General features: G+C 70.4%; 53 protein-coding genes and 2 pseudogenes (2 of these 55 only partly in view). 32 read left to right on the top strand and 23 right to left on the bottom strand.

The window, feature by feature from the left end; translation table 11 throughout:
• The 7 genes in view from sufB to ACFYZE_RS32195 are tightly spaced (at most 60 nt apart) and all read left to right on the top strand, a layout consistent with a single transcriptional unit that may run on beyond the window.
• Positions 1–550: the 3' end of a Fe-S cluster assembly protein SufB gene (sufB, locus tag ACFYZE_RS32225; protein WP_389001928.1), read on the top strand. Its footprint begins 872 nt before the window's first position; only the last 550 of its 1,422 coding nucleotides appear in the window; its start codon lies beyond the left edge, outside the window; it ends in the stop codon at positions 548–550.
• Positions 551–610: 60 nt separating this feature from the next.
• Positions 611–1,795 carry a Fe-S cluster assembly protein SufD gene (gene sufD, locus ACFYZE_RS32220; RefSeq protein ID WP_389001925.1) on the top strand — a complete coding sequence of 395 codons (1,185 nt, stop codon included), beginning with the start codon at positions 611–613 and terminating at the stop codon, positions 1,793–1,795.
• Positions 1,792–2,112 (top strand): non-heme iron oxygenase ferredoxin subunit, encoded by a 321-nt coding sequence (locus ACFYZE_RS32215; RefSeq protein WP_103844430.1) that lies wholly within the window; start codon positions 1,792–1,794, stop codon positions 2,110–2,112. Before sufD ends, ACFYZE_RS32215 begins: the two co-directional genes overlap by 4 nt.
• A gap of 7 nt (positions 2,113–2,119) precedes the next feature.
• Positions 2,120–2,884, top strand: coding sequence for a Fe-S cluster assembly ATPase SufC (gene sufC / locus ACFYZE_RS32210; protein ID WP_200423271.1), 765 nt, complete (start codon positions 2,120–2,122; stop codon positions 2,882–2,884).
• Positions 2,881–4,137 carry a cysteine desulfurase gene (locus tag ACFYZE_RS32205; protein WP_389001921.1) on the top strand — a complete coding sequence of 419 codons (1,257 nt, stop codon included), beginning with the start codon at positions 2,881–2,883 and terminating at the stop codon, positions 4,135–4,137. Before sufC ends, ACFYZE_RS32205 begins: the two co-directional genes overlap by 4 nt.
• 17 nt (positions 4,138–4,154) lie before the next feature.
• Complete coding sequence (gene sufU / locus ACFYZE_RS32200) at positions 4,155–4,622, top strand: Fe-S cluster assembly sulfur transfer protein SufU (protein WP_103844433.1); 468 nt, start codon at positions 4,155–4,157, stop codon at positions 4,620–4,622.
• A complete protein-coding gene (locus tag ACFYZE_RS32195; protein ID WP_389001918.1) occupies positions 4,619–4,954 on the top strand; it encodes a metal-sulfur cluster assembly factor in 336 nt (111 codons plus the stop codon). Before sufU ends, ACFYZE_RS32195 begins: the two co-directional genes overlap by 4 nt.
• Before the next feature lie 87 nt (positions 4,955–5,041).
• On the opposite strand, the gene ACFYZE_RS32190 is transcribed toward ACFYZE_RS32195, so the two are convergent.
• Positions 5,042–5,896 carry an AbfB domain-containing protein gene (locus tag ACFYZE_RS32190; RefSeq protein WP_389001915.1) on the bottom strand — a complete coding sequence of 285 codons (855 nt, stop codon included), beginning with the start codon at positions 5,894–5,896 and terminating at the stop codon, positions 5,042–5,044.
• 285 nt (positions 5,897–6,181) lie between these two features.
• On the opposite strand from ACFYZE_RS32190, the gene ACFYZE_RS32185 reads away from it, so the two are divergent.
• The 3 genes from ACFYZE_RS32185 to dapD all read left to right on the top strand — a co-directional run bounded on the left by ACFYZE_RS32185 (position 6,182) and on the right by dapD (position 8,121).
• Complete coding sequence (locus ACFYZE_RS32185) at positions 6,182–6,502, top strand: DMT family transporter (protein WP_389001913.1); 321 nt, start codon at positions 6,182–6,184, stop codon at positions 6,500–6,502.
• Positions 6,502–7,038, top strand: coding sequence for a TetR/AcrR family transcriptional regulator (locus tag ACFYZE_RS32180; RefSeq protein WP_389001910.1), 537 nt, complete (start codon positions 6,502–6,504; stop codon positions 7,036–7,038). The genes ACFYZE_RS32185 and ACFYZE_RS32180 overlap by 1 nt, the downstream gene beginning before the upstream one ends.
• A gap of 93 nt (positions 7,039–7,131) precedes the next feature.
• Positions 7,132–8,121, top strand: a complete 990-nt coding sequence (gene dapD, locus ACFYZE_RS32175) for a 2,3,4,5-tetrahydropyridine-2,6-dicarboxylate N-succinyltransferase (RefSeq protein WP_389001907.1) — start codon at positions 7,132–7,134, stop codon at positions 8,119–8,121.
• A 124-nt stretch (positions 8,122–8,245) separates the two neighbouring features.
• Here the strand turns inward: dapD and dapA are convergent, their stop codons facing one another.
• Positions 8,246–9,148 (bottom strand): 4-hydroxy-tetrahydrodipicolinate synthase, encoded by a 903-nt coding sequence (dapA, locus tag ACFYZE_RS32170; RefSeq protein ID WP_389001904.1) that lies wholly within the window; start codon positions 9,146–9,148, stop codon positions 8,246–8,248.
• Between the two features lie 285 nt (positions 9,149–9,433).
• Here dapA and ACFYZE_RS32165 point away from each other — a divergent pair, with 285 nt between their 5' ends.
• The 5 genes from ACFYZE_RS32165 to ACFYZE_RS32145 all read left to right on the top strand — a co-directional run bounded on the left by ACFYZE_RS32165 (position 9,434) and on the right by ACFYZE_RS32145 (position 12,510).
• Positions 9,434–9,586: a hypothetical protein gene (locus ACFYZE_RS32165; RefSeq protein ID WP_263229291.1), complete on the top strand. Its 153-nt coding sequence runs from the start codon at positions 9,434–9,436 to the stop codon at positions 9,584–9,586.
• Complete coding sequence (locus ACFYZE_RS32160; RefSeq protein ID WP_389001901.1) at positions 9,583–10,245, top strand: hypothetical protein; 663 nt, start codon at positions 9,583–9,585, stop codon at positions 10,243–10,245. The genes ACFYZE_RS32165 and ACFYZE_RS32160 overlap by 4 nt, the downstream gene beginning before the upstream one ends.
• A 95-nt stretch (positions 10,246–10,340) precedes the next feature.
• Positions 10,341–11,045, top strand: coding sequence for an antibiotic biosynthesis monooxygenase (locus ACFYZE_RS32155; RefSeq protein ID WP_389001898.1), 705 nt, complete (start codon positions 10,341–10,343; stop codon positions 11,043–11,045).
• Between the two features lie 83 nt (positions 11,046–11,128).
• The gene (locus tag ACFYZE_RS32150) at positions 11,129–11,758 is read left to right on the top strand and encodes an ArsR/SmtB family transcription factor (RefSeq protein WP_389001895.1); all 630 of its coding nucleotides are present in this window, start codon (positions 11,129–11,131) and stop codon (positions 11,756–11,758) included.
• 14 nt (positions 11,759–11,772) lie between these two features.
• The gene (locus ACFYZE_RS32145) at positions 11,773–12,510 is read left to right on the top strand and encodes an SRPBCC domain-containing protein (protein WP_389001892.1); all 738 of its coding nucleotides are present in this window, start codon (positions 11,773–11,775) and stop codon (positions 12,508–12,510) included.
• A gap of 13 nt (positions 12,511–12,523) precedes the next feature.
• Here the strand turns inward: ACFYZE_RS32145 and ACFYZE_RS32140 are convergent, their stop codons facing one another.
• On the bottom strand, positions 12,524–14,350 hold the full coding sequence (locus tag ACFYZE_RS32140) for an endonuclease/exonuclease/phosphatase family protein (protein ID WP_389001889.1): 1,827 nt from the start codon (positions 14,348–14,350) through the stop codon (positions 12,524–12,526).
• Positions 14,351–14,660: 310 nt separating this feature from the next.
• Here ACFYZE_RS32140 and ACFYZE_RS32135 point away from each other — a divergent pair, with 310 nt between their 5' ends.
• The 3 genes and pseudogenes from ACFYZE_RS32135 (at position 14,661) to ACFYZE_RS32125 (ending at position 19,859) form a co-directional block, all read left to right on the top strand.
• Positions 14,661–16,085 (top strand): hypothetical protein, encoded by a 1,425-nt coding sequence (locus ACFYZE_RS32135; protein WP_389001886.1) that lies wholly within the window; start codon positions 14,661–14,663, stop codon positions 16,083–16,085.
• A gap of 234 nt (positions 16,086–16,319) precedes the next feature.
• Positions 16,320–17,754: pseudogene (locus ACFYZE_RS32130) on the top strand (alkaline phosphatase PhoX).
• A 518-nt stretch (positions 17,755–18,272) separates the two neighbouring features.
• A complete protein-coding gene (locus ACFYZE_RS32125) occupies positions 18,273–19,859 on the top strand; it encodes a TROVE domain-containing protein (protein ID WP_389001884.1) in 1,587 nt (528 codons plus the stop codon).
• Between the two features lie 27 nt (positions 19,860–19,886).
• Here ACFYZE_RS32125 and ACFYZE_RS32120 read toward each other — a convergent pair whose 3' ends face one another.
• On the bottom strand, positions 19,887–20,354 hold the full coding sequence (locus ACFYZE_RS32120; protein WP_389001881.1) for a nuclear transport factor 2 family protein: 468 nt from the start codon (positions 20,352–20,354) through the stop codon (positions 19,887–19,889).
• Positions 20,355–20,460: 106 nt separating this feature from the next.
• On the opposite strand from ACFYZE_RS32120, the gene ACFYZE_RS32115 reads away from it, so the two are divergent.
• Positions 20,461–21,027, top strand: coding sequence for a TetR/AcrR family transcriptional regulator (locus tag ACFYZE_RS32115; RefSeq protein WP_389001878.1), 567 nt, complete (start codon positions 20,461–20,463; stop codon positions 21,025–21,027).
• Positions 21,028–21,096: 69 nt separating this feature from the next.
• Here the strand turns inward: ACFYZE_RS32115 and ACFYZE_RS32110 are convergent, their stop codons facing one another.
• From ACFYZE_RS32110 to ACFYZE_RS32080, 7 genes are all read right to left on the bottom strand, one after another.
• Positions 21,097–22,272 (bottom strand): TerD family protein, encoded by a 1,176-nt coding sequence (locus ACFYZE_RS32110; protein ID WP_389001875.1) that lies wholly within the window; start codon positions 22,270–22,272, stop codon positions 21,097–21,099.
• A gap of 223 nt (positions 22,273–22,495) precedes the next feature.
• The gene (locus ACFYZE_RS32105) at positions 22,496–23,485 is read right to left on the bottom strand and encodes a zinc-dependent alcohol dehydrogenase family protein (protein ID WP_389001872.1); all 990 of its coding nucleotides are present in this window, start codon (positions 23,483–23,485) and stop codon (positions 22,496–22,498) included.
• Positions 23,482–24,342, bottom strand: coding sequence for a carbohydrate ABC transporter permease (locus tag ACFYZE_RS32100; protein ID WP_200423250.1), 861 nt, complete (start codon positions 24,340–24,342; stop codon positions 23,482–23,484). The genes ACFYZE_RS32105 and ACFYZE_RS32100 overlap by 4 nt, the downstream gene beginning before the upstream one ends.
• Positions 24,339–25,277 (bottom strand): carbohydrate ABC transporter permease, encoded by a 939-nt coding sequence (locus tag ACFYZE_RS32095; RefSeq protein WP_200423249.1) that lies wholly within the window; start codon positions 25,275–25,277, stop codon positions 24,339–24,341. The genes ACFYZE_RS32100 and ACFYZE_RS32095 overlap by 4 nt, the downstream gene beginning before the upstream one ends.
• On the bottom strand, positions 25,274–26,644 hold the full coding sequence (locus ACFYZE_RS32090) for an ABC transporter substrate-binding protein (protein ID WP_389001868.1): 1,371 nt from the start codon (positions 26,642–26,644) through the stop codon (positions 25,274–25,276). The genes ACFYZE_RS32095 and ACFYZE_RS32090 overlap by 4 nt, the downstream gene beginning before the upstream one ends.
• Positions 26,645–26,738: 94 nt before the next feature.
• On the bottom strand, positions 26,739–27,509 hold the full coding sequence (locus ACFYZE_RS32085) for a DeoR/GlpR family DNA-binding transcription regulator (RefSeq protein WP_200423247.1): 771 nt from the start codon (positions 27,507–27,509) through the stop codon (positions 26,739–26,741).
• Positions 27,510–27,765: 256 nt separating this feature from the next.
• Positions 27,766–28,575 carry an NAD-dependent epimerase/dehydratase family protein gene (locus ACFYZE_RS32080; RefSeq protein ID WP_389001864.1) on the bottom strand — a complete coding sequence of 270 codons (810 nt, stop codon included), beginning with the start codon at positions 28,573–28,575 and terminating at the stop codon, positions 27,766–27,768.
• A gap of 278 nt (positions 28,576–28,853) precedes the next feature.
• Here ACFYZE_RS32080 and ACFYZE_RS32075 point away from each other — a divergent pair, with 278 nt between their 5' ends.
• Both ACFYZE_RS32075 and ACFYZE_RS32070 read left to right on the top strand, forming a co-directional pair.
• A complete protein-coding gene (locus ACFYZE_RS32075; protein ID WP_389001861.1) occupies positions 28,854–29,795 on the top strand; it encodes a 5-dehydro-4-deoxyglucarate dehydratase in 942 nt (313 codons plus the stop codon).
• Positions 29,792–30,955, top strand: a complete 1,164-nt coding sequence (locus tag ACFYZE_RS32070) for a hypothetical protein (RefSeq protein ID WP_389001858.1) — start codon at positions 29,792–29,794, stop codon at positions 30,953–30,955. The genes ACFYZE_RS32075 and ACFYZE_RS32070 overlap by 4 nt, the downstream gene beginning before the upstream one ends.
• Here ACFYZE_RS32070 and ACFYZE_RS32065 read toward each other — a convergent pair.
• The gene (locus ACFYZE_RS32065) at positions 30,892–32,124 is read right to left on the bottom strand and encodes an MFS transporter (protein ID WP_389001855.1); all 1,233 of its coding nucleotides are present in this window, start codon (positions 32,122–32,124) and stop codon (positions 30,892–30,894) included. The two genes, ACFYZE_RS32070 and ACFYZE_RS32065, sit on opposite strands and share 64 nt — an antisense overlap.
• Positions 32,125–32,489: 365 nt before the next feature.
• Here ACFYZE_RS32065 and ACFYZE_RS32060 point away from each other — a divergent pair, with 365 nt between their 5' ends.
• From ACFYZE_RS32060 to ACFYZE_RS32045, 4 genes are all read left to right on the top strand, one after another.
• On the top strand, positions 32,490–33,167 hold the full coding sequence (locus ACFYZE_RS32060) for a GntR family transcriptional regulator (RefSeq protein WP_389001852.1): 678 nt from the start codon (positions 32,490–32,492) through the stop codon (positions 33,165–33,167).
• On the top strand, positions 33,164–34,072 hold the full coding sequence (locus ACFYZE_RS32055) for a dihydrodipicolinate synthase family protein (protein WP_389001850.1): 909 nt from the start codon (positions 33,164–33,166) through the stop codon (positions 34,070–34,072). The genes ACFYZE_RS32060 and ACFYZE_RS32055 overlap by 4 nt, the downstream gene beginning before the upstream one ends.
• Complete coding sequence (gene araD, locus ACFYZE_RS32050) at positions 34,069–35,790, top strand: L-arabinonate dehydratase (RefSeq protein WP_389001847.1); 1,722 nt, start codon at positions 34,069–34,071, stop codon at positions 35,788–35,790. Before ACFYZE_RS32055 ends, araD begins: the two co-directional genes overlap by 4 nt.
• A gap of 293 nt (positions 35,791–36,083) precedes the next feature.
• The gene (locus ACFYZE_RS32045; RefSeq protein WP_389001844.1) at positions 36,084–36,881 is read left to right on the top strand and encodes an HAD family acid phosphatase; all 798 of its coding nucleotides are present in this window, start codon (positions 36,084–36,086) and stop codon (positions 36,879–36,881) included.
• Here the strand turns inward: ACFYZE_RS32045 and ACFYZE_RS32040 are convergent.
• The 3 genes from ACFYZE_RS32040 to ACFYZE_RS32030 all read right to left on the bottom strand — a co-directional run bounded on the left by ACFYZE_RS32040 (position 36,874) and on the right by ACFYZE_RS32030 (position 40,733).
• A complete protein-coding gene (locus ACFYZE_RS32040) occupies positions 36,874–39,084 on the bottom strand; it encodes a family 43 glycosylhydrolase (RefSeq protein WP_389001841.1) in 2,211 nt (736 codons plus the stop codon). The genes ACFYZE_RS32045 and ACFYZE_RS32040 overlap by 8 nt on opposite strands.
• A gap of 228 nt (positions 39,085–39,312) precedes the next feature.
• Positions 39,313–40,170 carry a hypothetical protein gene (locus tag ACFYZE_RS32035; RefSeq protein ID WP_389001838.1) on the bottom strand — a complete coding sequence of 286 codons (858 nt, stop codon included), beginning with the start codon at positions 40,168–40,170 and terminating at the stop codon, positions 39,313–39,315.
• A complete protein-coding gene (locus ACFYZE_RS32030) occupies positions 40,167–40,733 on the bottom strand; it encodes a SigE family RNA polymerase sigma factor (RefSeq protein WP_389001836.1) in 567 nt (188 codons plus the stop codon). The genes ACFYZE_RS32035 and ACFYZE_RS32030 overlap by 4 nt, the downstream gene beginning before the upstream one ends.
• Positions 40,734–40,989: 256 nt before the next feature.
• Between ACFYZE_RS32030 and ACFYZE_RS32025 the strand changes: the two genes are divergently transcribed.
• Entirely contained in the window at positions 40,990–42,441 is a 1,452-nt protein-coding gene (locus ACFYZE_RS32025; protein ID WP_389001833.1) for an NCS2 family permease, read from the top strand.
• A gap of 36 nt (positions 42,442–42,477) precedes the next feature.
• Here ACFYZE_RS32025 and ACFYZE_RS32020 read toward each other — a convergent pair whose 3' ends face one another.
• The 3 genes from ACFYZE_RS32020 to ACFYZE_RS32010 form a co-directional block, all read right to left on the bottom strand.
• Positions 42,478–43,935, bottom strand: a complete 1,458-nt coding sequence (locus ACFYZE_RS32020) for a peptidoglycan D,D-transpeptidase FtsI family protein (protein WP_389001830.1) — start codon at positions 43,933–43,935, stop codon at positions 42,478–42,480.
• A gap of 96 nt (positions 43,936–44,031) precedes the next feature.
• On the bottom strand, positions 44,032–44,505 hold the full coding sequence (locus tag ACFYZE_RS32015) for a GNAT family N-acetyltransferase (protein WP_389001827.1): 474 nt from the start codon (positions 44,503–44,505) through the stop codon (positions 44,032–44,034).
• Between the two features lie 3 nt (positions 44,506–44,508).
• Complete coding sequence (locus ACFYZE_RS32010; RefSeq protein WP_200423233.1) at positions 44,509–45,282, bottom strand: IclR family transcriptional regulator; 774 nt, start codon at positions 45,280–45,282, stop codon at positions 44,509–44,511.
• Positions 45,283–45,414: 132 nt separating this feature from the next.
• Here ACFYZE_RS32010 and ACFYZE_RS32005 point away from each other — a divergent pair, with 132 nt between their 5' ends.
• From ACFYZE_RS32005 to ACFYZE_RS31985, 5 genes are all read left to right on the top strand, one after another.
• Positions 45,415–46,944: an aldehyde dehydrogenase (NADP(+)) gene (locus tag ACFYZE_RS32005; RefSeq protein ID WP_389001824.1), complete on the top strand. Its 1,530-nt coding sequence runs from the start codon at positions 45,415–45,417 to the stop codon at positions 46,942–46,944.
• Positions 46,945–47,112: 168 nt separating this feature from the next.
• Positions 47,113–47,721, top strand: coding sequence for a DUF1349 domain-containing protein (locus ACFYZE_RS32000; protein WP_389001821.1), 609 nt, complete (start codon positions 47,113–47,115; stop codon positions 47,719–47,721).
• 117 nt (positions 47,722–47,838) lie between these two features.
• Positions 47,839–48,351, top strand: a complete 513-nt coding sequence (locus tag ACFYZE_RS31995) for a GNAT family N-acetyltransferase (protein WP_389001818.1) — start codon at positions 47,839–47,841, stop codon at positions 48,349–48,351.
• Between the two features lie 76 nt (positions 48,352–48,427).
• Entirely contained in the window at positions 48,428–49,144 is a 717-nt protein-coding gene (locus ACFYZE_RS31990) for a DsbA family oxidoreductase (protein ID WP_389001815.1), read from the top strand.
• A gap of 96 nt (positions 49,145–49,240) precedes the next feature.
• Entirely contained in the window at positions 49,241–50,290 is a 1,050-nt protein-coding gene (locus ACFYZE_RS31985) for an aminotransferase class V-fold PLP-dependent enzyme (RefSeq protein WP_389001812.1), read from the top strand.
• A gap of 152 nt (positions 50,291–50,442) precedes the next feature.
• Here ACFYZE_RS31985 and thpD read toward each other — a convergent pair whose 3' ends face one another.
• The 5 genes and pseudogenes from thpD to ACFYZE_RS31960 all read right to left on the bottom strand — a co-directional run.
• Positions 50,443–51,345, bottom strand: a complete 903-nt coding sequence (gene thpD, locus ACFYZE_RS31980; RefSeq protein ID WP_389001809.1) for an ectoine hydroxylase — start codon at positions 51,343–51,345, stop codon at positions 50,443–50,445.
• Positions 51,346–51,352: 7 nt separating this feature from the next.
• On the bottom strand, positions 51,353–51,751 hold the full coding sequence (locus ACFYZE_RS31975; protein ID WP_389001806.1) for an ectoine synthase: 399 nt from the start codon (positions 51,749–51,751) through the stop codon (positions 51,353–51,355).
• A gap of 29 nt (positions 51,752–51,780) precedes the next feature.
• Positions 51,781–53,052: a diaminobutyrate--2-oxoglutarate transaminase gene (ectB, locus tag ACFYZE_RS31970; RefSeq protein WP_389001803.1), complete on the bottom strand. Its 1,272-nt coding sequence runs from the start codon at positions 53,050–53,052 to the stop codon at positions 51,781–51,783.
• Between the two features lie 81 nt (positions 53,053–53,133).
• Positions 53,134–53,682 (bottom strand): diaminobutyrate acetyltransferase, encoded by a 549-nt coding sequence (ectA, locus tag ACFYZE_RS31965; protein WP_389001800.1) that lies wholly within the window; start codon positions 53,680–53,682, stop codon positions 53,134–53,136.
• 513 nt (positions 53,683–54,195) lie between these two features.
• Positions 54,196–54,480 (bottom strand): annotated as a pseudogene (locus ACFYZE_RS31960) (alanine--glyoxylate aminotransferase family protein); the annotation flags it as partial.
• Positions 54,481–54,651: 171 nt separating this feature from the next.
• On the opposite strand from ACFYZE_RS31960, the gene ACFYZE_RS31955 reads away from it, so the two are divergent.
• Positions 54,652–55,410 carry the 5' portion of a transporter substrate-binding domain-containing protein gene (locus ACFYZE_RS31955; protein ID WP_389001797.1) on the top strand. The gene runs 93 nt beyond the window's last position, so only the first 759 of its 852 coding nucleotides appear in the window; the start codon lies at positions 54,652–54,654; the stop codon falls past the right edge of the window.

Raw genomic sequence — 55,410 nt, 5'->3', positions numbered from 1 at the left:
CATGGAGTGGGTCGACGGCAACATCGGCTCCAAGGTGACGATGAAGTACCCGGCCGTCTACCTGATGGGCGAGCACGCCAAGGGCGAGACCCTCTCCATCGCCTTCGCGGGCGAGGGCCAGCACCAGGACGCGGGCGCCAAGATGGTCCACATGGCGCCGAACACGTCGTCCAACATCGTGTCGAAGTCCGTCGCGCGCGGTGGCGGCCGTACGTCCTACCGTGGTCTGATCGAGATCGGCGAGGGCGCCGCCGGGTCGAAGTCGAACGTGCTCTGCGACGCGCTGCTCGTCGACACCATCTCCCGGTCGGACACGTACCCGTACGTGGACGTCCGTGAGGACGACGTCTCCATGGGCCACGAGGCCACCGTCTCGAAGGTCTCCGAGGACCAGCTCTTCTACCTGATGAGCCGCGGCCTTTCCGAGGACGAGGCGATGGCGATGATCGTGCGCGGCTTCGTCGAGCCGATCGCCAAGGAGCTGCCCATGGAGTACGCGCTGGAGCTCAACCGGCTGATCGAGCTGCAGATGGAGGGCGCGGTCGGCTGACCGCCCACCGCCAAGCCCCCGTCACGCCAGATACGTAAGAAAGCGAGCACAACGACAGCCATGGCTGAGGCCCAGAACATCCCCGTGGGGTCCACCACCGCGGGCTCGATCGCGGTCGCCGCCGAGTCGACCGTCGCCACGCGCATGAGCGCGCCGCCCTCCTTCGACGTGGCGGACTTCCCGGTCCCGCACGGCCGCGAGGAGGAGTGGCGCTTCACGCCGCTGGAGCGGCTGCGCGGGCTGCACGACGGCACCGCCGTCGCGAACGGCGAGGGCGTGAAGGTGGCCGTCGGGACCCCCGAGGGTGTCACCGTCGAGACCGTCGGCCGCGACGACGCGCGGCTCGGCAAGGCGGGCACCCCGGTGGACCGCGTCGCCGCCCAGGCGTACTCCGCCTTCGAGAAGGCCTCGGTCGTGACCGTCGCCAAGGACACCGTCCTCACCGAGCCGATCCGCATCGCGGTGCACGGCGAGGGCGGGACCGCCTTCGGCCACCAGGTCATCGAGCTGGGCGCCTTCGCCGAGGCCGTCGTCGTCATCGACCACACCGGTGACGCGGTGCTCGCCGCCAACGTCGACTACATCCTGGGTGACGGCGCCAAGCTGACCGTCGTCTCCGTCCAGGACTGGGACGACAAGGCCGTGCACGTGGCCCAGCACAACGCGCTGGTCGGCCGGGACGCGAGCTTCAAGTCCGTGGTCGTGACCTTCGGCGGCGACGTCGTCCGTCTGCACCCGCGGGTCACCTACGCCGGCACCGGCGGCGAGGCCGAGCTGTTCGGCCTGTACTTCACCGACCAGGGCCAGCACCAGGAGCACCGTCTCTTCGTCGACCACAACACCCCGCACTGCAAGTCGAACGTCGTCTACAAGGGCGCGCTCCAGGGCGACGACGCGCACGCCGTGTGGATCGGTGACGTGCTCATCGAGGCCAGGGCCGAGGGCACGGACACGTACGAGATGAACCGCAACCTCGTCCTGACGGACGGCGCCCGGGTCGACTCGGTCCCCAACCTGGAGATCGAGACCGGCGAGATCGTCGGCGCCGGCCACGCCAGCGCCACCGGCCGCTTCGACGACGAGCAGCTGTTCTACCTGATGGCCCGCGGTATCCCGGAGCACGAGGCGCGCCGCCTGGTGGTCCGCGGCTTCTTCGCCGAGCTGGTCCAGCAGATCGGTGTCGCGGACATCGAGGAGCGGCTGATCGCCAAGATCGAAGAGGAGCTGGAGGCGTCCGTCGCATGAGCGCCTTCGTACGTGTCTGCGGTCTGAGCGAGCTGGAGGAGGACACCCCGAAGCGGGTGGAACTCGACGGCACGCCCATCTCCGTCGTGCGCACCGAGGGCGAGGTGTTCGCGATCAACGACATCTGTTCGCACGCGAACGTCTCCCTGTCCGAGGGCGAGGTCGACGACTGCCACATCGAGTGCTGGCTGCACGGCTCGCGCTTCGACCTCCGCTCCGGCAAGCCGGACGCCCTTCCCGCGACGCGCCCCGTCCCCGTATACCCCGTAAAGATCGAAGGGGACGACGTGCTCGTCTCCCTCACCCAGGAGTCCTGAGGCACCCATGGCAACGCTTGAAATCCGAGACCTGCACGTCACCGTCGAGGCCGACAACGCCACGAAGGAGATCCTCAAGGGCGTCGACCTCACCGTGAAGCAGGGCGAGACGCACGCCATCATGGGCCCCAACGGCTCGGGCAAGTCGACCCTCGCCTACTCCCTCGCGGGTCACCCCAAGTACACGATCACCAGCGGCACCGTGCTGCTCGACGGCGAGGACGTCCTGGAGATGTCCGTCGACGAGCGCGCCCGTGCGGGCCTGTTCCTGGCGATGCAGTACCCGGTCGAGGTCCCCGGCGTCTCGGTCTCCAACTTCCTGCGCACCTCCGCCACCGCCATCCGCGGCGAGGCCCCCAAGCTGCGTACCTGGGTGAAGGAGGTCAAGGAGGCCATGGAGCGCCTCAACATGGACCCGTCCTTCGCCGAGCGCAACGTGAACGAGGGCTTCTCCGGCGGTGAGAAGAAGCGTCACGAGATCCTGCAGCTCGAGCTGCTCAAGCCGAAGGTCGCGATCCTGGACGAGACCGACTCGGGCCTGGACGTCGACGCGCTTCGCATCGTCTCCGAGGGCGTCAACCGCGTCCGCGAGACCGGCGAGGTCGGCACCCTGCTGATCACGCACTACACGCGCATCCTGCGCTACATCAAGCCCGACTTCGTCCACGTCTTCTCCGGCGGCCGGATCGTCGAGTCCGGCGGCGCCGAGCTCGCCGACAAGCTGGAGGACGAGGGCTACGAGGCATACACGAAGGGTGGCGCATCCGCGTGACACAGCTGCCGGGCCTCCTCGACACCGAGGCGATCCGTAAGGACTTCCCCGTCCTGGACCGACTGGTCCACGACGGCAGGAAGCTCGTGTACCTGGACAACGCGGCGACGTCGCAGAAGCCGCGCCAGGTGCTGGACGCCCTCAGCGAGTACTACGAGCGCTACAACGCCAACGTCCACCGCGGTGTGCATGTGCTCGCCGAGGAGGCCACGGCGCTGTACGAGGGCGCGCGTGACAAGGTCGCCGAGTTCATCAACGCGCCGAGCCGCGACGAGGTGATCTTCACCAAGAACGCCTCCGAGTCGCTGAACCTCGTGGCGAACATGCTCGGATGGGCCGACGAGCCCTACCGGGTGGACTCCGAGACCGAGATCGTCATCACGGAGATGGAGCACCACTCCAACATCGTGCCGTGGCAGCTGCTGGCGCAGCGCACGGGCGCGAAGCTGAAGTGGTTCGGCCTGACCGACGACGGCCGCCTCGACCTGTCCAACATCGACGAGATCATCACGGAGAAGACGAAGATCGTCTCCTTCGTGTTGGTGTCGAACATCCTGGGCACCGTGAACCCGGTCGAGGCGATAGTGCGCCGCGCCCAGGAGGTCGGCGCCCTGGTCTGCGTCGACGCCTCCCAGGCCGCGCCGCACATGCCGCTGGACGTGCAGGCCCTCCAGGCCGACTTCGTGGCCTTCACCGGCCACAAGATGTGCGGCCCGACCGGCATCGGCGTGCTGTGGGGTCGCCAGGAGCTGCTGGAGGACCTGCCTCCGTTCCTGGGCGGCGGCGAGATGATCGAGACGGTGTCGATGCACTCGTCGACGTACGCTCCGGCTCCGCACAAGTTCGAGGCGGGCACCCCGCCGATCGCGCAGGCGGTCGGTCTGGGCGCGGCGATCGACTACCTCAACTCGATCGGCATGGACAAGATCCTCGCCCATGAGCACGCGCTCACCGAGTACGCGGTGAAGCGGCTGAGCGAGGTTCCCGAGCTGAAGATCATCGGCCCCACCACGGCCGAGGACCGGGGCGCGGCGATCTCCTTCACGCTCGGCGACATCCACCCGCACGACGTGGGCCAGGTCCTCGACGAGCAGGGCATAGCGGTCCGCGTCGGGCACCACTGTGCCCGCCCGGTGTGCCTCAGGTACGGAATTCCTGCGACCACGCGAGCGTCGTTCTATCTGTACTCCACGCCGGCCGAGATCGACGCTCTGGTCGAGGGCCTGGAGCACGTACGGAACTTCTTCGGCTGAGGGGCGTGAGCTGAAACGTGAAGCTGGACTCCATGTACCAGGAAGTCATCCTGGACCACTACAAGAACCCGCATGGGCGTGGTCTTCGGGATGGCGACGCCGAGGTGCACCACGTGAACCCGACGTGCGGCGACGAGATCACCCTTCGCGTGAAGTACGACGGCACGACGATCAAGGACGTCTCGTACGAGGGCCAGGGCTGCTCCATCAGCCAGGCCTCGGCCTCCGTGCTGAACGAGCTCCTCGTCGGCAAGGAGCTGGCCGAGGCGCAGAAGATCCAGGAGACGTTCCTGGAGCTGATGCAGTCCAAGGGCAGGATCGAGCCCGACGACGCGATGGAGGACGTCCTGGAGGACGCGGTCGCGTTCGCCGGGGTGTCCAAGTACCCGGCGCGGGTGAAGTGCGCCCTCCTGAGCTGGATGGCGTGGAAGGACGCGACGGCCCAGGCGCTGGGCGGAGCCGAGGCCGAAAGGAAGACGGCATGAGCGACACCGTGGAGATGAAGCCGGTCTCGGAGGAGGAACTCCGTGAGGCCCTGATGGACGTCGTCGACCCCGAGCTGGGTATCGACGTCGTCAACCTCGGCCTGATCTACGGCATCCACATCGACGAAACGGCGAACATCGCCACCGTCGACATGACCCTGACCTCGGCGGCCTGCCCGCTGACGGACGTCATCGAGGACCAGGCCAAGTCCGCCACGGACGGCCTCGTGAGCGAGTTGCGCATCAACTGGGTCTGGATGCCGCCGTGGGGCCCCGACAAGATCACGGACGACGGCCGCGAGCAGCTGAGGGCGCTCGGGTTCAACGTCTGAGATCCACGAGCCACGAGGCAAGAGCCACGAGCCGGGAGAAACGGCGAGGTCCGATGGGGCCTCGCCGTTTCGCGTGCCCGGACGGGTTCAGGCGAGTCCGTCCACCAGACGGAACGCCGAGTCCGCCCGGTACAGGTCGTCGGCCTGGTACGGGTCCAGCTTGAGCCGGAAGCTCTGGTGGCGCAGGAAGCGGCCGGGGTAGTTGACCGACTCCAGCATGATCGCTCCGAAGTACGACGACGGGCGGGGGCAGAAGGTGGCGTCCTGCCGGAACAGGGAGGAGCCGTCGTCGGGCTCGTCGCGCAGCAGGAAGTTCCGGTGGCGCAGGTAGCTGCCGTCGGCCGTGGCGAAGGAGTAACAGGTCGCCTTCGCCAGGCCTTTGACGACCCTGAAAGTGGCGTCACGGCGGGCCGGGGCGGAGCCGATCGGATCGAGCTTCACGTAGTCGCCGCTGATGTGCCAGTAGCGGTCGGGGTAGTTGACCGAGCGGACCGAGCTTCGAATGGCGGACGGCGTGGACTTCGGGGGCTTGGCGGCGGACGGCTTCGAGGCGTGAGCGGCGGGCTCTGCCCCGGCCGTGTGCCCGGCGGCCCCGGGAGAGGGCGAGTCGGCCTTGGTGGCCGGGGACGCCTTGCCGGACGTCAGACCGCTCTTCCCGCTGGATGCCGCAACGGGGGAGGGGGGCAGTGAGAAGTCGGGCACGTCCGGGTCACCCAGCGCGACGGCGGCGTCCTGCGCGCGCCTCGGTGACGGGGAGCCACTTGTGTTGCCCAGCACGGAGATCGCTATCGCGCTGGTGGAGAAGACGGCCACGGCGAGCAGCCCTGCCGCCCAGAGTCTGCGGGATCCCGGTGTCCGGGCCTCGCCCGGGACGTCACCGGTTTCCCACACCGGGGAAGGGGCTGGCCGGTCCGGAGTGGGTGGGGGGTTGGTGTCTGGCATGCGCGGTTCCCTCGGCGTCGCCGTACGGCGGACGCGGAATCGTCAGAAAGCGGGTCGTGGCACAACGGGAGAAAGCAAGGAAGGCAGGGGCCGACCCGGGGCACGGGCACGCGGAACGGCGGCGACCGTGAAAGCCGGGTGATCGACCGGTGAAACAGTAGTGGACATGACGGGTTCTCAGCACCCGTTTGAGAGAGCGGTTTCTCGGCGGCGCGCCCATGTGTCCCCATTCCGTGCGTGCCGGGATGTGTACGGGCGTACATATCGATGCGTACACTCGTCCACATGGGATACGCGTTCCTCTCCGGGGCCATCGCCGCCGAAGTCGCGGCCACGACCGCCATGAAGTACAGCGACGGGTTCAGCAGGCTCGGGCCCTCGCTGGTGACCCTCCTCGGCTATGTCGTCTCCTTCCTGCTGCTGGCGCAGACCCTGAAGACCCTGTCGATCGGCACCGCGTACGCGATCTGGTCCGGCGCCGGCACCGCGACCGTCGCCATGATCGGGCTGGTGCTGTTCGGGGAGGGGCTGGGCCTTGCGAAGATCGCCGGGATCTCGCTGATCGTCGGCGGGGTGGTGGTCCTGAACCTGGGAGGTGCGCACTGATGCCCCGCCGCTACGACCCCGAGCGGCGCCGGCGCATCATCGACGCGGCGATCCGGGTGGTGGGACAGAAGGGCATCGCCGGACTGAGCCACCGCTCGGTCGCCGCCGAGGCCGACGTACCGCTCGGCTCCACGACGTACCACTTCAGGACCCTCGACGAGCTGATGGTCGCCGCGCTGCGGCAGGCGAACGAGGGGTTCGCCAGGACGCTCACCGAGAGCGGCCTGCTGGAGAACACCGAGGGCGACCTCGCGGCGGACCTCGCCCGGCTGCTGGGTCAGTGGCTGGACGGCGACCGCCCGGGCGTCGAGCTGGAGTACGAGCTGTATCTCGCGGCCCTGCGCCGCCCGGCGCTACGGCCCGTCGCGGCCGAGTGGACGGAGCAGACCGCCGAGTTGCTGGCGCGGCGTACGGATCCGGCCACGGCGCGGGCCCTGCTCGCCCTGCTCGACGGTATCTGTCTGCAGGTACTGCTGACGGGGGCGCCGTACGACGAGGAGTACGCCCGGGAGGCTCTGGCGCGGGTCATCCCCTGATCCGTGCCCGGCTCCGGCGACGAGGCCGACCGGCACCTGAGACGGTCCCGCACCGGTTCGCCCCCGCGCGCCCGGCCACGTTAGGTTTCCCCTATGACCGACACGACTGCTCCCCGTCCCACCGGTGCTGTGGCCGCCGGCCTCGCCACCGTCGCCGCCGACGGCACCGTTCTCGACACCTGGTTCCCCGCGCCCGAGCTGGCCGACGAGCCCGGCCCGTCCGGCACCGAGCGGCTGTCCGCCGAGAAGGCCGTGGAGCTGCTCGGCGAAGGCGCCGCCAAGGCGATCGGCCCGGACGCCCGCCGGGGCGTCGAGGTGGTCGCGGTGCGTACGGTCATCGCCTCGCTCGACGAGAAGCCGATCGACACGCACGACGTCTATCTGCGCCTCCACCTGCTCTCCCACCGCCTGGTCAAGCCGCACGGCCAGAACCTGGAGGGCGTCTTCGGCCTCCTCGCCAACGTCGCCTGGACCTCGCTCGGCCCTGTCGCCGTCGACGACGTGGAGAAGGTGCGCCTGAACGCCCGGGCCGAGGGCCTGCACCTCCAGGTGACCTCCATCGACAAGTTCCCGCGCATGACGGACTACGTGGCCCCCAAGGGCGTCCGCATCGCCGACGCCGACCGGGTCCGCCTCGGCGCGCACCTCGCCGAGGGCACCACGGTCATGCACGAGGGCTTTGTGAACTTCAACGCCGGCACGCTCGGCACCTCCATGGTCGAGGGCCGCATCTCCGCGGGCGTCGTGGTCGGCGACGGCTCGGACATCGGCGGCGGCGCGTCGACCATGGGCACGCTGTCCGGCGGCGGCAACGTGATCATCTCGATCGGCGAGCGCTGCCTGATCGGCGCGGAGGCGGGCGTCGGCATCGCCCTCGGCGACGAGTGCGTCGTGGAGGCCGGCCTGTACGTCACCGCCGGCACCCGGGTCACCCTGCCCGACGGCCAGATCGTCAAGGCCCGCGAGCTCAACGGCGCCTCCAACATCCTCTTCCGCCGCAACTCCGTCACCGGCAAGGTCGAGGCCCGCCCGAACAACGCCGTCTGGGGCGGTCTGAACGACGTCCTCCACAGCCACAACTGATCATCGGCCGGGGACCGGGCGCCCGCGCCTGCGCGCAGGTGCCCCGTCGCCCCGGGCGGTGGGCCCCCTCAGTGGCGGCGACCGGCACCTCGCCGAGGACCTGCCGCAGAACGCGCTGCGGTGATCACGCCGTCACCAGCCGCTCGTACGCCGCCAGCAGTCCGTCGACCGTCTCGCGGCCGGCGGGCCGCAGCGGTGGGCGGACCGGGCCCGCGGGCAGGCCGAGCGCCCCCAGCAGGCCCTTGGCGGTGACCGTGCCGGGCAGGCCGGCGGACATCATCATGTCGATCAGCGGGGTGGCCTGTTGCTGCAGCCGGGCCGCCCGAGCCGTGTCCCCCGCCTCGAACGCGTCCAGGACCGACCGGAGCCTGCGCGGGACGGCGTTCGCGACCGTGCTGACGTAACCGGCGGCGCCGACCGCGTACAGGGCGAGGTTGTGCTCGTCGCAGCCCGCGTAGTACGCCAACCCGGTCCGCGCCAGCACCTTCTGGGTGCCGAGGAAGTCGTACGCGCAGTCCTTGACCGCCACGATCCGCGGATGCTCCGCGAGCCGGATCATCGTCTCCGGTTCGATGCGGGTGCCGGTGCGGCCCGGGATGTCGTAGACCATGAGCGGCAGTCCCGAGGCGTCGGCGACCTCACGGAAGTGGGCCTCGACCGCGTCCTGCGGGGGCCGGCTGTAGTACGGCGTGACCACCAACAGCCCGTCCGCGCCCGCCTTCTCGGCCGCCAGTGCCAGCTCCACGGTGTGCCGGGTGTCCGAGGTGCCGACGCCCGCGACGATGGACGCCCGCCCGCCGACCGCCTCCCGGACCGCCCGCACCAGCGCGGCCTTCTCGGCGTCGGTGGTGGTCGGGGACTCTCCCGTGGTGCCCGACAGCACCAGGCCGTCGCAGCCCTCGCTCACGAGCAGGTCGGCGAGCCGCTGCACGCCGTCGAGGTCGAGCGCACCCGCCTCCGTGAAGGGTGTGATCATGGCGCACAGCGCGCGGCCGAAGGGACGGACGGTGAGGGATGCGGTCGTCATGGGAGTAGTCTCGGCACCGCGACTGTGAAGCTCCACTTAATTCTTCTTCAGGATATTGGTTAGAGCTGCTTGTGTTCGGTGTGGCCCCCAGCGGATCGAGTCCTCGTAGTCCCAGGTCAGGGAGCGGTGGCGGAGGCGCTCGGGCCCGGTGAGCCGAGCGCGGGGGGCGCGGTGCGGGGCGCGGGGGGTGCGCGGTCCGGGAACCGTCGGCGACCAGGCACTGGTGCCAAAACGGGCCGCGTGGGTCACCATGGCCGGGACGGTAACCAACAGCCGGGAGGCGTCATGAAGCTGGGCAAGGCACTCGCCACCGGGGTCGCCGAGGAGCGCCCGCAGGTGCACGAGGAACAGGCCGACCTCCGGGTCGCCGACGTCGCCGACATCGCGGAGCCCGTCGAGGAGGCGCCCGCCCCCGAAGAGGTCCCGGTCGCGCGATGAGACTGCGGCTCCCCGAGGAACGACCGACGGAGCCGCCGACCGGATACAAGATCGCCCACCCGGTGCTGTCCCAGGACGGCACCCGGGCCGGGTTCGCCGGTGTGTCGCTGGGCGGCGCGCTGCCCTACGCGGTCCTCGACGAGGCCCGGTGCGTCTACGGCCTGCGGCACCGCGCGCCGCACCGCCGCTGCGACTGCGGCTTCCACTGCGTCCACGACCGTGCCGAGGCGGAGGCGCTGCTGTGCACCGGGGAACACCGGGCGGCCGTGCTGCTCGAGGTCTCGGTCCTCGGCGCGTACATCCGCTTCGAACGCGGCTTCCGGTACGCGCGCCAGCGGGTGCGGACCATGACGGTCGGGACCTGCGCGTGCGGAGCATCGGCCGCAGCGCTGGCCGACGCCGGCTGGGGGCGGCCGGGCTGGCGCGTCCTGCAGGCGTCGTGCGCGGGGTGCGTACGCGGCCGTACGTCCCTGTCGCTCGCGGCGTTCGCCGGGCTCGCGGGGGAGGGGCTGCGGGTACGGGCCGCGTCGGGCGCCGAGGCCCCGCCGGCCGATCTCGGCGTGTCCGAACTGGTCGCCGAGGCGGCCCTGCTCCAGGCCCGGCTCGACTGGTTCCAGAGCCGGCTGGCGCGCCTGGAGGGCGGCGGACCCGTGCGGTGACCAACCCGGGCCGAAGCAGCCGGACTTGACCTCAAGTTAGGTCGAGGTCGGAACGTGGTCGGTGCATGCGGCAGCACCGACCACGGAGGCTTTTCATGACCCGTCGTACCACCATGCACCCCGACCTCACGGACTCCAGGGCGCAGGCGCCCTTCTTCAGTACCTGGCGTGTGGGGACGCCCCTGCGGCAGCGGCAGGCGGTCGAGGCCATCGCCGAGACCTGGGAGCGCCGGCCGTGGCCGGCCGACGGGCTGCTCGCCTACCACGTCTACACCGGACATGACACCTCCACCCTGCTGCACCACTCGCGCTGGGTGGACGAGCAGGCGTTTGAGGCGTACCTCAAGACGCAGCGGCAGGAACGCGTCGACGAGATCGACACCGCGGTACCGGGCATCGAACGGCTCTGGCTCGGCCGGTACCGGCACTACCGCAGCCACGTCCCGGCCGACCGGGCGGGACGCGTGCCCGGATGCATCGTGATCGTCGACATCGAGTTCGAGGGGCCCGACCCCGAGCGGCAGCGCGCCTGGGTCGACGCCGTCGTCGAGGCGCTCCAGAGCGAGCCGAACCCGCATCCCGGCGGCATCTCCGCCCACTTCCACCTCAGCACGGACGGCACCCGGGTCCTCAACTACGCCGAGTGGGAGAGCGCCCAGGCCCATCTGGAGGCGCTTGCCGCGCCCGGTGACGGCATCGGCTCGGCCACGGCCCGGTGGGAGCGCGTGCAGACGTGGCCCGGCCTCAAGAGCACCACCGTGAGCCGCTACGACCACGCGCTCGGACTCCTGCCGGACTGACATTCGCGGTGCCCTCCGCCGGCCCTCCGACCGAAAGCTTTATCCGTCTGGACAAAAAAAGTTTTCGGTGGGAGGGTGGAGCCATGTTGGACGTCACCGTGATCGAGGACCCCGAGGCTGCGGCCGTCTCGCTGGACCCCGTCCGCGCCCGGCTGCTCGCCGAGCTGGCGGCGGGGCCCGCGTCGGCCGCCATGTTGGCCGGAAAGGTCGGCCTGCCCCGGCAGAAGGTGAACTACCACCTCAAGGCCCTGGAGCGGCACGGCCTGGTCGAGCTGGCCGGCGAGCGCCGCAAGGGCAACGTCACCGAGCGGCTGATGCGGGCCACCGCGGCGTCGTACGTGATCAGTCCGCTGGCGCTCGCCTCCGTGCAGCCCGACCCGGACCGCTTCCGTGACCAGCTCTCGGCGCGCTGGCTGCTCGCCCTCGGCGCCCGGCTGGTCCGCGACGTCGGCTCGCTCGTCACCGGCGCGGCCAAGGCCCGCAAACGGCTCGCGACGTACGCCCTCGACGGCGAGGTCCGCTTCGCCTCGGCCGCCGACCGTGCCGCGTTCGTGCAGGAGCTGACGGCGGGCGTCAGCGCCCTGATCCGCAAGTACGACGCCCCGGACGCCGAGGGCGGCCGCGACCATCGGATCGTCGTGGCCGTCCACCCCACGGTCAAGGACCGCACCGGGACCGCGCCCGAACTCGACTCTCCGCAAGAATCCCAGTGAGCAGGAGCCCCGTCATGTCCAAGGAATTCGAGATCGCCCGCGAGTTCGAGGTCGACGCCACGCCCGAGGAGGTGTGGGAGGCGATCACCACCGGCACAGGCGGTTATCTGTGGCCGATGGACCCTCCCGAGCCCCGTGTCGGCGGCAGCGGGCCCTTCGGATCCAAGGTCACCGCCTGGGACCCACCGCACCGCTACACCAACCGCAGCGAGGACGTCGGCTTCCCCGTCCAGTCGGTCAACCAGCTCGACCACACCATCGAGCCGCGTGAGGAGGGTCGTCGCGCCTGGGTGCGGTACGTGCACAGCGGCATCTTCACCGACGACTGGGACAACCAGTACGACGGCGCGAGCAAGCACACCGACTTCTACCTGCACACCCTGCGCGAGTACCTGACCCACTTCGCGCCCCGCCCGGTCGCCTTCGCGACCCTGAACGGGCCGGACGCGTCCACCGCGCCCGACGCCTTCACCGCCGTCGGACGGGCCCTCGGACTCACCGACGGCACCCCCGAGGGGGCGCGCGTCCAGGCCCGCGGCCCGGAGGGCCAACTCCTCGACGCCGTACTCGACTTCCGCAACCCGTACTTCATCGGACTGCGCACCGACGACGCCCTCGTCCGCTTCTTCGGCCGCAACCACTGGGGCGCGCCGGTCGGCATCAGCGTCCACGACTTCGCACCGGACGCCGACGCCAAGGCGAACGAGGCCGCCTGGCAGGGCTGGCTGGACGGGGTGTTCGGCCAGCCCTGAACCCGAAAGACGGTTACGGCCGGAACCGCAGCACCTGCGGGTCGTGGTCGCTGATCTGGTCGTGGAACTCCGAGTTGATGTGCACGCTGTCGTAGTCCAGGTCGCAACCGCGGCGGATCGACGGGCTGACCAGGATCTGGTCCAGGACCTGCTCGTTGCCCTGGTAGTCGTACGTGTACCGCTCGCTCTTCGGCAGCGACTTGATCGCCGACCACAGCTCGCCGTCACCCTCGAGGATCTTCGCGGTGTCGGAGAACTCGAAGTCGTTCATGTCGCCGAGCGCGACGACGTCGGCGTTCTTCTGCGTGTCGAGGATGTCCTTGACGAAGGCGTTCACCTCGGTGGCCTGCAGGTGGCGCTGAACCTCCGAGCTGCGGGTCGGCGGCTGGTACTGCGAGTGCAGCGACTGGTCGCCGCCCTTGGAGGTGAGGTGGTTGGCGATCACGAAGACCGTCCTGCCGCGGAAGACGAACTCGCCGACCAGCGGCTTACGGCTGGACTTCCAGGCGTCGCTGGCCGGGTCGATGCGACCGGGCGACACCGTCAGCTGCGCCTTGCCGTGCACCCTGGTGACACCCACGGCCGTCGTGGAGTCGCCGCCCGGCCGGTCGGTGAAGGAGACCCGCTCCGGGTTGAACAGGAAGACCTGGCGGATGTTGCCGCCGGGCTCGCCGCCGTCCTGGTCGTTGACCGGGTCGATCGAGCGCCAGTCGTACTTCGGGCCGCCCGCCGCGACGATGGCGTCGATCAGCTTGTTCACCGTCTGGCTCGCGTCGACCGTGCCGTCGTCCTTGGCGCCGTTGTCGTCCTGGATCTCCTCCAGGGACACGATGTCCGGCGACTGCAGGTTGTTCACGATCGCGGAGGCGTGGGCCGCGAACGTGGTGTCCGACGGGTCCAGGTTCTCCACGTTGTAGGTCGCCACGGCCAGCTCGCCGCGCTCCTGCTTGCGGGTGGTCTCCCGCTCCAGCCCGCCGCTCTCGAGCGTGCCCAGCCGGCCGGCGACCAGGGTGTAACCGCCGAACTGGTTGTAGTCCAGCGGGCCGGTCGTGGTGCCGGCGAGCGTGTCACCGACGTTCGCCTGCGGGAAGTCGGCGGTGGAGCCCAGTGACTGGATCTGCAGTCGGCCGGTGTTCTGGGAGTCGTAGGAGCCGTAGACGGTGCCGCCGCGGCGGTTGCGGTGCTCGTACGGCTTCACCGTGACCCACAGCTCGCTGTAGGGGTCGGTCGCGGTGACCACGCGGGCGTCGGCGACCTGGACGTTCATGCCCTCCAGGGACTCGTAGTAGTCCAGGGCGTACGTCGACGGCCGAAGCGTCAGGCCGTTGATCGAGCCGTTCGCGGCCGGGTCACCCGCCGGGGTGTACTGGTCCGGCACGGAGTCCTCGTCGATCACGACCGGCGCCGGGACGGCGTTGCCGCTGGAACGGACCGTCACCGTCGGCTTGGTGATCTCCGTGACCGACTGGTTCCCGGACGAGGTGCCGCCCGGGACGTACTCCGAGACCGTGCCCGTCACCGTGACCGCGTCGCCGACCGCGACCTTCGGGGTGGAGCTGGTGAAGACGAAGACGCCCTCACTGGTGGCCGGGTCGTCGTCCGGGGTCGGGTCCTGCATCCAGAACCCTCTCGACGAGCCGTAGGTCCGCACACCCGTGACGATTCCGGCCACGTCCGTGACCTTCTGGCCCGCGAGCGGTGATATCCGGGTGGTGCCCTGGATGTCGTGGATGCGCACGGTGTCCGCGTGCGCGGGAGAGGTGAGGACCACACCGGACACGGCGGAGCAGACGGCGGCGACGGTGAGCGCGGCGAGCCGCGCGGAAGACTTGCTCGGCAACGGAATCCCTCCGGGGAGATACGTGGGCGCCGGGACGAAGTGGAGCGTGGAACCGGGGGCCGCGACCGGTGGGGCGGTGGCGACGCGCGTAGCGGACGGCGGACGGCACCGAACCTCAGTGAACAGCTGTCCCCCGACTTCTACGCGCGTCAATCTCCTGTGTTCTCAGGCCAGTTGTCAAGGTTTCGGCCATGTACGGCAGCCGGCGAGGAGATGAACCAGGCGGCATGGGTGGAAATCCGTCTAGGCTGAGCAGTGTGTTTCGGGGCGCCCCTCGGCCACCACGTACGTCCCCAAGGAGACCCAGCCGATGTCACACAGCTCCCTCCTGCCGCCGGTCCGGCTGCGTTCCGAGGCGGAGCTCGCACGGCACGCGCTCGCCACACCCCTGCTCTCCCGCGCCGCCCGGCTCGCCCGCTGGGCCGGACCGGACACGCGCGTCGGCCCCGGGGGCGAGCTGGTCGAGGAACAGCTGCCTGCCGCGGCCGAGGTCCTCGGGCTGACCGGTGAGGACGCCGCCGCCGCGAGCGAGGCCTGGCGGGTCGCCGTCGACGCCGGCCTCGTCCAGGTCGTCGACCAGGAGGCGGGGACGGTCACCACCGGAGCGGACCTCGCACTGCTCACCTCCGGCAGTCCGAGCGACGTGCTCGGCGTGTGGCTGGGCGCGCTCGAGGCCGTGCTCGCCGACGCGAGCGTGCCCGAGCTGGACGGGCTCGTCGACGCCATGGGGAAGGACGGCGGGATCGACCTGTCTGCCCTCGACTGGGACCCGGAGGCGGAGGCCGAGTTCCTCGACGGAGTGCTCGGCAACCTCTACGTGCTGACGGTCAGTGAGGAGGGGCCCGGCGACAGCGCGGTGCCGCTGCCCGCCCTCGCCGCGTCGATGATCGTGCCGGACGACATGGGCGAACCCACCAACGACGTCCTGGAGCAGGTCTCGGACGCCATGATGCGGCTGGACGACCAGTTCCGGATCCTTCAGCCCATCGGGCTCGTCGACTTCCAGCCGGTCGACGAGGCGCTGATGACCGACGCCGAGGACGAGTCCACGGCGGCCGTCGACGTGACGGACGTCAGCCGGTACGGGATGGTGCGGCTGACGCCGCTCGGGCTGTACGGGATGCGGATCCGGCTGCAGGAGGCCGGGATGACGGCGCCCGCGGTGGGGGAGCTGGCCGACAAGGGTGCGGACGCCCTGCTCGACGGCACGTCGGGGTTTCCGCCGGCAGCCGCGCAGGCGGAGACGGAGCAGTGGCTGGCACGCCGGGAACCGCTGACGGCGGCGCGGGAGCTGCTGGCCGCCGCGCGGGGCACGGACGCCGGAGCGCCCCTGCGCAGACTCCGCTGCCAGCAGGCGCTGTCCCTCGTCGGACTTCAGGCGGAACCCGCACTGCGTGAGGTGCTGGACGACGCGGAACTGGGCGGCCTGGCACGGGTATGGCTCACCGAGCGCGGAGCGGCGGACGTGCCGGCACCGCCGGAGTCGATGGTGTTCTGGCTGACCATCGACACGCTGGCCGCGCAACTGGCGGCCGAGGGCAACTCGGAGGAGCTGCAGGGCCTGGTGGAGGGCCTGGCGGCCCAGCACAGCGGCTTCTTCGCCACGGCCTGGCGGGTGGACCATCCGGCGACTGCGGACGTCCTGGAGGCGATGGGGCGCCTGCACCCGGACAAGAAGGTGGCGAAGGAGGCGAGGAAGGCGGCGTTCAAGGCGCGGTCGCAGCAGGGGGGTTGACCGTAGAACGCCGTGGCCCTGCTTGGTGGATGACGGGGCGGGACGTTGCCTCGGCATTGCCCGCTATTGGTGTGCCTGCGCCCCCGCCAGAGCTGCGCTTTGCGGATTCATGGGAAAGCGTGCCCAGCCGTCGGCCGTCGTTCAATGGGAGTTCAGGAGCGAGCGGGAGCGTGTGCGCCCAGCGGAGGTCCGCCCCACCCCCCGACCGACTCCCTCCCTCCCACAGGAGACAGCATGTCGCTCACCCGCAGGGATTTCGCCAGGCAGTCCGCGGTCACCGGTGCCGGCATCGCCCTGGCCGGCAGCGTCGGCGCCCTCGCCACCGCTCCGAACGCCCTTGCGTCCACCGACACCGGGACCACGGACGGCAACCAGGAGCAGCGGCACGACGGCGTGGGCTACGGACCGCTCGTCCCCGACCCGAACGGCATCCTCGCCCTGCCCGCCGGTTTCTCGTACCGCGTCATCACCTACAGCGGCAGGACCAGGCTGGAATCAGGCGAGTTCACCCCGTCCAACCACGACGGCACCTCCACCTTCCCCGGCCCCCGCGGCGCCACCCTCCTCGTCAACAACCACGAGCTCAAGGGGCCCCGCTCCAAGTGGAAGTACCCGGTACCGCTCACCGAGGGCCTGGTCTACGACCCGGCCGCGTCCGGCGGCTGCACCGTCGTCGAGGTCCGCCACGACCACGTCGCCGAGTGGGTCGGCATCGCCGGCACCTCGACCAACTGCGCCGGCGGCAACACTCCCTGGGGGACCTGGCTGACCTGTGAGGAGACCGAGGACAAGGCCGGCCAGAACGGCATGACCAAGGACCACGGCTACGTCTTCGAGGTGGACCCCGCCGACCGGCGCGCCAACCGCGACCCCAAGCCCATCAAGGCGCTCGGCCGCTACGCCCACGAGGCAGTCGTCGTCGACCCCAAGCGCGGCCACCTCTACCTGACCGAGGACGCCTCCGGTCCCAACGGCCTGCTGTACCGCTGGACCCCGCCGGAGGGCTTCGAGCACGGCCGCGGCAAGCTTGCGCGCCCTCGCGGACGACGCGGGCCGCCTGCAGGCCTTCAAGTGCTTCGACTCCGGCGGCAGGTTCGTCGACGACCTCTCCCGTGCCACTAGGACCGGCACCGTCTACGGCGTCGACTGGATCGACGTACCGGACCGCGACGCGAAGACGGTCCCCGTGCGCAAGCAGTTCGCCGACGGCGAGATCACCCGCGCCCGCAAGCTGGAGGGCATGTGGTGGGGTGACGGCGGCGCGTACATCGTCTCCTCCTACGCCCGCGAGGAGGGCCCCGTCCAGCACGACGGCCAGGTCTGGTTCTACGACCCCAAGCGCCGCACCCTCACCCTGAAGGTCCTGCTCGGCGTGAACCCGGACCCGGCCGAGGACGGCAACTTCGACGGCCCCGACAACATCACCGTCTCCCCGTACGGCGGGCTGGTCATCGCCGAGGACGGCGAGGGCATCCAGCACCTCTTCGGCGCCACCGACAGCGGCCGCACCTACCCCATCGCCCGCAACGAACTGAACATCGGCACGGACGCCGAGCCGGAGTACAGCGAATTCACCGGCGTCACCTTCTCGCCCGACGGCAGGACCCTGTACGCCAACATCCAGGAACCCGGCATCATGCTGGCGATCACGGGGCCCTGGAAGCGGTAGAGGCGCGACTGAACGCCGGCGACTGACGACGACAAATAATTCGTTCGCTCGGCCAGCGGTACGCCTCCTAGAGTGATGCACGTCCAGGTGCGAAGGCAGGACCTACTTCCACTCATAATGGGGCGGCCGCGGGTTCGAGTCCCGCCACCGGTACCACGAGCCGGTGTAGCTCAGGGGTTAGAGCACCTTGTCGGTTCCGCCGACCTCGATCTCTGGACACCACAACTTCACGCACCTCCCGGTGCGCGGGCTGCGGCTGCTTCTTCTCACAAAGAATCCGATGCCGCCGCCGAATTGATCTCGGGAGGCGCAGCACATGGTGGGTGCCCGGTGCGCAGGCAGCGGATACTTCGGGATCGGGTATGTTGCGGGTTCGAATCCCGTCATCGACTCCGGGTCGGTGTGGCGGAAATGGAAGACGCGCCTGATGAACAGTCCCGTCGCCGACCCCTGACCTCGGGCACTTCCCTTCTGCTGCGGCTCCCTCCGAAACAGACATGAATTCGGGGGAATTCACCGTGGCGCGATTCAACACGAGAGCCGCCAAGGCGCAGCCCATTTCGCGGGTGACGTCCACGGGGCGTGTGCTCCGTACGTACCAGGGCGGCCGAGGCCGTGAGCGAGACGCACGCTCCGAGCTGTTTCTGCTCTCGGTCTCGAACTTCGTCTCGCAGCAGACCTTCTACGAGTCCGGCGCCGACCGCGACGACCGGTTCGCGCAGCTCGTGCGCGAACTCGCCGTCGCCGACCCGTCCTGGACGGCCGGCCTGCTCGGCTGGCTGCGCGGTGAGGGCAACCTGCGGACGGCCTCGATCGTGGGCGCCGCCGAGTACGTGAAGGCGCGGCTCGACGCGGGCGCCACCGGCGGCCCGTCGAACCGCCAGGTCGTGAACTCCGTCCTCCAGCGCCCCGACGAGCCCGGCGAGCTGCTCGCCTACTGGACCGCCACATACGGCCGCGCCGTCCCCAAGCCGGTCAAGCGCGGCATCGCCGACGCCGTGCGACGCCTCTACACCGGCAGGGCGCTGCTGAAGTACGACACCGCCTCGAAGGGCTACCGCTTCGGCGACATCCTCAACCTGGTGCACGCCGCGCCGGATCCCGGCAAGCCGTGGCAGGGCGACCTGTTCCAGTACGCGCTGGACCGCCGGCACAGCCCGGACACCGCGGTGCCGCCCGCCTCGGAGCCGGTGCTCACCGCGCACCGCGAGCTGACGCGGTTGCCCGTGGAGCGGCGGCGAGCGGTCGTCACCGAGCCCGGTGCCGCCGGGAGGCTTGCGGCGGCCGGGATGACGTGGGAGGCGCTGGCCGGCTGGCTGCAGGGACCGATGGACAAGGCGGCCTGGGAAGCCGTGATTCCGTCCATGGGTGCGATGGCGCTGGTCCGCAATCTGCGCAACTTCGACGAGGCCGGGGTCTCGGACGAGGTCGCGGCACAGGTCGCGGCCCGGATCAGCGACCCGGCCGAGGTCGCGCGCTCGCGGCAGTTCCCCTTCCGGTACCTCGCCGCGTACCGGCACACGCCGTCGCTGCGCTGGTCGTATCCGCTGGAGCAGGCGCTCGGCCACTCGCTGGCCAACGTGCCCGCGTTGCCCGGCCGCACCCTGGTGCTCGTGGACCGATCGGGTTCGATGTTCTACTCCCGGCTGTCGGACCGCTCCGAGCTGAACCGCGCCGACGCGGCGGCGATCTTCGGGACGGCTCTCGCACTGCGGGCGGCGGATGCGGACCTGGTCGAGTTCGGCACGACCAGCAAGCGGCTGATGTTCCGCAAGGGCGAGTCGGTGCTGAAGATCCTCGGCCGCTTCGGCGACCTGGGCGGTACCGACACCACCAGCGCGATCCGCGCGCATTACCGGGGGCAGGACCGGGTGCTGATCGTCACCGACGAGCAGTACAGCTGCAACCGGCACGGCGACCCGACCCAGCAGGTCCCGGCGCACATCCCGGTGTACACCTGGAACCTGGCGGGATACAGGGTGGGCCACGGCCCGTCCGGGACGGGCAACAGGCACACCTTCGGCGGCCTGTCGGACGCGGCCTTCCGGATGGTGCCGCTGCTGGAAGCCGCCCGGGACGCCGACTGGCCATGGGCGGCTGTCTGACCGCGCTCCGCGCGCTCTTCCGGCCCGTCATCCAGCCTGATGGCCGCTGAGCATGGCGGCCACGGCGGGCAGTCGGCCCATCGCGTGAGCCACTCCGAGGCCGTCCATGTAGTCGCGCACGTGCACGATCAAGCCGTTGCGGATCCGCATCACCAGAAGACCTGGGAACTCGAACCGCCCTCCAGTGGTGGCGATCGCGCCGGTGACGATCTGCTCGACGATGATCACCTCCCGGTCGGTCGACTGGTGGACGGCCACCTCACGGATCTGCTGCGGCTGCGCCGGGCTTGCGCCCCAGGCGGCCCTGTACCCCGCGCGTACCTCTTCGCGTCCGTGATAGCGCGCGGGCATGCCCGGGAAGAGGAACGGAAACTCATGGACGGCATCGGCCGAGTACAGGTCGGCCAGGTCGTCCGCCGACTTGTCGAGCACGGCGCGCCGGTAGCGGGCCAGTACGTCGCGCGGGCCGAGGCCGGTCGGGGCAGTGGTGGGCATACGGGTGGCCCTCCCTTCACTCAGCCGGGCAGGTAACCGGGGACAGTCTCCGGTTCGCTGCCGGATAAGATATGGAGGTGGTCCCCGGTTCGCAAGGAGTAACTGGATGGCGCAGGTCAGGCCCATGCGAGCGGACGCGCGGCGCAACTACGAGCGGTTGCTGAAGGTGGCGGCCGAGGCTTTCGCCGAGCATGGCGAGAACGCGTCGCTCGACGACATCGCGAAGCGGGCGGGGGTCGGGTCGGGCACGCTGTACCGGCACTTCCCGAACCGCCAGGCGTTGCTGGAGGCCGCGTACGTCGACCGGATCGAGGCGATCGCGGCCCGGGCCGACGAGATCGCGAAGGAGCTTCCGCCGGGCGAGGCGCTGGTGGAGTGGCTGAACGAGCTGTGCGTCGGGACGATCCAGGTACGGGGAATGAAGGCCCTGCTGGGCTCGGCCGTCACGGACGGCAGTGCCGCCGCGGTGACCGCCTGCGGCACCTCGATGAAGGAGGCGGCGTCACGACTGGTGGAGGCGGCGCAGCGGGAGGGGACCCTGCGGGCCGACATCGAGCCGATCGAGGTGCTGCGGCTGGCCCACGGCATCGCTGTCGCCTCGGAACTGGCGAACGGTCAGGGCGCGTACATCCGCCGCTACCTGTCGCTGCTGACGGAGGGGTTGCGGCCGTAGACCCCGGCTGCCGCACCCGCGGGCGCCCGCCGAAGGGTACCCGCGAGTGCGGTGGCGCCGTACGACCGGCTACAGCGCTTCCGCCGCCGGCTTGACCATGTTCCGCACCGTGCGGGCCTTGACGAAGTCGCCCATCGCGGTCATGTCCCACTCGCCGGAGAACTGCCGGACGAGCTTGGCCATCATCACGCCCGTCTGCGGCTCCGCACTCGTGAGGTCGAAACGCACCAGCTCCTGGTCGGTGGCGGCGTCCACGAGGCGGCAGTACGCCTTGGCGACCTCCGTGAACTTCTGGCCGGAGAACGAGTTCACCGTGAAGACCAGGCCCGTGACCTCCTGGGGCAGGCGCCCGAGGTCGACGGCGATGACCTCGTCGTCGCCTCCGCCCTCGCCCGTGAGGTTGTCCCCGGAGTGCTTGATCGCGCCGTTGAGGATGGTCAGCTTGCCGAAGTAGCAGCTGTCGATGTGGTTGCGCTGCGGGCCGTAGGCGATGACGGACGCGTCCAGGTCGATGTCCTTGCCGTGGAACGCCGGCTCCCAGCCCAAGCCCATCCTGACCTGGGACAGCAGCGGGCGGCCGCCCTTGACGAGGGACACGGTCTGGTTCTTCTGGAGGCTGACGCGGCCCTTGTCGAGGTTGATCTTTCCGGCGCCGGGGAGCGGGGTGGGGGGTGCGGGGGGCGTGACAGGCGCCGGGGGAGCGGCGACCGGGGGCTGCACGGCGGGCGGCGCGGGCTGTGGCGAGGCGGCCGGTTCCTCCACCGTGACGCCGAAGTCGGTCGCGATGCCCGCGAGGCCGTTGGCGTACCCCTGGCCGACGGCGCGCGCCTTCCACGCGCCGCCCCGCAGATAGACCTCCATGACCACCAGCGCGGTCTCGGTGCCGAGCTGCGGCGGCGTGAAGGTGGCCAGCACGCTGTTGTCGTCCGCGTTGCGGAGGGTGGCCGTCGGCTCGATGCCCTGGAAGGTCTGTCCGGCGGCGTCCGGGCTCGCGGTGACGACGATCTTCTCGATGCCCGGGGGGACGGAGGCGGTGTCGACTGTGATCGAGTCGGGGCTCGTGCCGCCGCCGGAGCGGTAGGTGACACCCGGGCCCATCGGCTGGTTGTAGAAGATGAAGTCGTCGTCGGAGCGCACCTTGCCGTCGGCGGTGAGCAGCAGGGCGGACACATCGAGCCGCACCGGGGCGGCGACCTCGACGGTCACGCGTGGGACGCCGAGGGGGAGGTTCGAGCCGGGGGTCATAGCTGTCATGCCAGAGGTAACGAGCGAGGTGGCTTTACCGTTCCCTTACCCGATGCGCCTCGGCCCGGTCCTCGCCCCCGCCGCCCCCGCGCGTCCCGCCTCCAGGGGCTCCGCCCCTCCAACCCCGGCACTGACGGACCCCCGTTCGGGGGCCGGCCCCCGGGTTCCGGGGGCGAAGCCCGCGGACGGGAAGGGCGGGGGCGCGAACCATCCGCGCCGCCGGCTAAGGCACCACCACGATCTTCCGCCCCACCCCCGCCGCGAACTGCTCCAGCGCCTGCGGGTACCGCTCCAGAGGCAGGCGGTCGCTGATGAACACCTCGGGGTTCAGCACCCCGTTCGCGAACAGCTCGGCCGCCCGTTCGAAGCTGTGCAGCACCGCCATCGAGCCCGTGATGGTGATCTCCTGGTTGTAAATGCGGTACGGGTCGATCGTCACCCGCGTCGCGTAGTCCGCCACCCCGAACTGCAGAAAGGTCCCCGCCTTCGCCACCCGTCCCAGGCCGTCCTGGATCGCGGCCGCGTTCCCCGTGGCGTCCACCACCACGTCCCAGCCCTGCGGTCGGTCCAGTTCGTCCGCGTTCGCCGCGGAGCCCGAGACACCCAGCCGCCGTGCGGTCTCCAGCCGCGCCGGGTTGACGTCCACCATGTCCACGCTCGCCGCGCCCGTCCGCTTGGCCAGTTCCAGCATCATCAGGCCCATCGTTCCCGAGCCGTAGATCAGGACGTGTGCCCCGAGACGGGAACGCAGGACGTCGTAGCCGCGCACCGCGCACGACAGCGGCTCCACCAACGCCGCGTCCTGCGTGCGGACATGCTCCGGGAGCTTCACGCAGTTCGCCACCGGCGCCACCGCGTACTGCGCGGCCCCGCCGGCCGTCGTCACCCCGATCGCCGCCCACCGCTCGCACAGGTTGTTGTGGCCCGTACGGCAGTACCGGCACTCGTGGCAGTACAGGGACGGGTCCACGGCGACCCGGTCGCCGATCGCCAGCTCCGTGACCTGCGTACCCACCCCGACGACCTCGCCCGCGAACTCGTGCCCGGGCACGATCGGCAGCTTGGGCGCGAACTCTCCCTGGAGGATGTGCAGGTCGGTGCCGCACAGTCCGCAGGCCGCGACCTCGACGACGACCTCGCGCGGTCCGGGCGTCGGGTCCGGGACCTCGGAGACGACGGCGCGGCCCACGGACTCGATGACGGCGGCCTTCATTTCACGGCTCCCAACGACAGGCCCTGGACCAGTTTGTCCTGGGCGGCGAACCCCGCGGCGAGCACCGGCAGGGAGATGACGAGCGACGCGGCGCACACCTTCGCCAGGAACAGGCCCTGGCTGGTGATGAAGCCGGTCAGGAAGACGGGGGCCGTCTCGGCCACCACGCCGGTGAGCACCCGGGCGAAGAGCAGCTCGTTCCAGCTGAAGATGAAGCAGATCAACGCCGTCGCCGCGATGCCGGGCAGCGCGATCGGGGCCACCACCCGCGCCAGGACCGTCGGCAGGCGCGCCCCGTCCACCCGAGCCGCCTCGATCACCGCGACCGGCACCTCGGCGAGGAACGACTGCATCATCCACACCGCGATCGGCAGGTTCATGGACGTGTAGAGGATGACGAGCAGCCAGATGTTGTCGAGCATCCCGGCGTTCTTCGCGAACAGGTAGATCGGCAGCAGGCCCGCCACCACCGGCAGCATCTTGGTGGACAGGAAGAAGAACAGGACGTCCGTCCACTTCCTCACCCGGCGGATCGAGAGCGCGTAGGCCGCGGGCAGCGCCAGCAGCAGCACGCACAGCGTCGACACCACCGACGCCACCGTCGAGTTGATCAGGGCGGGCCAGGGGCTCGCGCCGCCTCCCACGCCGAAGAAGTCGCGGTAGCCGTCCAGGGTCAGGGCGGCCCCGAAGGACGGGGGATTCGTGGCCGCGTCCGCCTCCGAGTGGAACGACGTCAGGGCCATCCAGGCGATGGGCAGGAAGAACAGCAGACCGGCCAGCCAGGCCAGCAGGCCGAGCCCGACTCCGCGGCGCCGGCGGGGGCGTACGGTGGCGGTGCGTGCGGCGGTGGCGCTCATGCGCGGGACACCTCCTCGCGGAACAGGGACGACACCACGCGCAGGGCGAAGGTCGCGATGATGATCGAACCGATGACGACCAGAACGCCGGCGGCCGAGGCGAGGCCGTTCTCATGGGCCTGGTAGAAGGTCTGGTAGACGGTGTAGGGGAGGTTCGCGGTGCCCAGACCGCCCGAGGTGAGCGTGAAGACCGCGTCGAAGTTCTGGACGATGTAGATCGAGCCCAGCAGTGCGCCGAGTTCCAGATAGCGGCGCAGGTGCGGGAGCGTCAGGTGACGGAAGATCTGCCAGTCGCTCGCGCCGTCCACCCGGGCGGCCTCGATCTGCTGGTGGTCGCGGCTCTGCAGACCGGCCAGCAGGATCAGCATCATGAACGGTGTCCACTGCCAGATGAGGGAGGCCTCGACCGCGAGCAGCGGGGTGCCCGAGATCCAGTCCGGCTGGGGGCCGCCCACATAGTGCAGCAACCCGTTGAACAGGCCGTATTCAGGGTTGTAGAGCACATGCTTCCAGAGCAGGGCCGCCGCCACGGGGACCACCAGGAAGGGTGCGATCAGCAGGGTGCGCACCATGCCCCGGCCGCGGAACTTCCGGTCCAGGAGCAGCGCCAGCGCGAGGCCCAGGACCAGGCTGACCAGCACCACGGCGACCGTCAGCAGGATGGTCGTCCACACCGAGTGGCGCAGGTCCGGATCGGTGAGGACCTGGCGGTAGTTGTCGACGCCGGTGAAGTGGCGGGCCTTCGGGTAGAGGGCGTTCCAGTCGAAGAAGGAGATCACCAGCGTCGCCACGAACGGCAGCTGGGTCACGACGATCATGAAGATCAGGGCGGGCAGCAGCGGGGCCCTCGTGGCCCAGGCTCGCAGCCGGGCCGACGGTTGGTGCGCGGTGCGTACGGGAGTGGCGGCCACGGGGGCCGTGGTCGTGGCGGTCATCGTCCTTCGTACTCCTTGGAGATCTGCTCGGCGAGCTGCTGGGACTTCTTCAGGGCCGACTCGACGGACTGGCGTCCGGCGATGGCCGCGCTGATCTCCTGGGAGACCTTGGTGCCGAGATCGGTGAACTCGGGGATGCCGACGAACTGGATGCCGGGCGCGGGGCGCGGCTGCACGCCGGGGTCGCGGGGCCGTGCGCCCTCGATGGCCTCGCGGGTCATCTCCTGGAAGGAGGCGGCGGCCTTGCGATAGTCGGCGTTCTCGTAGGTGGAGGCGCGTTTGCCCGCCGGAACGTCGGCCCAGCCGCTGGTGTCGCCGACGAGCTGTTCGTACTGCTTGCTGGACGCCCAGGAGACGAACTTCCAGGCCTTGTCGGGGTTGCGGGAGGCCTTCTGGATGCCCCAGGCCCAGGTGTAGAGCCACCCGGAGGACCTGGTCTCCTCCACGGGGGCGGGGGCGTAGCCGAGCTTGCCCTTGACGGGGGAGCCGGACGCCTCCAGGGAGCCGGCCGCGGAGGTGGCGTCGTACCACATGGCGACCTTGCCCTGGGTCATGTTGTTGAGGCACTCGGCGAACCCGGACTGCGCGGCGCCCGACTCGCCGTGCGTGCGGACGAGGTCGACGTAGAACTTCGTCGCCTTCTCGAACTCGGGGGAGTCCAGGTGCGCCTTCCAGTTCTTGTCGAACCAGGTGCCGCCGAAGGTGTTCACGACCGTCGTGAGCGGCGCCATGAGCTCGCCCCAGCCGGGCAGGCCGCGCAGACAGATGCCCCGCATCCCCGGCTTCGCGCCGTCCACCTCGGCGGCGAGGTCGGCGACCTGCTGCCAGGTGGGGTGGGCTGGCATCGTCAGGCCCTTCTCGGCGAAGACGTCCTTGCGGTACATGAGGAAGGACGACTCGCCGTAGAACGGCTGTCCGTACAGCTTGCCGTCGTCACCCGTCAGCGACTGGCGCATGGGGACCAGGACGTCCTGCTCGTCGTAGGCGTGGTCCTCGGCCACATACGCGTCCATGTCCTGCAGCCAGCCGTTGCGGGCGTAGATCGGTATCTCGTAGTTGCTGAGGGTGGCGACGTCGTACTGGCCCGCCTGGTTGGCGAAGTCCTGGCTGATCTTGTCGCGGACGTCGTTCTCGGGCAGCACGGTGAAGTTCACCTTGATGCCGGTGTCCTTGGTGAAGTGTGCGGCGGTGAGCTTCTGCAACTCCACCATCTGCGGGTTGTTGACCATCAGGACGTTGATGGAGTCGCCGCCGGAACCGGACCCGCCTGCTCCGACCCAGCAGCCGGAAAGCAGCGGGGCGAGCAGCGTCCCTGCGGCGGCCATGGCGAGCACGGCTCGCGGCCTCCGTCGGCTCTGGGTGCGCATGGATCGCTCCTGGACTTATGGGGAGATAAGGGGCGCGCTGGGGCGTGAGCGTCCCTGGGGAGGGGTTATGGCATTCACATGTTCTCGGAGGGTGTCAGACCCGGATGACCTGCGGGCCCAGCAGTGAGTAGCGGTGCGCCTCGGTCGTCGGCAGGAGCGTGCTCGTGACGATCGCCTCCAGCGCGCCGATCTCCGCGAACCGGCAGAAGCTGACCGCGCCGAACTTGGTGTGCACCCCCGCGAACACCGTGCGCCGGGACGCGCGGATCGCCTGGGCCTTGACCTCGCTGACCGCGGGGTCCGGAGTGGTCAGGCCGTGTTCGCGGGAGATGCCGTTCGCGCCGATGTACGCCAGGTCGATCACGAAACCGGCGAGCATCTTCGTCGTCCAGTGGTCGACGGTGGCGAGCGTGCCGTGCCGCACCCGGCCGCCCAGCAGCAGGACGGTGGTGTTCTCGGCCTCGGCGAGCGCGCCCGCGGTGGCCAGGGACGCGGTGACCACGGTCAGCGGCCGATCCCGGGGCAGCGCCTCGGCGATGAGCTGGGGGGTGAAGCCCTCGTCGACGAAGACCGTCTCGGCGTCCCCGAGGAGCTCGGCCGCGGCGGCCGCGATCCGGCGCTTCTCGGGCACGTGGCTGGTGGCGCGGAAGGCGAGGGTCGTCTCGAAGCCGGCGCTCTCCACGGGGTAGGCGCCGCCGTGGGTGCGGCGGACCAGCCCGTGGTCCTCCAGGGCGCGCAGATCGCGACGTACGGTCTCCTTGGCGACGCCCAGTTCGGCGGCGAGCGTGGTGACGTCGACCGAGCCCGTGCGACGGGCGGCCTTGACGATCTCACGCTGCCGTTCCTCCGCGGTCCTGGCCGTCATCGCGCCTCCCGCCTCCGCTCAGGTGTGCCCGTTCGGGCCCGGTGGGGCCCATGGAGGATTTTCTACAGCGGGAGTGCGGCGCTGACCAGGTCTGTTACGCGATCGAGTCTGCCCGACCCGGCCCGTTTGGCGGCAAGCGTGACCGTCCTGGACCTGCGGTGAAGCGGGGCGGCCGGTGGGATCGGGCAGCCGCCGTGCCCGAAAAGCGGCGCGGGCGGGCCCGTTCGGTGCCCGCCCGCCCTTGGAACCAGTCGCCTCAGTACGGCCAGATGGGCGGGGCCGTGACGAAGTGGCCGCCCAGGTGCGCGTGCGCCGGGTTGCCCGGGTCCAGCTCGCCCTGCTCGGCGACGAGCTTCTCGGCGTACGGCTCGGAGTCGTCCTGCGGCTCGTAACCGAGGGCCCGGGCGGTGGTCAGGTCCCACCACAGGCGGGTGTTGGCCGAAGAGCCGTAGACGACGGTGTGTCCGACCTCCTCGGCGGTCAGGGCCGCGTGGAAGAGGCGGGCGCCGTCCTCGGGGCTCATCCAGACGGAGAGCATGCGGACGCTGGTGGGCTCGGGGAAGCAGGAGCCGATGCGCACCGACACGGTCTCCAGGCCGTGTTTGTCCCAGTAGAACTGGGCCAGGTCCTCGCCGAAGGACTTGGACAGCCCGTAGAAGGTGTCGGGGCGGCGCGGGGTGTCGATCGGGATCAGCGGGTCGTCGCCCTGGGGGCGCGGGGTGAAGCCGACCGCGTGGTTGGAGGAGGCGAACACGATCCGGCGTACGCCTTCCTCGCGCGCCGCCTCGTACACGTTGTACGTGCCCTCGATGTTCGCCTTGAGGATCTTCTCGAACGTGGACTCAAGGGAGATGCCCGCGAGGTGGATGATCGCGTCGACGCCCCGTACGGCCTCGCGCACGGCGTCCTTGTCCGCGAGATCCGCGGTGATCGCGTCCGGCTCGCCCTCGATCGGCCGCAGGTCGAGGAGGCGCAGCTCGTAGCCGTACTGAGGCAGCAGTCCTCGCATCAGGGTGCCGAGTCCGCCGGCGGCGCCGGTGAGCAGAACGGTGCGGGGAGCGGGCATCCTCGGTCTCCTTGAGATCAACGGCCGCATTCGTGCACAGGATTCACATGCATGGACACGCTAGGGAGCGTCCGCCTGGTCCGTCAAGTGTGGCGCGGAAGTGCGGAATCCAGCCCTGACTTGCCTGATTGCGCGCTTGACCGGCCCTGAGATGGCCACATAGCGTGGATTCGTTCAGAGATATGGACGCGGATCAGAAACGTGCACCTGTCCGGGAGTGTGGTCCACTCCGGAACGCGCGTCGGTCCGCGTAGGAGCGCCTGTTCAAGGGAGAGCCCGTGACGTCAGCCCCTCTCGCCGCTCGACTCAGCCTCCCGAGCGGGCCGCTGTTCTTCCCCGTCACCGCGTTCGGACCCGACGGCTCCCTCGCGCTCGACGTCTACCGCGCCCATGTGCGGGGAGGCGTGGAGGCGGGCGCCGCCGCCGTGTTCGCGTGCTGCGGCACGGGCGAGTTCCACGCGCTGACGCCCGAGGAGTTCGAGGCCTGCGTACGGGCGGCCGTCGAGGCCACGGACGGACGGGTTCCGGTCGTGGCGGGCGCGGGTTACGGGACCGCGCTCGCCATGCGCTACGCGAAGCTCGCGGAGGGCGCCGGGGCGGACGGGCTGCTCGCCATGCCCCCCTATCTGGTGGTCGCGGGCCAGGAGGGGCTACTGCGGCACTACCGGGAGCTGGCCGCCGCGACCTCGCTGCCGACCGTCGTCTACCAGCGCGACAACGCCGTGTTCACGCCCGAGACGGTGGTGGAACTCGCCCGTACGGACGGTGTCATCGGCCTCAAGGACGGGCTTGGCGACTTGGACCTGATGCAGCGCATCGTCAGCGCCGTGCGCAGCGAGGTGCCGGGCGACTTCCTCTACTTCAACGGACTGCCGACCGCCGAGCAGACCCAGCTCGCCTACCGCGGCATCGGCGTCACGCTGTACTCGTCCGCCGTGTTCTGCTTCGCCCCGGAGATCGCCCTCGCCTTCCACCGCGCGCTCGCCTCGGGCGACGACACCACCGTGAACCGGCTCCTCGACGGCTTCTACCGCCCGTTCGTCGAACTGCGCAGCCGCGGCCGCGGTTACGCCGTGTCCCTCGTCAAGGCGGCCGTACGGCTGCGCGGCCTCGACGTCGGCGAGGTGCGACCGCCCCTGCACGAGCCGTCCGAGGACCACGTCAAACAGCTCGCCGCGCTGATCGACCGCGGATACGCGCTGCTCGAGGAGTGCGCGTGAAGGCGTCGGCGTTCGTCTACCCCTGGGACGTCAACGGAGACCCCGAGGCCCCGGACCGCATCGCCGCGCTGGGCGTCCGGCAGGCGACCCTCGCCTCCGCGTACCACTCCACACGCGCCCTCACGCCCCGGCACCCGCGCCACCGCATCGTGACCGCCCGCCACGCGGCCGTGCTCTACCCGGCGGACGCGCGCTGGGAGGGCCGGACCCTGCGCCCCTTCCCGGCCGGCGACTGGGCCCCCGGCGACGCCTTCGGCGAGGCGGCCCGCGCGCTCACCGTGGCCGGGCTCGAGGTGCACACCTGGGTGGTGCTGGTGCACAACTCCCGCCTGGGGGAGGAGCATCCCGGCACGTCCGTGGTCAACGCCTACGGCGACCGCTACCCCTGGGCGCCGTGCATCGCACAGCCCGCCACGCGCGCGTACCTGGTCGATCTGGCGGCCGAGGCTGCCGTACGGCCCGGCGCGCGCGGTACCGAACTCGAGTCGCTCGGCTGGTACGGGCTGGCGCACCTGCACGCCCATGACAAGCTCGGCGGCGTGACGCTCGGGGACGCCGGGCAGTACCTCATGTCCCTGTGCTTCTGCCCGAGCTGTCGTGAGGGCTACGGACGGCACGGACTGGATGCCGGGGAGCTGGCCGCGGCGGTACGGGCGGCACTGGAACCGGTGTGGCGCGGAGCGCCCTGCGACGGGGGCTGGGCGGGCGTCGAGAAGCTCCTCGGCGAGCCGAAAGCGGCCGCCACGCGCGTGTGGCGCGATTCCACCGCCCGCACGCTCCAGGAGGAGGCCGTGGCAGCGGTCCGGCTGGCCGCGCCCGACGGCTTCCAGGTGCTGCTGCACGCGGATCCGGTCTCGTACCACTGCGGCGCCAACGCGGGCGTCGACCCCGCGCACATCCTGTCCGTGGCGGACGGTGTGGTGGTGCCCTGCACGGGCGGCGCGGGCCTGATCGCGCCGTTCGCGCGGCAGGGCCAGGAGGGTGCCGTCCTCGCGGCCAACTTCACCGTGGTGTCCGGGATGGGCGGCAGCCCGGCGACGCTCGCACAGGACGCACGGGCCGCCGCGGAGCGGGGCGCCACGGAACTGCGGCTGTATCACGCCGGGTTGGCGTCCGACGGCGACCTGGATGCCGTACGGGAGGCCCTCGCGGAGCTCTGAAGCAACGGCGCCGTCGCCACCGGCGCGGCCAGGCCCAGCACCACCAGCGCCGGCCGGTGGCCGACCAGTTCGACGAGCCCCGCCCCGACGGCCAGCCCGACCGCGTTCGGCCCGAACAGCAGCGTGTTCGCCGTGGCGGCCGCACGGCCCAGCAGCGGGCCAGGCGTCTCCCGCTGCACCGCGGTGAACGCCGCGATCAGGACACACGGCAGTCCCGCACCGATGGCCGCGCTGCACACCAATGTCACCGGGTCGGACGGGATCGCCCTGAGCGCCACACCGGCGGCGAACAGGGCGATGCCGCAGGCCGCGAACCGGTGCTCGCCCAGGCGGCGCAGGGCGGGGCCCGAGACCGTGCCGATCAGCACCGAACCGGTGCCCTGGACGGCGAAGAGCACCCCGGCGAACGCGGGGGAGCGGCCGAGACCGTCCACGACCGCGTAGACCATCGCGCCGTTCAGCCCGGCGAACAACATGGTGATCCCGCCCGCCAGGACCAGCGGCCGCAGCCCCTCGTGCCGCCACAGATGACGCGCGCCCTCGGCGGATCGCGCGCGCCGGCGGTCTGTGGGCGGCTCCGGTCTGTCCTCGGGGACCCGCAGCAGCGCGTAAAGGCCCGTGGCGAGCACGAACGTGACAGCGTCAAGGAACGCCACGAAGGGTCCCCCATAAGCCGCGTAGATCCCTGCGCCGGCCAGCGGGGCGAGGAGCTTCATGCCCTCCGTGGCCGTCGTCCTCAGTCCGTTGAAGTCGCCGAGCAGCGAACCGTCGACGGCGGCGGCGACCAGCGCCGACTCGGCCGCGTCGTGCACGATCCCGGCCGCCCCATAGATGAACAGGACCACGTACAGCAGCCACAGCCCGTCGCGGGAGTGGACGGTGAAGAGCGTCGGCAGGAGGGCCGCGAGGCCGAGGTTCGTGCCGATCAGCAGCGGCTTGCGGCGGACGCGGTCGGCCAGCGTGCCCAGTGCCGGCCCGGCCAGGACCGGCGTCCACATGGCGAGCAGGCACAGCGCGGCCAGGCCGTCCGAGCCGGTGAGGTCCTTGACCCACACGCCGGACGCCAGCCACAGCGCCGACGTGCCGAAGCCGGACACCACCACCCCGGCCAGACAGAGCCCCGCATCGCGGTCGCGCAGCACGCGCACCGCCGTCCATGTCGTCGTCATGCCCGGTCATCGTGGCTCTAAGGACACGGGGGCGGGATCGGGCAGGTGCCTTAGAAAAGCGCGGGTCGGGGCGCCGTGCGTCGTCCCTGTCAGCGGGCGCTCACCGCGTGAGCTGCTGCGCGGCGGGCGGTCCACGCCCGACCGCCGACCCACGGCTGCCCGACCGGCCACCGATACACGGCGACTGACCGCTCGTCGCACAACCGCTGCCGCAACCCCCTTTGTCAGAAGCATTGACGAAACCCGGGGCCGCTCTTACCTTCGACGCGTCGTACTTCGTACGTCATATATGAGACGCGATACGCGACATCAGATACGCGAGATCAGATACGCGACATCGCATACGCGACATCCGAGAGGCGCGCATGACCTCTGTGCCCACGCCGATCCCCTCCCGCACGCAGTACGTGCTGGAGGGGATCAAACACCGCATCCTCACCGGGCAGCTGACGCCCGGCCAGGCCCTGGTGGAGACCGAACTCGCCGCACAGTTCGGGGTGTCGAAGACCCCCGTGCGCGAGGCGCTCAAGACCCTGGCCGGGACCGGGCTCGTCGTGATGAGCCAGTACAAGGGCGTCACGGTGCGCATGGTGGACGCGGCCATGGCGCGCGAGGTCTACGACGTCCGGCTGCTCCTGGAGCCGGAGGCGCTGCGGCGCTCGGTGCGGCGCGGGGCCTCCCTGGACGCCGCGCGGGACGCGCTGAGACGGGCCGACGAGGCGGGCGACACCGCCGAACGCTCCCTGGCCAACCGGGAGTTCCACCGCGCCCTGTACCTGCCGTGCGGCAACCCGCTGCTCGGCCGGATGCTCGACGAGGTCCGCGACCAGGCCGCCCTCGTCTCCGCCGTCGCCTGGGCCGCCGACCCCTCCTGGGAGCGGGAGGCCGCCGAGCACCGGGAGATCCTGCGGCTCGCCCTCGGAGGCGACGCCGACGGGGCGGCGAGCGCCCTTCACGCCCACATCGCGTCGTTCGTGCGACGGGCCTTCCCCGCGAGCGAAGCAGCGGAGCCCGAGGTCCAGGGAGAGGACGGTCAGGCATGACAACGACGTTCGAGACCCAGCGGGTGGCCCTGGCCGACGTGGTGGCGATCCCGGTGACCCCGTTCACCGAGGACGGCCGCGTGGACCAGGACGCCCACCGGGTGCTGCTGCGTCGCCTGCTCGACGGCGGGGTGAGGACCCTGACGCCCAACGGCAACACCGGCGAGTTCTACGCCCTCACTCCCGAGGAACGGCGCCTGGTCACCGAACTGACCGTGCAGGAGGCGGGGGAGCGGGCCGCGATCCTGGTCGGGGTGGGACACGACGTGCCCACCGCCGTCGCCTCTGCACGGCACGCCCGCGAGCTCGGCGCCCGGATGGTGATGGTCCACCAGCCCGTCCACCCGTACGTCTCGGCCGCCGGCTGGGTCGACTACCACCGCGCGATCGCCGAGGCGGTGCCCGAACTGGGCGTCGTGCCCTACATCCGCAACGCCCAGCTGCCCGGCGGGCGGCTCGCGGAGCTCGCCGACCACTGCCCGAACGTCATCGGGGTGAAGTACGCCGTCCCGGACGCCGCCAAGTTCGCGGCCTTCGCCCGCGACGCCGGCCTGGACCGGTTCGTATGGGTGGCGGGCCTCGCCGAACCGTACGCACCCTCTTACTTCTCGGCGGGCGCCACGGGCTTCACCTCGGGACTCGTGAACGTCGCCCCGTCCGTCTCGCTGAACATGATCGAAGCGCTTCGATCGGGTGACTACCCGGCCGCCATGAAGGTGTGGGAGCAGATCCGCCGCTTCGAGGAGCTGCGCGCCGCGAACGGCTCCGCCGACAACGTCACCGTCGTCAAGGAGGCCCTCGCCTCCCTCGGGCTGTGCCGGCGGGACGTGCGCCCGCCGGGCAGGGCGCTGCCCGAGGAGGAGCGTGCGGAGGTCGCCGCCATCGCCGCCGGGTGGTCCGTATGAAGAAGCCGGAACAGCTCAGAAGCCACCAGTGGTACGGCACCGACGGGCTGCGCTCCTTCAGCCACCGCGCCCGCACCCGACAGCTCGGCTATCTGCCCGAGGAGCACCTGGGCAAGCCCGTCATCGCCATCCTGAACAGCTGGTCCGACATCAACCCCTGCCATGTGCACCTGAGGGATCGCGCGCAGGCCGTGAAGCGGGGCGTGTGGCAGGCGGGCGGCTTCCCGCTGGAGTTCCCGGTCTCCACGCTCAGCGAGACCTACCAGAAGCCGACCCCGATGCTCTACCGCAACCTGCTCTCGATGGAGACCGAGGAACTGCTGCGGTCCTACCCGGTCGACGGGGCCGTGCTGATGGGCGGCTGCGACAAGTCCACGCCCGCGCTGCTCATGGGGGCCGCGAGCGTGGACCTGCCCACGATCTTCGTGCCCGCGGGGCCGATGCTGCCGGGCCACTGGCGGGGCGAGGTCCTCGGCTCCGGCACCGACATGTGGAAGTACTGGGACGACAAGCGCGCCGGCCTCATCGGTGACTGCGAGATGCAGGAGCTGGAGAGCGGCCTCGCCCGGTCGCCCGGGCACTGCATGACGATGGGGACGGCGTCCACGCTGACGGCCGCCGCCGAAGCGCTCGGTGTCACGATCCCGGGCGCGTCGAGCATCCCCGCCGTCGACTCGGGGCACGACCGGATGGCAGCCGCCGCGGGTCTGAGGATCGTCGAACTGGTCCACCGGGACCGGAAGCTGTCCGACATCCTCACCCCTGAGGCGTTCGAGGACGCGGTGACGGCGGTCCTCGGGCTCGGCGGCTCCACCAATGCCGTCATCCACCTGATCGCCATGGCCGGACGGGCCGGGGTCAAGCTCACGCTCGACGACTTCGACCGCATCGCGCGCACGGTCCCCGTGCTCGCCAACGTCCGGCCCGGCGGCGAGCGGTACCTGATGGAGGACTTCCACTTCGCCGGTGGCCTGCCCGGGTTCCTCTCCCGGATCCCGGACCTGCTGCACCTGGACCGGCCGACGGTCTCCCACGACACCCTGCGCGAGCAGATCGCCGGCGCGCAGGTCCACAACGACGACGTCATCCGGCCCCGCGACAACCCGGTCGCCCGCGAAGGCGGCGTCGCCGTCCTGCGCGGCAACCTCTGCCCGGACGGCGCCGTCATCAAGCACATCGCGGCCGAACCGCACCTGCTCAAGCACACCGGTCCCGCAGTCGTCTTCGACGACTACCGGACCATGCAGCGCACCATCAACGACCCGGACCTCGGCATCACCGCCGACAGCGTGCTGGTGCTGCGCAACGCAGGACCCAAGGGCGGCCCCGGGATGCCCGAGTACGGGATGCTGCCGATCCCGGACCACCTGCTCAAGCAGGGCGTGCGGGACATGGTGCGGATCTCCGACGCCCGGATGAGCGGCACGAGTTACGGCGCGTGTGTGCTGCACGTGGCGCCCGAGTCGCACATCGGCGGACCGCTCGCCCTGGTGCGCACCGGGGACAGCATCACTCTCGACGTCGAGGCCCGCACCCTCCAGCTCAACGTGGACGACGCGGAGCTCAGGCGCCGCAGGGCGGAGTGGACGCCGCCGCCCGTGCGGTACGAGCGCGGCTACGGCGTGCTCTACAACTCCCAGATCACCCAGGCCGACACCGGCTGCGACTTCGAGTTCCTGGCCCGGCCCGGCCAGGTCCCGGACCCGTACGCCGGCTGACGCACCGCACGACCCCCGGGCCTGCGCACGCACCACCGCAGGTACCGGGGTACCGAGCACCCCGGAACCACTGTCGAAGCGCTTCACCCATGCGTACCGTAGCAAGCGCTCCCTGTACTCGCTGACGGCTCCCTGCCCGACACCACGTTCCTGACCACGGCCAGTACCACCATCGGCGCGACCATGAACTGACCCGGGAAGGGCGCCGCGTTGGGCCCGTCGGCCGGTCGGGAAGGTATCGATCGGGCAACGGGCCTCGCGCTCACGGTGGTGACGCGCGTAGAAAACCTGTCATGCATAAGCCACTTCGTATCGCGGCGCTCGTCGCCGCCTGTGCCGTCGCCGGTGGGGCCCTCTACGGCGCCGGCGCGGCCACCGCCGGTCAGTCGACGGCGAACTCCACCCACGAGCCCTACAACATCGGGCTCCTGGTGAAGGACATCGACACCTACTACGGCACCACGGCCGACGCAGGCGGCGTCTACCAGGCGTCCCCGCAGAGCCCGTACGCCAAGGACCTGGCGCGCATCGACGCCGACGCCAGGCGGTACATCGACAAGGCCGCCCGCAAGGCGCACCACCGGGGCGAGAAGCCGGCCGTCGTCTTCGACATCGACGACACGCTTCTGCTCAGCCTCGACTACGAGAAGCGCTACAACTACACGTACAACTCGGCGACCTGGGCCGCGTACGTGAACAAGGCGGACCGCCCCGCCGTCTTCGGCAGCCCGGAACTCGTCCGGTACGCCGCGTCCAAGGGCGTCGAGGTCTTCTACAACTCGGGTCTGAGCGAGGCGCAGCGCTCCGCCGCCGTCGAGAACCTGAAGAAGGTCGGCGCCGATGTGAACCTCGACGCCGACCACATGTTCCTCAAGGACGCGGCCAACCCGCCGTCCTACCTGAGCGGCTGCGCCGCCCCGGGTGCCTGGAAGTGCACCACCGTCCAGTACAAGTCCGGCACCCGCAAGCACATCGAGGAGGACCTCGGGTACGAGATCGTCGCCGACTTCGGCGACCAGTACTCCGACCTCGACGGCGGTTACACGGGCCGGACGTACAAGCTGCCCAACCCGACGTACTTCGTCAGCTAGGCCGCACCGGCCGAACCGACTGCAGGGTCGGCACCACCGGCTTGATCGTGCCGTCGGCCGCGAACTCCATGCGGTCGACGGTCGTCTCCCGGTGCATGCCGTCCCCGCCGGACTTCCCGGGGCCGTTCAGCGCGAACCGGTGGTAGACGATGTACCAGTCGTCGGTGCCGGGCACATTCACCACCGAGTGGTGCCCGGTGCCGAGGATGCCGTACTCGGGGCGCTTGGACAGGATCGTGCCCCGCTTGGTCCACGGGCCGAGCGGGGACGGGCCGGTGGCGTAGGCGACGTGGTAGTTCTCGCTGCGGGTGTCGTCCTCGGACCACATGAAGTAGTACGTGCCCTTGCGCTTGATCATGAAGGATCCCTCACGGAAGTCGTCCGTGGTGATGTCCTTCACCTCGGAGGCGTCGTACGACGTCATGTCCGAGTTCAGCGGGACGACGTACGCGTGGCCGTTGCCCCAGTACAGATACGACCGGCCGTCGTCGTCCGTGAAGACCGCCGGGTCGATCATCTGGCCCTTCAGGCCCCCGCCCTTGGCGACCAGCGGCCTGCCCAGCGCGTCCTTGAACGGGCCCGCGGGCGAGTCGGCCACCGCCACGCCGATCTGCTGCTCGGCGCAGAAGTAGAAGTAGTACTTGCCGTTCTTCCCGGCGATCGCCGGCGCCCACGCGTACTTGTCCGCCCAGGAGACGTCCGGGCCGAGGTCCAGGATGACGCCGTGGTCCTTCCAGTGGACCAGGTCCTTCGACGAGTACGCCTTGAAGCTGGTGCCGCTCCAGCCGTTGTGGCCGTCGCTCGTCGGGTAGATCCAGTACTGGCCGTCCAGGTGGGCGATGTCGGGGTCGGCGTTCAGGCCGGGCAGGACCGGGCTGCGGGTCGGCACCGCCTCCACCGTCCAGGTGCGCTTCGTGCCGTCGGCGGCCGTGACGCTGTACGTCTGCGGGGCGCGGAAGTCACGGCGGGTACCGGAGGGCGGGGTGACGGTCGCGCCCTCACCCAGCCACAGCTTGGGAGCCAGATGCCGCAGGTCGGCGTCCGGGTCCATCGGCAGGACCACCTTGCTCGACGCCTCGGTGACGACCGCGTACCCCTGCTGGCCGTGCGCCGTCGCGTCCACCACCGAGGTGCCGGTGGCCGGGTAGGCGGCCAGCAGCCGGTCGTACTCCGCCTGCGTCACCGGGAGCACGGTGCCGTGCCGGGGGCTCGCCGGCAGCTGGTAGTTCGTGGACGGGGTCCACTTGCTCGAGTCCAGGTCGGTCGTCTCGAAGGGGACATAGCCCCGGCCGCCGTACTCGTCGATGAACAGGTACCACTTCTTCTCGGTGTTGGACTTGAACACCGTCGGGCCCTCGCCGCGGTCCATCGCGCCGCTGCCGATGCAGTCGGCGACGAAGTCGTACTGCGTCGAGGTCAGCGACGTCGACTTCTCCGCGGTGATGAACTTCGAGCAGGGGGAGCTGGAGGACGGGTCCCGCTCGTCCTTGGTGTAGCGGTAGTAGGTGTCCTTGTACTTGACCACCGTGGAGTCGATCACCGAGTAGCCGGGGTCGTCCCAGACCTTGGGCGCGCTGAAGGTGCGGAAGTCCTTCGTCGTCGCGTAGAGCATCTTGTTGTACGTCGAGCCCGTGTGGTCCGGGTCGTCGTCGGCGTACAGCTTCGACGCCCAGAAGACCACGTACTCACCGAGTGAGTCGTCCCAGTAGGCCTCCGGCGCCCAGGTGTTGCCCGCGGTGTCGGGCGCGACCTTCACCAGGCGCTGGTCGGTCCAGTGGACCAGGTCCGTGGACTCCCAGATCATGACGGACTTGCTGCCGTGCCGCTGGACGTGGTCCCAGCTGCCGCTGCTGTTCCTGTACATCCTGAGGTCGGTGGCGATGAGGTAGAACTTGTCACCCTTGGGCGAGCGGATGACGAACGGGTCGCGCAGGCCCTTCTCGCCGATCGTGGACGTCAGCACCGGCTTGCCGCCGTTCAGCTCCCGCCAGTGCAGCGGGTCGTTGCCGCGGCTGAGCGCGTAGCGGATCTGCTCGCCGTCGGCGGTGCCCTCGCCGGTGAAGTAGGCGAAGAGGTAGCCGGCGTACTCGGGGTGGTTCACGGGCGGTGCTCCGGAGTGTGCGGGGCTGGGCGGCGCGGCGAGAAGGCCCAGCAGAAGGGCGAGGAGGGGGACCAGGAACGTGCGGGCGGTGCGGGGTCGCATGACACATCCTGTGGGAGTCTGATGGATTCTGTTGGCTGCACTGCCATCGGAGTGTCATCAGTGAGGGGCAGAACGTCAATCGGTGCGTGGGGGGTGGGAGGGGACCGAAAATTTCGATCGATTTCGGGCCCGGTGCGGCAACCCTCTCGGGCCACGGCGGCGACCAGGGATCGCCCTCGCCGACCGGAACCGGTGGGGGCGTCCTCGTCCGCCTCTGGTCGCCGCCGCCTACGAGTCGCCGCTCGCGCCGTCGCCGTGCGAGGTGAAGTCGCCCCGGACCGTGAGCTGTTCACGACCCGTCGATGCCGTCATCGTGTAGCTGTCGCCCCTGGCGTCCCGGCCGCCGCGGTGGTGGTCGTACTGCCCCGCGAACACCCACTGGCCCACCGGCACCGAACGGCCCTGCTTGAGCACCCAGGTGTAGACCAGGAAGCCGTCCTTCTCGCCGACCGTGAACGTGAAGTCGTCCTGAGGCAGGGATCGCCAGGCGCCCGACGAGGACACGCCGCCGGTCTGCGCGACCTTCAACTCGACGGTGAGCGCGGTGAGTTTCTCGCTGGTCCTCAGGGTCAGGTCGCTCTGGGCCCAGAAGTCGTTGCTGTGCGGGTCCACCGAGCCGTCCGACCACAGCGGGCCGTCCTGGACGCCGGAGGCGGCCGGCGGGGCGGTGGCGGTCGCTGAGGCTTTCGGGCTCTTCGAGGCCGACGTGCCGGGTTTCCCGGAGCCGTGCGAGCCTGCGGTCGGTGCCGGCTCGGCCGGGCGGACCGGGGCGCGGCTCGTCGCGGCCGGGGACGGGGTGGGTGTGGGCGAGACGACCACCGTCTGCTGGGCGGGGGTGTCGTCCTGCACCGCCGAGGCGACCGCGTAGCCGCCCACCGCGAGGACGCCCGCGACCCCGGCCGTGGCCCCCACCACCCGCACCCAGCCCCACAGCGGCGGACGCGTCGCCCGGCGGCTCGGACGGGACTGCGCGGCCATCCCGCGCTCGACGCGGGCCAGGATGCGCGCGCGGTCGGGCTCGTGCGCCTCGGCCGCCGAGTGCAGCCTGGCGCGAAGCTCGTCGTGCACGTCCCGCGGCGTAGTCATCGGTTCCTTCCTCCAGCTCCACCGGTGCGCACCACCGCCGCGGGAACGCGCCGAGGGGCCTCGGCGGTGCCCAGGAGCCGCTGTATTTCGGCCATCCCCTTGGACGTCTGGCTCTTCACCGTACCCACCGAGATGCCCAGCGCGAGCGCCGTGTCCTTCTCGGAGAGGTCGAAGGCGTGCCGCAGCACCACGCAGGCCCGCTTGCGGAACGGCAGACGGCGCAGGGCCTCCTGTACGTCGACGACCGCCGGCACGTCCGGGTTCTCGGTCTTCTCCTCGCGCTGCGACCAGAAGAGGGTGATCCGCCGGCGTTCGCGCACCGCGCTGCGGATCCGGGTGCGGGCCAGGTTGGCGACCACACCGCGCGCGTACGCCACCGGGTGGTCGGCGGCGCGCACCCGGTCCCAGCGGTGCCACAGCGCGAGCAGCGCGTCGGCGGCCAGATCGTCGGCGGCGTCCGCCTCACCGGTCAGCAGGTGGGCGAGCCGGGCGAGTTCGGCGTAGTGGCGTTCGAAGAAGGCGTGGAACTCCACGGCGGCGTCGTCGTCGACGACAGTGCCCACGGGCGACCTCTCCTCGCTGCGGTTCCGGCACCTCTCCGGGCGCCCCGTGCATGCCATGTGGATGCCATGTGGACGTCCGGAGTGCGTTCTGGGGTGAGGTCCGGAAGCGTAGCAGCGTCCGTACGGGCCTTCGAACGTCGTATGACAGGCCGAACTCTTCGATTCCGTAACACGGAGAAAACCTGAAACGGGTTCGCCACGGGAACAATCCAGCCAGCATCCCGCACTGGTTCAACAGGCAACAAGGAGTCTCGCCATGTCCGACACACAGAAGGTGGCCGACCGGTCAAGTTCCGCGCCCCCGGCGGTGAACGGCCTCGACCGGTACTTCAGGATCTCCGAACGGGGCTCCACCTTCGGCCGGGAGATACGCGGCGGTTTCGCCACGTTCTTCACGATGGCCTACATCCTTGTACTGAACCCGATCATTCTGGGCAGCGCCAAGGACAAGTTCGGCCACCAACTGGACGCGGGACAACTGGTCACGGCCACCGCCCTGGTGGCGTGTGTGATGACGATCATCATGGGTGTCGGCGGCAACCTGCCGCTCGCCATCGCCGCCGGCCTCGGCCTCAACGCCGTCGTCGCCTTCCAGCTCGCCCCGTTGATGAGCTGGTCCGACGCCATGGGCCTCGTCGTCATCGAGGGCGTCCTGATCTGCGTCCTGGTGCTCACCGGACTGCGCGAGGCCATCATGAACGCGATCCCGCAACAGCTGAAGCAGGCCATCGGCGTCGGCATCGGCCTGTTCATCGCCTTCATCGGCTTCGTCGACGCCGGGTTCGTCAGCCGCATCCCGGACGCCGCGAACACCACCGTGCCGGTGCAACTGGGCGCCGTGGGACGCCTTACCGGCTGGCCCGTCCTGGTCTTCTGCCTCGGGGTGCTGCTCACCGTCGCACTGCTCGCCCGCAAGGTGAAGGGCGCGATCCTGATCAGCATCGTGACCATGACGGTCGTCGCGATCGTCATCAACGCCGTCGCCGACATCAAGAGCTGGGGCCTGACCACCCCGAAGGTCCCCGACAAGGTCGTGGCGGCTCCCGACTTCGGGCTCGTCGGTCACTTCAGCCTGTTCGGCGCCTTCGGCGAAACGAGCGCCATCACGGTCGTGCTGCTGATCTTCACGCTGATCCTGTCGGACTTCTTCGACGCCATGGGCACCATCGTCGGCATCAGCGCGGAGGCCGGGCTGCTCGACGAGCAGGGCCAGGTGCCGGGCATCGGCCGGGTGCTGTTCATCGACGGCGCCGCCGCGATCGCCGGCGGCGTGGGCTCCGCCTCCTCCAACACCGCGTACATCGAGTCCGCCGCCGGCGTCGGCGAGGGCGCGCGCACCGGGTTCGCCAACCTGATCACCGGCGGCCTGTTCGGCCTCGCGCTGTTCCTCACGCCGCTGCTGACCATCGTGCCGCTCCAGGCGGCGGCGCCCGCCCTGATAGCCGTCGGCTTCCTGATGCTGACGCATGTCAAGCACATCGACTGGGACCGGTACGAGATCGCCATCCCGGCGTTCCTCACCATCGCCGCCATGCCGTTCACGTACTCGATCACCGACGGCATCGGCGCCGGCTTCCTGTCCTACGTCGTCATCAAGACGGTCCTCGGCAAGGCCAGGGAGGTCAACTGGCTGCTGTGGGGAGTGTCGGCGCTGTTCCTGGTGTACTTCGCGATCGATCCGGTGGAGCAGATCCTCGGAGTCAAGTGAGGCGAGGGGGCAGCCCGTCGCGGGGCTGCCCCCGACCTAACTCTTGAGCGCTGCCTGCATCATGGCCTTGGCCACCGGCGCCGCCAGCCCATTGCCGCTCACCTCGGAACGTGCCGCGTCCGACTGCTCGACCACCACCGCGACCGCGATCTCCTTGCCCGTCGCGTCGGACTTGCCGTACGCCGTGAACCAGGCGTACGGCACCTGGCTGTTGTTCTCGCCGTGCTGCGCGGTACCGGTCTTGCCGCCCACGGTGACGCCCGGTACCCGCGCGCTCGTACCCGTGCCCTTCTCGACGACCGTCTGCATGGCGGACTCCAGCTGGGCGGCGGTCGAGGAGCTGACGATCCGCTTCGTGGACGTGTCGTTGTCGTAGTTCTTCAGCACGTCGCCGCCGCTGTCGGTGATCTGCGACACCATATGCGGGCTGACCAGTTCGCCGCCGTCGGCCAGGGCGGCGGACACCATGGCCATCTGCAGCGGGGTCGCGGTCACGTCGAACTGGCCGATGCCGGACAGGGCCGTCTGCGCCCGGTCCATCTTCGAGGGGTACACGCTCGCGTACGCCCGCACCGGCACGTCCACCTGGTCGTCGTTGAAGCCGAACTTCTCGGCCATCGCCTTCACCTTGTCCTGACCCAGGTCGACGGCCATCTTCGCGAAGACGTTGTTGCACGAGTACTCCAGGGCCACCCGGATCGAGGCGTTCTCGCAGGGGGCGGAGGGGTTCTCGTTGGACAGCTCGTCGGTCGACAGCGGCAGCCGGTACGGGTTCGGGCTGACGGTCCTCTGGTCCACCGACGAATACAGCCCGTCCTCCAGCGCGGCGGCCGCCACCACCAGCTTGAACGTCGAGCCCGGCGGCAGGGGCTGGCGCAGCGCGCGGTTGGTGAGCGGCTTGCCCGGATCGGCGTTGAGCTGCTTCCAGGCGGCCCCGGCGGTGTTGGCGTCGGTCAGCGAGGTCGGATCGTAGGACGGGGTCGACACGACCGCGAGGATGCGGCCGGTCTTCGGGTCGATCGCGACGGCGGCGCCCTTCTTGTCGCCGAGCGCGTCGTACGCCGCCTTCTGCACGTCCGGGTCGATCGTCGTCACCACGTTGCCCGGTTCGGCCCGCTGGTTGGTGATCGTGTCCATGGCAGTCTTCAGGCGGGGATCGGTGCCGTCGAGCAGATCCTGGTAGATGCCTTCGAGTTGGGTCGGCGCATAGCTCTGCGAGGCGTAGCCCGTCACCGCGGCGTACAGCCTGCCGTCGGTGTAGGTGCGCTTGTACGCCAGGTCGCCGTCGGTCGTCCGCGCCGAGCCGGTGACCGCCCTTCCGGCCACGATGATGTTCCCCAGCGGCTGCGAGTACGTCTCGATCGCGCCTCGCCGGTTGTCCTTGTCGTCCGCGAGCGCCTTGCCGTCGTAGAACTGCACCCAGGTGGCCCTGACCAGCAGAGCGAACACCAGGGCCAGCACGAAGACGGAGGCGCGCCTGATCGTCTTGTTCATCCCGCCAGGAGGACGAACGGGGCGGTTCGGATCGTTCCCGAACGCCCCTTTTCTCATCCGGCACTCATGTTCCGGCCGGACCGCACCGGCCCGGCTTCACCCCTCCAGCGTCAGCACCACCTCGTCGATCTCCTCGCCCCTGGCATGCGCGTACCCCCTGGCCCGTGCGGCCTCGCGGAAGCCGCACTTCTCCAGCACGCGCAGCGACCCCGCGTTGTCCGCCGCCGCCCGTGCGTACAGCGGGCGTTCCGGCACCTGAGCCAGCAGCCCCCGCAGCGCGGCCGTCGCCACGCCCCGCCCCCAGTACGCGCGGTCGATCCAGTACGTCACCTCGCGCTCGCCCGGTTCCCCGTACACCGCCGCGCTCCCCACCACGTCGCCGTCCGCCAGGACCGTGCGGGCGAGCACGTCGGACGAGGACCGTATCTTCTTCCAGTGGGCGTCGAAGACGTCCGGGTCGGCCGGATCCCCGGGGGTGAACGCGGCCATCCGGACCGCCTCGGGATCGCTCATCTGCCGGTAGAAGACCGGCAGGTCGCTGTCGTGGACCTCGCGGAGCACGACCTCCATGGTTCACAGCCTCCGGGTGGCGAGCGTCAGACGGTCCCTCGCGTCGAAGAGGGCGTCCTTGATCATCTGCTCGTGGGCCGGGGTCAGGCGGGCCACCGGGACCGAGCAGCTGATCGCGTCGCGGGCCGGGGTGCGGTAGGGGATCGCGACCCCGAAGCAGCGCAGCCCCAGCGTGTTCTCCTCCCGGTCCACGGCGAAGCCCTGTTCCCGGACCTGGTGCAGCTCCTCGATCAGCTTCTCACGGTCGGTGATGGTGTGTTCGGTCAGCGCCGGGAGCGTCTCCGGGAGCATCTTGCGGACCTGCTCGTCCGTGTACGTGCTCAGCAGCGCCTTGCCCAGCGACGTCGAGTGCGCGGGCAGCCGGCGCCCCACCCGGGTGAAGGGCCGCAGGTAGTGCTGCGACTGGCGGGTCGCCAGGTACACCACGTTCGTGCCGTCGAGGCGCGCCAGGTGGATCGTCTCCGTCGTGTCGTCCGACAGCCGGTCCAGGGTCGGGCGGGCGGCCGCCACCACCTCGTCGCCGTCGATGTACGACGTGCCGACCAGCAGCGCCCGCACCCCGATGCCGTACCGCGTGCCCGTCGCGTCCGTCTCCACCCAGCCCAGCTCCACGAGCGTGCGCAGCAGCATGTACAGGCTGGACTTGGGGTATCCGACGGCCTCCTGCACGGAGGCCAGCGAGTGCATGCCGGGGCGGCCGGCGAAGTACTCGAGCAATTCGACCGTCCGCACTGCGGACTTGACCTGCGCCCCGCCGCCTGTCTCGCCTGCCGACATCGCCCTTGACCCCTTCGTTCGCCGGGAAATAGTCTCCGAGCAGCATATTCATCATCAGAGACAGTGTTCAGTATATCGAACGCCCTGATGGATGGCGTACGAACTGCGGCATGACATCTGGAGGGACCCGCGGTGGCAGCAGCACCAGTCTGGAGTGTCGACCCCCGAACCGGGAAGCAGCGTGAACAGGTTGCGGTGGAGGCCACAACTGAGGAGGTGGACGCCGCTGTCCGGGCCGCCCGCGACGCGCGTGGTTCCCTCGCCGACCGCACGGTCCGCTCGGCGTTCCTGCGCACCGCCGCCGACGAGCTGGAGACGGCCAAGGACCACCTCGTCGAGGCGGCGGACGCGGAGACCGCCCTCGGTCCGGTCCGGCTGAGCGGCGAGCTCGCCCGCACCTGCTACCAGCTGCGTGCCTTCGCGGACATCGTCGACGAGGGCGCCTTCCTCGACGTCGTGATCAACCACCCCGACGACACTGCGACCCCGCCCATCCCCGACCTGCGCCGCTACAAGGTCCCGCTGGGCGTCGTCGCCGTGTACTCGGCCTCCAACTTCCCGTTCGCCTTCTCGGTGGCCGGCGGCGACACCGCGAGCGCGCTCGCCGCGGGCTGCCCCGTCGTCGTCAAGGCCCACCCCGACCACCCGGCCCTGTCCGAACTGGTCGCGGCGGCCCTGCGCCGCGCCGCCGAGCGGCACGACATCCCGAAGAGCGTGCTCGGCCTCGTCCACGGTTTCCAGGCGGGCATCGAGCTGATCAAGCACCCGCTGGTCGCCGCCGCCGGGTTCACCGGCTCCGTTCGCGGCGGCCGTGCCCTCTTCGACGCGGCGGCCGCCCGCCCCGTCCCGATCCCGTTCCACGGTGAACTCGGCTCGCTCAACCCGGTGGTGGTCACCGAGGCCGCAGCCGCCGAGCGCGCCGAGACGATCGGCGCGGGTCTCGCGGGCTCCATGACGCTGGGCGTCGGACAGTTCTGCGTCAAGCCCGGCCTCGTCCTGGCCCCCACCGGGGCGGCGGGCGACCGTCTGGTGAAGTCCCTGACCGAGGCGGTCAGCGACACCGACGCCGGCGTCCTGCTCGACCACCGGATGCGCGACAACTTCATCGCCGGGGTCGCCGAGCGCGCGGCCCTCCCCGATGTGGAGTCCCCGGTCACCGCAGGCCCGGGCGGCGAGCACACCGTGAGCCCGGGCTTCCTCACCGTCCCGGCCGAGAAGCTCACCACGGACGGCGACCACGACCTGCTGCTGGAGGAGTGCTTCGGCCCGATCACGGTCGTCGCCCGCTACGAGGACGAGGACGAGGCCCAGCGCGTCCTGGGCCGGCTGCCCGGCAACCTCACCGCGACGGTGCACCTGTCGAGCGAGGAGGCGGCGGGGGAGGGCCGTGGCGCTGAGATCCTGCAGGAGCTGACCCCGCTGGCCGGGCGCGTGCTCGTCAACGGCTGGCCCACCGGGGTGGCGGTGGCGCCCGCTCAGCACCACGGTGGTCCCTACCCGGCGACCACGTCCACCTCCACGTCGGTCGGTGGTACGGCGATCGAGCGCTGGCTGCGTCCCGTGGTGTACCAGAACGCTCCGGAGGCCCTGCTTCCGCCGGAGCTGCGGGACGACAACCCGCTGGGCCTGCCGCGGCGGTTCGACGGCCGTCTGGAGCGGTGACCGTCTCGTCGCGGCTCGCGCCGTAGGGGCGTTGCGGGTGCGGCGCCCGTGCGGTCGGTCACACCCGCCCGGCGGAGCCGCACGAGGCGTCACATCCCCGCGCCCCGAAGAAGCACTGCGCCCCGAAAAAGCACTGATCCCCACCTCGGCACCTGGGACACTCTGCGAATGGACCTCGAACTTCCCGAACTCCCTTTCCTTCTCCGTACGTACGGGCCCGAAGGCCACTGGTCGTACGAGGACGGGGTGCTCACCGGCTGGGCCGGGGCCCGGCAGGATCGTTTCGTGCCGCCCACCGGCGAGTCCCTGGACGCCGCCTCCGACGCGCCCCGGCTGCTCGGGGCGCCGGAAGGGGACTTCCAGCTGATCGCCCGCGTCACCGTCGGCTTCGCCGCGGCCTTCGACGCCGGTGTGCTCTACGTCCACGTCGGTGAGCGGGCGTGGGCGAAGCTGTGCCTGGAGTACTCGCCGGACGTGCCCACCGTGTGCACCGTGGTGACGCGCGGACACTCCGACGACGCGAACTCCTTCACGGTGGAGGGCAGTTCGGTCTGGCTTCGGATCAGCCGGACCGGCCGCGCCTTCGCCTTCCACGCCTCGCGGGACGGGAAGCGGTGGACGTTCGTCCGGTTGTTCACCCTGGGCGACGAGAAGGAGACGGAGGCCGCGCTGGTCGGCTTCATGGCCCAGTCGCCGCTGGGCGAGGGCTGTGTGGTGACGTACGACGGGATCGAGTACCGCCCCCACTGGCCGCAGGACCTGCGGGACGGTTCATGACGAGCCGGCCCCGCCGTCCGCCCGCCTCGTCCGTCGTACGGGCCTGACCCCGAGCGCCCACCGCGCCCGGTTCAGCCGCCTCGGAACCGCCCCGGCCGCCGTCACGTCCTCCGTTGCATGATCGAAGAGCGTGTGACCGGAAGCCGGGTGATCCGCACCGCCCTGCCCGCCGAGGTACCGGCTGTGGCCGCTCTGCACGGGCGGGCCCGGGCGACGTACTACCCCGAGGGGCTGCCGCAGGACGGCACCGACTGGCTCGCCGCCTGGCGGACCGCCATCGAGCGGCCCGACGGGCATGTGCTGTGCGCCGTCGAGCACGGGCACCTCGTCGCAGTCGCCTCCTTCCGCACCCCGCAGGGAGCCCCCGCCGACACGGTCGAACTCTTCCAGTTCCATGTCGACCCCGATCACTGGTGCCGCGGCATCGGTGCCGAGCTCCACGCGGCCTGTGTGGAGGAGTGGCAGGCCGACGGCAAGCGGAGGGCCGTCCTCGACGTGCACGTGGACAACCGGCGCGCCCGGGCCTTCTACGCCCGCCACGGCTGGGTCCCCGACCCGGAGAACCCGCCCGCCCAGGGCGCCCACCACGTCCACCTCCGGTACACCGTCCCCGGTGTCCCGGGGGAATGAAACGGAGCGCTTGAACGTTCACAGAGTCTGCGGAGGGAGGCTCCGTACCCGTACCACCTGGAGAGAAGCCGAAGACATGCGCGTGGAGATCTGGTCCGACATCGCCTGTCCCTGGTGCTACGTCGGAAAGGCCCGCTTCGAGAAGGCGCTCCAGGCCTTCCCGCACCGGGACGAGGTCGAGGTGGTGCACCGCTCCTTCGAGCTGGACCCCCACCGCGCCAAGGACGACGTGCAGCCGGTCCTCACGATGCTCGCCAAGAAGTACGGGATGAGCGAGGCGCAGGCCCAGGCCGGTGAGGAGAACCTGGGCGCCCAGGCCGCCGCCGAGGGCCTCGCGTACCGCACCACGGGCCGCGACCACGGCAACACCTTCGACATGCACCGCCTGCTGCACTTCGCCAAGGAGCAGGGCAAGCAGGACGAGCTGATCCAGATCCTGTACCGGGCGAACTTCGCCGAGGAGCGGTCCCTGTTCACCGAGGGCGACGAGCGGCTGGTGGAGCTTGCCGTTCAGGCGGGGATCGCCGCCGAGGACGCCCGCAAGGTCCTCGCCGACCCGACCGCCTACGCCGACGCCGTGCGCGCCGACGAGCGCGAGGCCGCAGAGCTGGGTGCGAACGGCGTCCCCTTCTTCGTCCTCGACCGGAAGTACGGCGTCTCCGGCGCCCAGCCCGCGGAGGTCTTCACACAGGCGCTCACCCAGGCCTGGGGCGACCGCCCGCCGCTCAGGCTGATCGACGAGGGTGACGCGGACGCCTGCGGCCCGGACGGCTGCGCGGTGCCGCAGCACTGAGGACCCGCAGGTCAGGCGGATGTATAAGGGTTCCTTGACGGAACCACGCACAAATAGGCGATGGACTGGGACTTCCACGGGCCGCACAGTGGTCCCATGGAGACCTTCGAGACCCTCGTCCGCGCCGAGTTCGCCCCGAAGAACACCTACCTGAACACCGCGAGCACCGGGCTGCTGCCGGCCCGCACGGTGGAGGCCCTGCGGACCGCCGTGGAGTCGGCCGCCGTCGGGCAGCCCACGGACATGTTCGCCGACGTCGAGGCCGCACGCGGCTCCTTCGCCCGGCTGGCCGGGGTTCCCGACGGCCGGGTGGCGGCGGGGGCCTCGGTCGCCGTCTACACCGGGCTGATCGCCGCCTCGCTGCCCGAGGGCGCCGAAGTCGTCACCGCCGAGGGCGACTTCAGCTCCGTGGTGAACCCCTTCCACATGCGCCGCGACCTGAGGGTCCGCACCGTTCCGCTGGAGCGGATCGCCGAGTCGGTACGGCCAGGCACAGCCCTCGTCGCGGTCAGCGCGGCGCAGTCCGCCGACGGCCGTATCGCCGATCTGCCCGCCATCGGCGCGGCGGCCCGGGAGCACGGCGCCCGTACGTACGTGGACGCGTCCCAGGCCGCCGGCTGGCTGGACCTCGACGCGGACGCGTACGACTACGTCGCCGCCGTCGCCTTCAAGTGGCTCTTCTGCCCGCGCGGAGTGGCCTTCCTGGTGGTCCCGGAGGACCTGGGCTCCCTCTCCCCGCTCTTCGCCGGCTGGGTCGCGGGGGAGGAGCCCTGGGACAGCTGCTACGGACCGGTCGCCGAACTCGCCCGCTCCGCACGGAGGTTCGACGAGAGCCCCGCGCTGTTCTCGTACGCGGGCGCCCGCCGCTCCCTGGAACTGCTGGAGGAGGTGGGCGTGGCGCGGGTACGGGCCCACGACCTCGCCCTCGCCGACCGCTTCCTCAAGGGCCTCGGCGCACTCGGCCACGAAGCGGTCCCCGCGCCGGGCTCACCGATCGTGTCCGTGCCCGGGCTCGGCCACCGGCAGGGCGAGTTGAGCCGCGCGGGAGTCGAGGTCTCGAACCGCGCGGGCAACCTGCGGGCGGCCTTCCACCTGTACAACACGCCTGCGGACGTCGACCGGCTTCTGGACGTACTCGTCGGCTGAACGCCAAGGGGCCGGGCCTCCCGTCCGCACGAGGAGGCCCGGCCCGGTGACGTGCCGGAGTCACGCCACGGTCACTTCACCGGCGTGAAGTCCCTCGCCCCGATGCTGTGATCTCCGGGGGACGACCCCCGGACCCCCGGCCGGGGCCCGGCTCACTTCACCGGCGTGAAGTCCCTCGCCCCGATGAACTCCGGTCGCCGGACCGGAGCCGCGAAGGGCTCCACCGCCGCGTTCTCCACGCTGTTGAACACGATGAACACGTTGCTGCGCGGGAACGGGGTGATGTTGTCGCCCGAGCCGTGCATGCAGTTGCAGTCGAACCAGGTCGCCGAACCGGCCTTGCCCGTGAACAGCTTGATGCCGTACTCGGAGGCCATCTTCGTCAGCGCCTCGTCCGACGGAGTGCCCGCGTCCTGCATCTGCAGCGACTTCTTGTAGTTGTCCTTCGGCGTGGCGCCCGCACAGCCGAGGAACGTCCTGTGCGACCCCGGCATGATCATCAGGCCGCCGTTGGTGTCGTAGTTCTCGGTCAGCGCGATCGAGACGGACACCGTCCGCATGTTCGGCAGACCGTCCTCCGCATGCCAGGTCTCGAAGTCGGAGTGCCAGTAGAAGCCGCTGGCACCGAAGCCCGGCTTCACGTTGATCCGCGACTGGTGGACGTACACGTCCGAGCCGAGGATCTGCCGCGCCCGCCCGACGACGCGCTCGTCGCGCACGAGATTCGCGAACACCTCGCTGATCCTGTGCACCTCGAAGACGGAGCGGATCTCCTTGGACTTCGGTTCCACGATCGACCGCTCGTCGGCGCGGATGCCCGGATCGGTGACGAGCCGCTCCAGCTCCTGCCGGTAGACGGCGACCTCGTCCTCGGTGATCAGCTCGTCGATGGCCAGGAAGCCGTCGCGCTCGTACGCCTGGAGGTCGGTCAACGAGATGGGCCCCGGCGTACCGGGAGCGCCCCAGACGACCGGGTCCTGGCGCGGAATCGACACCTCGGTGGCGCCGCGGCTGGGATAGAGGTCGGTGACGGCTGTGCTGGTGGTCAGGGTCATCGGTGATTCACACCTCCTCGGTGAGCAGGGGGTAGACGCCGTTCTCGTCGTGGTCCTCACGGCCGGTCACGGGCGGGTTGAAGACGCAGAGGCAGCGGAAGTCCTTCTTGACCCGCAGCGTGTGCCGCTCGTGCCCGTCCAGCAGGTAGAGGGTCCCGGGTGTGATCGTGTACGTCTTCCCGGTCTCGTGGTCGGTCAGCTCCGCCTCGCCCTCGACGCACACGACCGCCTCGATGTGGTTCGCGTACCACATCGACGTCTCGGTGCCCGCGTACAGGATCGTCTCGTGCAGGGAGAAGCCGACCTTCTCCCGGGCGAGGACGATGCGCTTGCTCTCCCAGGTGCCCGACGCGGCTTTCACATGCCGGTCTGTACCTTCGATGTCCTTGAACGAACGGACGATCACGGTGCTGTGTGCCTCCTCTTCAGGGGTTCTCAGGCGGTTTCGCGGACGGCGCGGGCGAGGACGCCAAGACCCTCGTCCAGCTCGTCGGGGGTGATGGTGAGGGCGGGCAGCAGTTTGACGACCTCGCTCTCGGGACCCGAGGTCTCCACGAGCAGCCCGAGCTCGTAGGCGCGGCGCGCGACCCGCGAGGCCCGCTCCTTGTCGTGGAACTCCAGGCCCCACACGAGCCCGCGGCCGCGGTACTCCTTCACATCGGCGCGGTTCTCGTCGGCGATCGAGGCCAGCTCGCGCTCGACCAGCTCGCCGCGCGCCCGGGTCTGCTTCTCCATCGCGGACCCGTCGCTCCAGTAGGTCTCCAGTGCGGCGGTGGCCGTGACGAACGCCGGGTTGTTGCCGCGGAAGGTGCCGTTGTGCTCGCCCGGCTCCCAGACGTCCAGCTCGGGCTTGAACAGGCACAGCGACATCGGCAGCCCGTAGCCGCTGATCGACTTGGACACGGTGACGATGTCCGGCACGATCCCGGCCTCCTCGAAGGAGAAGAAGGCGCCGGTTCGGCCGCAGCCCATCTGGATGTCGTCGACGATCAGCAGCATGTCCTGCCGCCGGCACAGCTCGGCGAGGGCGCGAAGCCACTCGGGGCGCGCGACGTTGATGCCGCCCTCGCCCTGCACGGTCTCGACGATCACGGCGGCGGGCTTGTTCAGACCGGATCCCTGGTCCTCCAGGAGCCGCTCGAACCAGAGGAAGTCCTGGACCGTGCCGTCGAAGTAGTTGTCGAAGGGCATGGGCGTGCCGTGCACCAGCGGGATGCCGGCACCGGCGCGCTTGAAGGCGTTGCCGGTGACGGCCAGCGACCCCAGGGACATCCCGTGGAAGGCGTTGGTGAAGGACACGATGGCCTCGCGTCCCTTCACCTTGCGCGCCAGCTTCAGGGCGGACTCGACGGCGTTGGTGCCGGTCGGCCCCGGGAACATGACCTTGTAGGGCAGGTCGCGCGGGCGCAGCACCACGTCCTGGAAGGTCTGCAGGAAGGAACGCTTGGCGACGGTGGACATGTCCAGCCCGTGGGTGACGCCGTCCCGCTCCAGATAGTCGATCAACGCCCGTTTCAGCACGGGGTTGTTGTGGCCGTAGTTGAGTGATCCGGCGCCGGCGAAGAAGTCGAGGTACTCGTGCCCGTCCTCGTCGTACATGCGGCTGCCCCGCGCGCGGTCGAAGACGGTGGGCCAGCCGCGGCAGTAGCTGCGCACCTCCGACTCGAGGGTCTCGAAGACGCTGAGGTCCGGCTGGGTGATGGTCACGACGGAAACGCTCCTCGGTGTGTGGGGGAGGGGGAGTCGGACTGGGGGTGGGGGAGTCGGACTGGGGTGGGGGTGAGGGGATCAGGCGGCGTGCGGGAGTGGCCCGATGCGGTACAGGACCTCCGGGTCGTGCGGGCCGTCCGGGAACTGGCGCGTGTCGAAGAGCACTTCACGCTCGACGGTCGCGCCGTGCCGGGCGGCGAACGACGTGAACAGCCGCTCGGAGGCGGTGTTGCCCGGGGTGATGGTGGTCTCGATGCCGGTGACGCCGTGCTCGGCGGAGACCCGTGCCGCGACCGCGTCGAGCAGACGGGCGGCGAGGCCGCGCCCGCGGTACGAGGCGTCCACGGCTACCTGCCACACCAGGAGGGTGCGGGGGCGCTCGGGCCGCAGGTACGCGGTGAGGAACCCGACGGGCCGCCCGCCGGGCTCGGCGCGCACCACAGCCGAGGTGCCGGCGAAGTCACGGCACCACAGCAGATAGCTGTAGGAGGAGTTCAGATCGAGGGCTTCGGAGTCCTTGGCGATACGCCAGAGAGCGGCGCCGTCCGCCACCTCCGGACGGTCGATCCGTAGTCCCTCCGACATTTCCAGGAATTCCGCTGACAGGTCTGCTTGTGCGGCGGTCATGCGGATTCAATTTACCCGTGGAAATTCGAAAATGCATCGCCGGCGGGGGTTACGGACGGGTGATGGATGTGATATCGCGCGGGCGCGCACGTACGCGCGAACCGGCGGCGCTTGCTGGAGAAATATGCCGACATTGCCGGACGAAGTGCCCGTCCTGTGGAGTCGATCACACCCCGGTGACCCACACGAGATCTGCCCGAATTACCTCGGACGGCGTTCGCAGAATCTTTGCGTTTAGGTCGGAGAAGAGCGGGCAGAAGAATGCGGGGAGCTGCCCTTGAGGGAATTCCAGAAATACCTTGGAAGGAGCCCGAAGGGCAATGTGTATTTCAGGAGCCGGTCACTCGGTCGCCATGTTCCGGCAAGTCCGGCCGGTGGTGACTGCGGGAGTCGGAGCCCGGAGCGGCACATCGGCCTGTGCGGCTTTCGGTGACGCCGGGGCCGGGGCCCACGGGAATGGGAAGCGTGTGGGCGGCGGGGGCGAGAACCCCTCGGCCCCCGCCCCGTGCACCGCTAGCCCCACACCTCCGCCACAACCCCCCGGGCCGCCTCCGCATCCACGTCCGCCCCGGACTCCCTCAGTGCCGCCCCCAGCGCCGCAAGCGCCGCCCCCACGACCTCCGCCGTCGCATCGGGCCCGTAGTGGTTGACCCGGATCATCTCCTTCGCCAGCGCACCCCCGCCCGCCGCCAACGGCACCCCCGGGTCGTGCTCCAGCGCCCGTGCGACCAGCTCAGCCGCCACCACACCGGACGGTGTCCGCAACGTCGTGGCCACCGGCGCCGCCTCCGACGCCTCTGTCGGTCCTGAGGGTAACCGGCGGCCGTCATCACCCGTTTGCCGATCACTTCTGAGGCGAGAAGGCCCTCCAGCCATCGGTTTGGTTTGAGGAACCCAAACTGCTCCTTATAATCGGAACCCGCTCATCCCCCACAGGGGAAGTCGAGACTCCCCACAGAGAGGTCCTCCGTGAACACGCTCCTCGGGCGCCGGGCCCGCATCCTGGCCGCCACCACCGCGACGGCCGGCGTGCTGCTCGTGGCCGGCTGCACCTCGAGCGGCAGCGGCGGCAGCGCCGGCAAGTCGGCCGCCGGCGGGGTGGAACTCGTCAAGGCCGGTCAGCTCACCACCTGCACCCACCTGCCGTATCCCCCCTTCCAGTCGGAGATCAACGGCAAGGTGCAGGGCTTCGACGTCTCGATGATCGACCTGGTCGCCAAGGACCTCGGGGTGAAGCAGGCCGTCCTCGACACACCCTTCGAGAACTTCAAGACCGGCGCGTTCCTCAACTCCGGCCAGTGCGACCTCGCCGCGGCCGGCATGACCATCACCGCCGAGCGCAAGAAGCACGTCGACTTCTCCGACCCATACTTCGACGCCACCCAGGCCGTCCTGGTCGACAAGAAGAGCGGCATCACCTCGCTGGCCGACGTCAAGGCCAAGGGCAAGAAGCTCGGCGCCCAGGCGCAGACCACCGGCGAGGACTACGCGAAGCAGCAGGGCTTCGACCCGATCTCCTTCGAGTCCTCCGACGCCGTCCTCAACGGCCTGCGCACCGGCCAGGTCCAGGCGGTCGTCATCGACTACCCGGTCGTCCAGGGCTGGCTCAAGGACAAGGCCAACGCCGACGCCTTCAAGATGGTCGGCAACATCCACACCGGTGAGCAGTACGGCTTCACGGTGAAGAAGGGCAACACCAAGCTCCTCGCCGCCATCAACAAGGCGATC

Source organism: Streptomyces sp. NPDC001796 (assembly GCF_042892355.1).
Classification (GTDB): Bacteria; Actinomycetota; Actinomycetes; order Streptomycetales; family Streptomycetaceae; genus Streptomyces.
This window is presented reverse-complemented; position numbering and strand designations above follow the sequence as displayed.

Excerpts from the sequence above, each read along its gene's own strand:
- sufD (WP_389001925.1), top strand. The coding sequence starts at position 611 with ATGGCTGAGGCCCAGAACATCCCCGTGGGGTCCACCACCGCGGGCTCG.
- ACFYZE_RS32215 (WP_103844430.1), top strand. The coding sequence starts at position 1,792 with ATGAGCGCCTTCGTACGTGTCTGCGGTCTGAGCGAGCTGGAGGAGGAC.
- sufC (WP_200423271.1), top strand. The coding sequence starts at position 2,120 with ATGGCAACGCTTGAAATCCGAGACCTGCACGTCACCGTCGAGGCCGAC.
- ACFYZE_RS32195 (WP_389001918.1), top strand. The coding sequence starts at position 4,619 with ATGAGCGACACCGTGGAGATGAAGCCGGTCTCGGAGGAGGAACTCCGT.
- ACFYZE_RS32190 (WP_389001915.1), bottom strand. The coding sequence starts at position 5,896 with ATGCCAGACACCAACCCCCCACCCACTCCGGACCGGCCAGCCCCTTCC.
- ACFYZE_RS32185 (WP_389001913.1), top strand. The coding sequence starts at position 6,182 with ATGGGATACGCGTTCCTCTCCGGGGCCATCGCCGCCGAAGTCGCGGCC.
- ACFYZE_RS32180 (WP_389001910.1), top strand. The coding sequence starts at position 6,502 with ATGCCCCGCCGCTACGACCCCGAGCGGCGCCGGCGCATCATCGACGCG.
- dapD (WP_389001907.1), top strand. The coding sequence starts at position 7,132 with ATGACCGACACGACTGCTCCCCGTCCCACCGGTGCTGTGGCCGCCGGC.
- dapA (WP_389001904.1), bottom strand. The coding sequence starts at position 9,148 with ATGACGACCGCATCCCTCACCGTCCGTCCCTTCGGCCGCGCGCTGTGC.
- ACFYZE_RS32165 (WP_263229291.1), top strand. The coding sequence starts at position 9,434 with ATGAAGCTGGGCAAGGCACTCGCCACCGGGGTCGCCGAGGAGCGCCCG.
- ACFYZE_RS32160 (WP_389001901.1), top strand. The coding sequence starts at position 9,583 with ATGAGACTGCGGCTCCCCGAGGAACGACCGACGGAGCCGCCGACCGGA.
- ACFYZE_RS32155 (WP_389001898.1), top strand. The coding sequence starts at position 10,341 with ATGACCCGTCGTACCACCATGCACCCCGACCTCACGGACTCCAGGGCG.
- ACFYZE_RS32150 (WP_389001895.1), top strand. The coding sequence starts at position 11,129 with ATGTTGGACGTCACCGTGATCGAGGACCCCGAGGCTGCGGCCGTCTCG.
- ACFYZE_RS32145 (WP_389001892.1), top strand. The coding sequence starts at position 11,773 with ATGTCCAAGGAATTCGAGATCGCCCGCGAGTTCGAGGTCGACGCCACG.
- ACFYZE_RS32135 (WP_389001886.1), top strand. The coding sequence starts at position 14,661 with ATGTCACACAGCTCCCTCCTGCCGCCGGTCCGGCTGCGTTCCGAGGCG.
- ACFYZE_RS32120 (WP_389001881.1), bottom strand. The coding sequence starts at position 20,354 with ATGCCCACCACTGCCCCGACCGGCCTCGGCCCGCGCGACGTACTGGCC.
- ACFYZE_RS32115 (WP_389001878.1), top strand. The coding sequence starts at position 20,461 with ATGGCGCAGGTCAGGCCCATGCGAGCGGACGCGCGGCGCAACTACGAG.
- ACFYZE_RS32110 (WP_389001875.1), bottom strand. The coding sequence starts at position 22,272 with ATGACCCCCGGCTCGAACCTCCCCCTCGGCGTCCCACGCGTGACCGTC.
- ACFYZE_RS32105 (WP_389001872.1), bottom strand. The coding sequence starts at position 23,485 with ATGAAGGCCGCCGTCATCGAGTCCGTGGGCCGCGCCGTCGTCTCCGAG.
- ACFYZE_RS32100 (WP_200423250.1), bottom strand. The coding sequence starts at position 24,342 with ATGAGCGCCACCGCCGCACGCACCGCCACCGTACGCCCCCGCCGGCGC.
- ACFYZE_RS32095 (WP_200423249.1), bottom strand. The coding sequence starts at position 25,277 with ATGACCGCCACGACCACGGCCCCCGTGGCCGCCACTCCCGTACGCACC.
- ACFYZE_RS32090 (WP_389001868.1), bottom strand. The coding sequence starts at position 26,644 with ATGCGCACCCAGAGCCGACGGAGGCCGCGAGCCGTGCTCGCCATGGCC.
- ACFYZE_RS32085 (WP_200423247.1), bottom strand. The coding sequence starts at position 27,509 with ATGACGGCCAGGACCGCGGAGGAACGGCAGCGTGAGATCGTCAAGGCC.
- ACFYZE_RS32080 (WP_389001864.1), bottom strand. The coding sequence starts at position 28,575 with ATGCCCGCTCCCCGCACCGTTCTGCTCACCGGCGCCGCCGGCGGACTC.
- ACFYZE_RS32065 (WP_389001855.1), bottom strand. The coding sequence starts at position 32,124 with ATGACGACGACATGGACGGCGGTGCGCGTGCTGCGCGACCGCGATGCG.
- ACFYZE_RS32060 (WP_389001852.1), top strand. The coding sequence starts at position 32,490 with ATGACCTCTGTGCCCACGCCGATCCCCTCCCGCACGCAGTACGTGCTG.
- ACFYZE_RS32055 (WP_389001850.1), top strand. The coding sequence starts at position 33,164 with ATGACAACGACGTTCGAGACCCAGCGGGTGGCCCTGGCCGACGTGGTG.
- araD (WP_389001847.1), top strand. The coding sequence starts at position 34,069 with ATGAAGAAGCCGGAACAGCTCAGAAGCCACCAGTGGTACGGCACCGAC.
- ACFYZE_RS32045 (WP_389001844.1), top strand. The coding sequence starts at position 36,084 with ATGCATAAGCCACTTCGTATCGCGGCGCTCGTCGCCGCCTGTGCCGTC.
- ACFYZE_RS32040 (WP_389001841.1), bottom strand. The coding sequence starts at position 39,084 with ATGCGACCCCGCACCGCCCGCACGTTCCTGGTCCCCCTCCTCGCCCTT.
- ACFYZE_RS32035 (WP_389001838.1), bottom strand. The coding sequence starts at position 40,170 with ATGACTACGCCGCGGGACGTGCACGACGAGCTTCGCGCCAGGCTGCAC.
- ACFYZE_RS32025 (WP_389001833.1), top strand. The coding sequence starts at position 40,990 with ATGTCCGACACACAGAAGGTGGCCGACCGGTCAAGTTCCGCGCCCCCG.
- ACFYZE_RS32020 (WP_389001830.1), bottom strand. The coding sequence starts at position 43,935 with ATGAACAAGACGATCAGGCGCGCCTCCGTCTTCGTGCTGGCCCTGGTG.
- ACFYZE_RS32015 (WP_389001827.1), bottom strand. The coding sequence starts at position 44,505 with ATGGAGGTCGTGCTCCGCGAGGTCCACGACAGCGACCTGCCGGTCTTC.
- ACFYZE_RS32010 (WP_200423233.1), bottom strand. The coding sequence starts at position 45,282 with ATGTCGGCAGGCGAGACAGGCGGCGGGGCGCAGGTCAAGTCCGCAGTG.
- ACFYZE_RS32000 (WP_389001821.1), top strand. The coding sequence starts at position 47,113 with ATGGACCTCGAACTTCCCGAACTCCCTTTCCTTCTCCGTACGTACGGG.
- ACFYZE_RS31995 (WP_389001818.1), top strand. The coding sequence starts at position 47,839 with ATGATCGAAGAGCGTGTGACCGGAAGCCGGGTGATCCGCACCGCCCTG.
- ACFYZE_RS31990 (WP_389001815.1), top strand. The coding sequence starts at position 48,428 with ATGCGCGTGGAGATCTGGTCCGACATCGCCTGTCCCTGGTGCTACGTC.
- ACFYZE_RS31985 (WP_389001812.1), top strand. The coding sequence starts at position 49,241 with ATGGAGACCTTCGAGACCCTCGTCCGCGCCGAGTTCGCCCCGAAGAAC.
- thpD (WP_389001809.1), bottom strand. The coding sequence starts at position 51,345 with ATGACCCTGACCACCAGCACAGCCGTCACCGACCTCTATCCCAGCCGC.
- ectA (WP_389001800.1), bottom strand. The coding sequence starts at position 53,682 with ATGACCGCCGCACAAGCAGACCTGTCAGCGGAATTCCTGGAAATGTCG.